Source organism: Streptomyces sp. STAM6 (assembly GCF_054963715.1).
Map to the genome: position 1 here is coordinate 1 of NZ_JBUEFZ010000016.1, position 57,479 is coordinate 57,479.

General features: G+C 73.7%; 45 protein-coding genes and 1 pseudogene (1 of these 46 running past the window's edge). 21 read left to right on the plus strand and 25 right to left on the minus strand.

The window, feature by feature from the left end; translation table 11 throughout:
• Positions 1–373 precede the first annotated feature (373 nt).
• Positions 374–823: a PTS sugar transporter subunit IIA gene (locus tag ACY34K_RS19775; protein ID WP_462748826.1), complete on the plus strand. Its 450-nt coding sequence runs from the start codon at positions 374–376 to the stop codon at positions 821–823.
• An 81-nt stretch (positions 824–904) separates the two neighbouring features.
• Complete coding sequence (gene ptsP / locus ACY34K_RS19780; protein ID WP_462748828.1) at positions 905–2,575, plus strand: phosphoenolpyruvate--protein phosphotransferase; 1,671 nt, start codon at positions 905–907, stop codon at positions 2,573–2,575.
• A 99-nt stretch (positions 2,576–2,674) separates the two neighbouring features.
• Here the strand turns inward: ptsP and ACY34K_RS19785 are convergent, their stop codons facing one another.
• Complete coding sequence (locus tag ACY34K_RS19785) at positions 2,675–3,568, minus strand: hypothetical protein (protein WP_462748831.1); 894 nt, start codon at positions 3,566–3,568, stop codon at positions 2,675–2,677.
• A gap of 13 nt (positions 3,569–3,581) precedes the next feature.
• The gene (locus tag ACY34K_RS19790) at positions 3,582–4,856 is read right to left on the minus strand and encodes an MFS transporter (RefSeq protein ID WP_462748833.1); all 1,275 of its coding nucleotides are present in this window, start codon (positions 4,854–4,856) and stop codon (positions 3,582–3,584) included.
• Between the two features lie 46 nt (positions 4,857–4,902).
• Here ACY34K_RS19790 and ACY34K_RS19795 point away from each other — a divergent pair, with 46 nt between their 5' ends.
• Entirely contained in the window at positions 4,903–6,225 is a 1,323-nt protein-coding gene (locus ACY34K_RS19795; RefSeq protein ID WP_462748836.1) for an aminotransferase class I/II-fold pyridoxal phosphate-dependent enzyme, read from the plus strand.
• On the opposite strand, the gene ACY34K_RS19800 is transcribed toward ACY34K_RS19795, so the two are convergent.
• The gene (locus ACY34K_RS19800) at positions 6,226–8,220 is read right to left on the minus strand and encodes an acetoacetate--CoA ligase (protein WP_462748838.1); all 1,995 of its coding nucleotides are present in this window, start codon (positions 8,218–8,220) and stop codon (positions 6,226–6,228) included.
• A gap of 213 nt (positions 8,221–8,433) precedes the next feature.
• Here ACY34K_RS19800 and ACY34K_RS19805 point away from each other — a divergent pair, with 213 nt between their 5' ends.
• Positions 8,434–10,788, plus strand: coding sequence for a glycoside hydrolase family 31 protein (locus tag ACY34K_RS19805; protein WP_462748840.1), 2,355 nt, complete (start codon positions 8,434–8,436; stop codon positions 10,786–10,788).
• Positions 10,789–10,951: 163 nt separating this feature from the next.
• Here the strand turns inward: ACY34K_RS19805 and ACY34K_RS19810 are convergent, their stop codons facing one another.
• Positions 10,952–11,452, minus strand: coding sequence for an NUDIX domain-containing protein (locus ACY34K_RS19810; RefSeq protein WP_462748843.1), 501 nt, complete (start codon positions 11,450–11,452; stop codon positions 10,952–10,954).
• A gap of 59 nt (positions 11,453–11,511) precedes the next feature.
• Here ACY34K_RS19810 and ACY34K_RS19815 point away from each other — a divergent pair, with 59 nt between their 5' ends.
• The 5 genes from ACY34K_RS19815 to glpK all read left to right on the plus strand — a co-directional run bounded on the left by ACY34K_RS19815 (position 11,512) and on the right by glpK (position 16,721).
• A complete protein-coding gene (locus ACY34K_RS19815; RefSeq protein WP_462748845.1) occupies positions 11,512–12,495 on the plus strand; it encodes a M15 family metallopeptidase in 984 nt (327 codons plus the stop codon).
• Between the two features lie 79 nt (positions 12,496–12,574).
• On the plus strand, positions 12,575–13,024 hold the full coding sequence (locus ACY34K_RS19820; RefSeq protein ID WP_462748846.1) for a Zn-ribbon domain-containing OB-fold protein: 450 nt from the start codon (positions 12,575–12,577) through the stop codon (positions 13,022–13,024).
• Entirely contained in the window at positions 13,021–14,208 is a 1,188-nt protein-coding gene (locus tag ACY34K_RS19825) for a lipid-transfer protein (protein ID WP_462749035.1), read from the plus strand. The genes ACY34K_RS19820 and ACY34K_RS19825 overlap by 4 nt, the downstream gene beginning before the upstream one ends.
• Before the next feature lie 229 nt (positions 14,209–14,437).
• Positions 14,438–15,199: an MIP/aquaporin family protein gene (locus ACY34K_RS19830; RefSeq protein ID WP_462748848.1), complete on the plus strand. Its 762-nt coding sequence runs from the start codon at positions 14,438–14,440 to the stop codon at positions 15,197–15,199.
• A 16-nt stretch (positions 15,200–15,215) separates the two neighbouring features.
• On the plus strand, positions 15,216–16,721 hold the full coding sequence (gene glpK / locus ACY34K_RS19835; protein WP_462748850.1) for a glycerol kinase GlpK: 1,506 nt from the start codon (positions 15,216–15,218) through the stop codon (positions 16,719–16,721).
• Between the two features lie 72 nt (positions 16,722–16,793).
• Here the strand turns inward: glpK and ACY34K_RS19840 are convergent, their stop codons facing one another.
• From ACY34K_RS19840 to ACY34K_RS19855, 4 genes are read right to left on the minus strand one after another with little or no spacing between them, the layout of a single operon-like run.
• Complete coding sequence (locus tag ACY34K_RS19840) at positions 16,794–17,399, minus strand: GTP-binding protein (protein WP_462748853.1); 606 nt, start codon at positions 17,397–17,399, stop codon at positions 16,794–16,796.
• Entirely contained in the window at positions 17,380–17,811 is a 432-nt protein-coding gene (locus ACY34K_RS19845; protein ID WP_462748856.1) for a DUF742 domain-containing protein, read from the minus strand. The genes ACY34K_RS19840 and ACY34K_RS19845 overlap by 20 nt, the downstream gene beginning before the upstream one ends.
• Positions 17,812–17,822: 11 nt before the next feature.
• A complete protein-coding gene (locus ACY34K_RS19850) occupies positions 17,823–18,251 on the minus strand; it encodes a roadblock/LC7 domain-containing protein (protein WP_462748858.1) in 429 nt (142 codons plus the stop codon).
• On the minus strand, positions 18,248–21,004 hold the full coding sequence (locus ACY34K_RS19855; protein WP_462748859.1) for a nitrate- and nitrite sensing domain-containing protein: 2,757 nt from the start codon (positions 21,002–21,004) through the stop codon (positions 18,248–18,250). Before ACY34K_RS19855 ends, ACY34K_RS19850 begins: the two co-directional genes overlap by 4 nt.
• 384 nt (positions 21,005–21,388) lie before the next feature.
• On the opposite strand from ACY34K_RS19855, the gene ACY34K_RS19860 reads away from it, so the two are divergent.
• Entirely contained in the window at positions 21,389–21,787 is a 399-nt protein-coding gene (locus tag ACY34K_RS19860; RefSeq protein WP_462748861.1) for a hypothetical protein, read from the plus strand.
• Between the two features lie 179 nt (positions 21,788–21,966).
• On the opposite strand, the gene ACY34K_RS19865 is transcribed toward ACY34K_RS19860, so the two are convergent.
• The 4 genes from ACY34K_RS19865 to ACY34K_RS19880 all read right to left on the minus strand — a co-directional run bounded on the left by ACY34K_RS19865 (position 21,967) and on the right by ACY34K_RS19880 (position 30,199).
• The gene (locus tag ACY34K_RS19865) at positions 21,967–26,715 is read right to left on the minus strand and encodes a hypothetical protein (RefSeq protein WP_462748863.1); all 4,749 of its coding nucleotides are present in this window, start codon (positions 26,713–26,715) and stop codon (positions 21,967–21,969) included.
• 48 nt (positions 26,716–26,763) lie between these two features.
• Entirely contained in the window at positions 26,764–27,807 is a 1,044-nt protein-coding gene (locus tag ACY34K_RS19870; protein ID WP_462748865.1) for a hypothetical protein, read from the minus strand.
• Between the two features lie 46 nt (positions 27,808–27,853).
• Positions 27,854–29,398, minus strand: coding sequence for a hypothetical protein (locus ACY34K_RS19875; protein ID WP_462748867.1), 1,545 nt, complete (start codon positions 29,396–29,398; stop codon positions 27,854–27,856).
• An 87-nt stretch (positions 29,399–29,485) separates the two neighbouring features.
• Positions 29,486–30,199: a GntR family transcriptional regulator gene (locus ACY34K_RS19880; protein WP_462748869.1), complete on the minus strand. Its 714-nt coding sequence runs from the start codon at positions 30,197–30,199 to the stop codon at positions 29,486–29,488.
• 182 nt (positions 30,200–30,381) lie between these two features.
• On the opposite strand from ACY34K_RS19880, the gene ACY34K_RS19885 reads away from it, so the two are divergent.
• From ACY34K_RS19885 to ACY34K_RS19900, 4 genes are read left to right on the plus strand one after another with little or no spacing between them, the layout of a single operon-like run.
• On the plus strand, positions 30,382–31,662 hold the full coding sequence (locus ACY34K_RS19885) for an MFS transporter (protein ID WP_462748870.1): 1,281 nt from the start codon (positions 30,382–30,384) through the stop codon (positions 31,660–31,662).
• 23 nt (positions 31,663–31,685) lie between these two features.
• The gene (locus tag ACY34K_RS19890) at positions 31,686–32,450 is read left to right on the plus strand and encodes a LamB/YcsF family protein (protein ID WP_462748871.1); all 765 of its coding nucleotides are present in this window, start codon (positions 31,686–31,688) and stop codon (positions 32,448–32,450) included.
• On the plus strand, positions 32,447–33,073 hold the full coding sequence (gene pxpB, locus ACY34K_RS19895; RefSeq protein WP_462748873.1) for a 5-oxoprolinase subunit PxpB: 627 nt from the start codon (positions 32,447–32,449) through the stop codon (positions 33,071–33,073). Before ACY34K_RS19890 ends, pxpB begins: the two co-directional genes overlap by 4 nt.
• Positions 33,070–33,933: a 5-oxoprolinase subunit C family protein gene (locus ACY34K_RS19900; RefSeq protein WP_462748875.1), complete on the plus strand. Its 864-nt coding sequence runs from the start codon at positions 33,070–33,072 to the stop codon at positions 33,931–33,933. The genes pxpB and ACY34K_RS19900 overlap by 4 nt, the downstream gene beginning before the upstream one ends.
• Positions 33,934–33,945: 12 nt before the next feature.
• Here the strand turns inward: ACY34K_RS19900 and ACY34K_RS19905 are convergent, their stop codons facing one another.
• From ACY34K_RS19905 to ACY34K_RS19930, 6 genes and pseudogenes are all read right to left on the minus strand, one after another.
• On the minus strand, positions 33,946–37,584 hold the full coding sequence (locus tag ACY34K_RS19905; protein WP_462748877.1) for a hydantoinase B/oxoprolinase family protein: 3,639 nt from the start codon (positions 37,582–37,584) through the stop codon (positions 33,946–33,948).
• Positions 37,581–38,528 carry an SGNH/GDSL hydrolase family protein gene (locus tag ACY34K_RS19910; RefSeq protein WP_462748880.1) on the minus strand — a complete coding sequence of 316 codons (948 nt, stop codon included), beginning with the start codon at positions 38,526–38,528 and terminating at the stop codon, positions 37,581–37,583. Before ACY34K_RS19910 ends, ACY34K_RS19905 begins: the two co-directional genes overlap by 4 nt.
• Before the next feature lie 476 nt (positions 38,529–39,004).
• Positions 39,005–40,129, minus strand: a pseudogene (locus ACY34K_RS19915) (glycosyltransferase); the annotation flags it as partial.
• On the minus strand, positions 40,126–41,256 hold the full coding sequence (locus ACY34K_RS19920; RefSeq protein ID WP_462748882.1) for a glycosyltransferase family 4 protein: 1,131 nt from the start codon (positions 41,254–41,256) through the stop codon (positions 40,126–40,128). The pseudogene ACY34K_RS19915 and the gene ACY34K_RS19920, both read right to left, overlap by 4 nt.
• Before the next feature lie 550 nt (positions 41,257–41,806).
• A complete protein-coding gene (locus ACY34K_RS19925; RefSeq protein ID WP_462748884.1) occupies positions 41,807–43,225 on the minus strand; it encodes a HEAT repeat domain-containing protein in 1,419 nt (472 codons plus the stop codon).
• A gap of 231 nt (positions 43,226–43,456) precedes the next feature.
• Entirely contained in the window at positions 43,457–43,849 is a 393-nt protein-coding gene (locus ACY34K_RS19930) for an ankyrin repeat domain-containing protein (protein WP_462748886.1), read from the minus strand.
• A gap of 250 nt (positions 43,850–44,099) precedes the next feature.
• On the opposite strand from ACY34K_RS19930, the gene ACY34K_RS19935 reads away from it, so the two are divergent.
• Positions 44,100–44,294 (plus strand): hypothetical protein, encoded by a 195-nt coding sequence (locus ACY34K_RS19935; RefSeq protein WP_462748888.1) that lies wholly within the window; start codon positions 44,100–44,102, stop codon positions 44,292–44,294.
• Positions 44,295–44,331: 37 nt separating this feature from the next.
• The gene (locus ACY34K_RS19940) at positions 44,332–45,927 is read left to right on the plus strand and encodes a hypothetical protein (RefSeq protein ID WP_462748890.1); all 1,596 of its coding nucleotides are present in this window, start codon (positions 44,332–44,334) and stop codon (positions 45,925–45,927) included.
• A 448-nt stretch (positions 45,928–46,375) separates the two neighbouring features.
• Here ACY34K_RS19940 and ACY34K_RS19945 read toward each other — a convergent pair whose 3' ends face one another.
• On the minus strand, positions 46,376–47,881 hold the full coding sequence (locus ACY34K_RS19945; protein ID WP_462748891.1) for an SCO1417 family PLP biosynthesis transcription factor: 1,506 nt from the start codon (positions 47,879–47,881) through the stop codon (positions 46,376–46,378).
• A 102-nt stretch (positions 47,882–47,983) separates the two neighbouring features.
• Here ACY34K_RS19945 and yczE point away from each other — a divergent pair, with 102 nt between their 5' ends.
• The 4 genes from yczE to ACY34K_RS19965 all read left to right on the plus strand — a co-directional run bounded on the left by yczE (position 47,984) and on the right by ACY34K_RS19965 (position 51,451).
• Positions 47,984–48,661: a membrane protein YczE gene (gene yczE / locus ACY34K_RS19950; protein WP_462748893.1), complete on the plus strand. Its 678-nt coding sequence runs from the start codon at positions 47,984–47,986 to the stop codon at positions 48,659–48,661.
• Positions 48,658–49,422 carry a glycerophosphodiester phosphodiesterase family protein gene (locus ACY34K_RS19955; RefSeq protein WP_462748894.1) on the plus strand — a complete coding sequence of 255 codons (765 nt, stop codon included), beginning with the start codon at positions 48,658–48,660 and terminating at the stop codon, positions 49,420–49,422. Before yczE ends, ACY34K_RS19955 begins: the two co-directional genes overlap by 4 nt.
• Before the next feature lie 43 nt (positions 49,423–49,465).
• Positions 49,466–50,821 (plus strand): MFS transporter, encoded by a 1,356-nt coding sequence (locus ACY34K_RS19960; RefSeq protein WP_462748895.1) that lies wholly within the window; start codon positions 49,466–49,468, stop codon positions 50,819–50,821.
• A gap of 255 nt (positions 50,822–51,076) precedes the next feature.
• A complete protein-coding gene (locus ACY34K_RS19965) occupies positions 51,077–51,451 on the plus strand; it encodes an RNA polymerase-binding protein RbpA (RefSeq protein ID WP_026278069.1) in 375 nt (124 codons plus the stop codon).
• A 111-nt stretch (positions 51,452–51,562) separates the two neighbouring features.
• On the opposite strand, the gene fxsA is transcribed toward ACY34K_RS19965, so the two are convergent.
• From fxsA to ACY34K_RS19985, 4 genes are all read right to left on the minus strand, one after another.
• Positions 51,563–52,144 (minus strand): FxsA family membrane protein, encoded by a 582-nt coding sequence (gene fxsA / locus ACY34K_RS19970; protein WP_462748898.1) that lies wholly within the window; start codon positions 52,142–52,144, stop codon positions 51,563–51,565.
• 61 nt (positions 52,145–52,205) lie between these two features.
• Positions 52,206–52,982, minus strand: coding sequence for a polyprenol monophosphomannose synthase (locus ACY34K_RS19975; RefSeq protein WP_462748899.1), 777 nt, complete (start codon positions 52,980–52,982; stop codon positions 52,206–52,208).
• 526 nt (positions 52,983–53,508) lie between these two features.
• A complete protein-coding gene (locus ACY34K_RS19980; RefSeq protein WP_462748900.1) occupies positions 53,509–55,119 on the minus strand; it encodes an amidohydrolase in 1,611 nt (536 codons plus the stop codon).
• A gap of 22 nt (positions 55,120–55,141) precedes the next feature.
• Complete coding sequence (locus tag ACY34K_RS19985; protein WP_462748902.1) at positions 55,142–55,582, minus strand: Lrp/AsnC family transcriptional regulator; 441 nt, start codon at positions 55,580–55,582, stop codon at positions 55,142–55,144.
• Between the two features lie 203 nt (positions 55,583–55,785).
• Between ACY34K_RS19985 and ACY34K_RS19990 the strand changes: the two genes are divergently transcribed.
• The gene (locus tag ACY34K_RS19990; RefSeq protein WP_462748904.1) at positions 55,786–56,151 is read left to right on the plus strand and encodes a hypothetical protein; all 366 of its coding nucleotides are present in this window, start codon (positions 55,786–55,788) and stop codon (positions 56,149–56,151) included.
• Positions 56,152–56,157: 6 nt separating this feature from the next.
• On the opposite strand, the gene ACY34K_RS19995 is transcribed toward ACY34K_RS19990, so the two are convergent.
• The gene (locus tag ACY34K_RS19995; protein WP_462748906.1) at positions 56,158–57,249 is read right to left on the minus strand and encodes a phosphotransferase family protein; all 1,092 of its coding nucleotides are present in this window, start codon (positions 57,247–57,249) and stop codon (positions 56,158–56,160) included.
• A gap of 11 nt (positions 57,250–57,260) precedes the next feature.
• On the minus strand, positions 57,261–57,479 hold the final stretch of the coding sequence (locus ACY34K_RS20000; protein ID WP_462748908.1) for a hypothetical protein. 903 nt of this gene lie beyond the right edge of the window; the window shows 219 of its 1,122 coding nt (coding positions 904–1,122); its start codon lies off the right edge, out of view; it ends in the stop codon at positions 57,261–57,263.

The following is a 57,479-nucleotide window of genomic DNA, read 5'->3' on the forward strand; positions in this document are numbered from 1 at the left end:
CTGCCGGGCCGTTCTTCGCTTTCGCGTTTCCCTTTCCGGCGGTGCCGACTCTATCAGCCTTTTCCCGGGCTTCTGACCACCCCCACCCCACCTGTCGCTGGACAGAGGTGTAGACCAGTGGTGTAGACCAGTAGTATCTCGGCTGGATCGGCTCTGCCGACCTCCGTCGCCTTGTGGCGTCGTGGCTTGGCAGGGGTACGACCCTACTCGCACGCACCAGTCGAGGCAAATCGTTTCCGGTGGTCCGTATCCGCGCCAACTGGTAACAGTCCGGCGGAACTCGGACTTCCTATGACATACGCTGCTCAACAGTACGCCGTCCGGGACAGGCAGTGACGGCGACACAGACTCTCCGCCCCCTGGGAGGCTCCCCATGACCACCGTGACGTCGCCCCTCGCTGGACGCGCCATCGGACTCGCCGCTGTCCCCGACCCCGTCTTCTCCGGGGCCATGGTCGGCCCGGGTACCGCCATCGACCCCGAGCGTGAGGTCTCCGAGGCCGTCTCCCCCGTGGACGGCATCGTCGTCTCCCTGCACCCCCACGCCTACGTCGTGGTGGACGCCGAGGGCCACGGGGTGCTGACGCACCTCGGTATCGACACGGTCCAGCTCAACGGTGAGGGCTTCGAGCTGCTCGTGAACAAGGGGGACACCGTGAGCCGCGGGCAGGCGGTCATCCGCTGGAACCCCGCCGCGGTCGAGGCGGCCGGCAAGTCCGCGATCTGTCCGGTCGTGGCACTGGAGGCCACCACCGACTCGCTCTCCGGCGTCGTCGAGGACGGCGATGTGAAGACCAGCGACACGCTGTTCAGCTGGCAGTGACACAGTGCCGTCCCTGGTGACGGCAGTGGTCGGACATTCATCGTGGCGGCACCGGCCGCCGCTCAATCGGAGACGGGTGTAATGGAGACAACGCTGCGAGGCGTCGGCGTCAGCCATGGTGTGGCCATCGGCGAGGTGCGCCACATGGGTACGGCGGTGCTGGAGCCCCCGGCCAAGCAGATCCCGGCGGAGGAGGCGGAGCGCGAACAGGGGCGTGCCCGTCAGGCCGTCGAGGCTGTGGCGGCCGATCTGATCGCGCGCGGCAACCTGGCCGGAGGTGAGGCCCAGCATGTGCTGGAGGCCCAGGCCATGATGGCGCAGGACCCGGAGCTCATGGCCGACGTTGATCGTCGTGTCGCCGTGGGCAGCACGGCGGAGCGTGCCGTGTACGACGCGTTCGCGGCGTACCGGGCGCTGTTGGCCGGTGCCGGGGAATATCTGGCGGGGCGGGTGGCGGACCTGGACGATGTGCGGAACCGCATCGTGGCCCGGCTGCTGGGGGTACCGATGCCGGGTGTGCCGGACAGTGACGAGCCCTATGTGCTGATCGCGCGGGACCTTGCTCCCGCGGACACGGCGCTGCTCGATCCGGCGCTGGTGCTCGGGTTCGTGACCGAGGAGGGCGGGCCGACCAGCCACAGCGCGATCCTGGCGCGGGCGCTGGGTGTGCCGGCCGTGGTGGCGTTGCCGGGTGCCGGTGAGCTGGCCGAGGGCACCGTGATCGCGGTGGACGGCAGCACGGGTGAGATCTTCGTGGAACCGAGCGCGGAGAAGCGGGCGGAGATGGAGCGGGCGGCGGCGGAGCGCAAGGCCGCTCTGTCGGCGGCGACGGGTCCGGGCGCGACGTCGGACGGGCACAGGGTGCCGCTGCTGGCGAATGTGGGCGGGCCCGCGGATGTGCCGGCGGCGGTGGAGGCCGGGGCCGAGGGTGTCGGTCTGTTCCGTACGGAGTTCCTGTTTCTGGACGACAGCAAGCAGGCGCCGTCGGAGGCCAAGCAGGTCGAGGCGTACCGGAAGGTGCTGGAGGCCTTCCCGGAGGGCCGGGTGGTCGTGCGGGTGCTGGACGCGGGTGCTGACAAGCCGCTGGACTTCCTGACTCCGGCCGACGAGCCGAATCCGGCGCTGGGTGTGCGGGGGCTGCGGTCGCTGCTGGATCACCCCGAGGTGCTGCGGACGCAGCTGACCGCGCTGTCGAGGGCGGCCGAGGGGCTGCCGGTGTACCTCGAGGTCATGGCGCCGATGGTGGCGGACCGTACGGACGCGAAGGCGTTCGCGGACGCGTGTCGTGAGGCGGGGCTCCGGGCGAAGTTCGGGGCGATGGTGGAGATCCCGTCGGCCGCGCTGCGGGCGCGGTCCATCCTGCAGGAGGTCGAGTTCCTGTCGTTGGGGACGAATGACCTCGCGCAGTACACCTTCGCCGCCGACCGGCAGGTGGGTGCGGTGTCGCGGCTGCAGGATCCGTGGCAGCCGGCGCTGCTGGATCTGGTGGCGGTGTCGGCGGAGGCGGCCCGGGCCGAGGGCAAGAGCTGTGGCGTGTGTGGTGAGGCGGCCTCGGATCCGCTGCTGGCGTGTGTGCTGACGGGTCTGGGTGTCACCTCTCTGTCGATGGGTGCCGCGTCGATTCCCTACGTGCGGGCGACGCTGGCCAAGTACACGCTGGCCCAGTGTGAGCGGGCCGCGGCCGCGGCCCGGGCCGCGGACACGGCCGAGGAGGCCAGGCTGGCCGCGCAGGCGGTGCTGTCCGGCGAGTGAGCCGGTCCCGGCGGTGGCCGGGTGGTGTGCAGGAGGGGCTTTCCCGCCGATGGTGGCGGGGAGGCCCCTCCTTTTTTCTTCCGTCCCTCATGGACGGGGTCAGGGGTGGGTGTGGGGGTGGTCGACGGTCGGGATGTCGAATCCGGCGCGGTATTCGACGTTGGATTCGGGGGCGATCGGTTCTCCGGTGTCGGCGTCGGTGCAGTAGGCGCTGAAGACCTCGGCGGCGCTCAGCGGCAGGACGCGGCCCCGGTCGAGGCGCCAGCCGTGGACGCTGTCGGGGGTGGTGGGTGTGCTGGTGCGGAGCACGAGTCCGCCGGGGGTTTCGAGGGCGATGCCGACGGCGAGGACGGTGACGAACTGGGCACCCTCCGTCGAGTCGAGCACGGCCGGTCCGGTGCCGGGGCGTTCGGCATGGAGGACGGCGAGGAGCTGTTCGCCGGCGGCGGGGATGCTGCAGACGAGGTGGTGGGTGCCGGGGCCGGCCTTCTCCAGGAGGCGTACGAGGAGGTGTGAGGCCTGGTCGAAGGCGGCGCGTCCGATGTCCTGGCCGCAGTCGGCGCAGGTGCCGGTGTCGGCGAGAAGCATGGTGGCGTACCCCCATGTGGCGTTGCGGACGGCTTGGTTGATGAGGAGGGGGACGAGCCGGTCGATGGGCTGTCCCGTGTAGGCGACGGAGGCGCCTGTCGTGGCGATGTGTGCGGTGAAGCGGCTGCGGCTGCCGGGGGTGTCCGGGTCGAGGCCGGTTTCGGTGCAGTAGGCGGCGAAGTCCTCGGGGTCGAAGAGGGCGACGGTGGTGTGGCCGCCGCGGGACGCGAGGGTTTTCAGCAGTCCCTCGACCTGGCGGAGGTAGGCGGCGTGGTCGTCGAAGGTGAAGGTGCGGTAGCGGCGCATGGCGGCGAAGTCCTCTTCGTCGGCGAGGAGGCCGACGGTGCTGGATACCTCCCGGCGCAGGGCTCGCCGCACGGATGTGTCGTTCCTGGTGTGAGCCATGGTTCCCCCTTGTTCACGAATGCTCACTCACAGTAATCGGCGGGACTGACAGCGGGGGTGGGGGGAGGCGGCGGCGGACCAGGCGGTGCTGGGCGACGGCGGTGGCGGCGAGGGCAGCGCCGAGGAGGGGCCAGGCGAGGGGGCCGGCGGTGATGACGGCGGTGACGAGGAGGGGGCCGGCGCTGCGCTGGGTGGAGGAGGCGAGGCCGTGGACGCCGAGGTAGGCGCCTTGGGTGTGGATGGGGGCGAGGGCGACGGAGAGTTCCCAGGAGGCGGTGGCGTGGATGATCTCGGCGAAGGTGAGGGCGGTGGCGGCGGCGGTCAGGGCGGCGACGGCGGTCCAGCGGCCGCCGGCGGCCGAGGCCGCCATGGCGAGGGTGCCGGCGGTGAAGAGGCAGGCGAGGGGGATGAGGAGGGTGCGGGCGGTGGTGGGGGCGGCGCCGAAGCGGGAGAAGGGGACCTGGAAGAGGACGACGAGCACGGAGTTGAGGACGAGGAGGAGAGGGGCGAGGCCGACCGGTGCTTCAGTGGCGTGAACGATCCAGAGCGGCATGCCGACCTGGAGGATCGCGTCGTCGAGGAAGAGGGCGGTTTCGGTGGCGGTGAAGAGGAGGTAGGTGCTGTCGCGCCAGGGGTTCGTGGGGGTGACCGCGGGGCTGGTGGTGGAGTCGGCGGCGATGCGGGAAGGGGCGGGGGGTTCGGCGCAGCGGAGGGTTTGGGCGGCGATGAGGAGGTAGGTGAGGACGTTGCCGACGAGGAGGGCCTGGTAGGCGGTGGTGGTGCCGAGGGCGAGGGCGGCGGCCGCCCCGAGGCCGCCGACGGACCATCCGATGTTGGAGACGGTGCGGTTGATGGCCTGGTAGCGGGCGCGCTGGGCGCCCGCGACGCGGGCGGCGTAGAGCTTGGTGAGGACGTTGGAGGCGCGGTCGGGGAGTGCGCCGATGGCGGAGTAGAGCAGGAGCAGCGCGTATTCGTGGGTGGTGAGGAGGGCGAGCAGGGCGGCTGCGCGCAGGAGTTGGGCGGCGACGAGGACGCGGGTGACGGGGAAGCGGTCGGCGAGGCGTCCGGCGATGGGGGCGCCGGCGATGCCGATTCCGCCGGAGACGCCGATGAGGATGCCGACTTGGGCGATGGACATGCCGGTGACGTGGGTGAAGTAGAGGGCGACGGCGGTGGCCCAGAGTCCGGTGCCCGTTTTGTCGATGAAGGTGACGAGCAGCATGCGGCGGGCGTTGCGCCCTCCTGGTATGCGCTGTGCGAGTGCGTCCCGGCTGTGGCGCAGGTTCACCGTTCCCCCTTGACTCCCGATTATGTACTGATACATAGTTCCTTACGTGGCAGCACAATATTCGATCACTGGGACGACGGCCAGCGGAATTGCCGCTTCCGTCGAACGGGCCGTGGCAGGCGGCGATGTGGGGCCGGGCTCCGCGCTGCCCCCGGTGCGGCGGCTGGCGGACGAGCTGGGGGTCAGTCCCGGGACGGTCGCGACGGCGTACAAGGAGCTGCGCCAGCGCGGGATCGTGGTGACGAAGGGGCGTGGCGGGACCGTGGTGGCGCAGGCGCCGTCGGTCGGTTCCCGGCGGCCGCCCCGAGTGCCGGAAGGGCTGCGCGATCTGGCCGGCGGGTATCCCGACCCGGCCTTCCTGCCGGAGTTGCGGCCGCCGTCGCCGGTCGGCCCGGTTCCCGGCTCGCACCGCGCGCACCCGCGACTGGAGTCGCTGGAGGACCTCACGCGCGCGTGGTTCGCGCGCGACGGCGTGCCGGTCGAGCACGTCACCTTCGCGCACGGCGCCCTGGACTGTGTGTCGCGGCTGTTGTCGACGGAACTGAAGCCGGGCGACTCGGTGGCCGTGGAGGACCCCGGTTTCCACCACCTGCTGGACCTGGTGCCCGCCCTGGGGCTGCGGATGGTGCCGGTGGCCGTGGACGACGCGGGGATGACGCCGGAGGCGCTGCGGGGGGCGCTGCGGGCGGGCGTACGGGCGCTCGTGTGCTCGCCGCGCGGGCAGAGTCCTTTCGGCGGGCGCTTCACGCGCGGGCGGCGGGACGACCTGGTGGCGGTGCTGGAGGACTTCCCGGAGGTGCTGGTGATCGAGGACGATCACAACGCCGACATCGCGGGACCGGAGCCGTCGTACTCCCTCGCCGCGTCGGGGCTGCCGCGCTGGGCCCAGGTGCGCACGGTCTCCAAGCACCTGGGCATCGACCTGAGGTGGGCGGGGCTGGCGTGCGACGCGAAGACCCTGGCCCGGCACGACGGGCGGATGCTGCTCACCTCGGGGTGGGTCAGTCATGTGCTGCAGGAGACGGTGGCGCGGCTGCTGGCCGACGACCGGGTGACGCGCCTGGTGGACCGGGCCCGGGCGGCGTACACGGAGCGGCGGGAGGCGCTGCTGGGTGAGCTGTCGCGGCACGGGATCGCCGCGCACGGGGCCAGCGGGCTGAACGTGTGGGTGCCGGTGCGCGACGAGTCGGCGGTGGTGAACGGGCTGCGTTCGTACGGCTGGTGGATCGCCGCGGGGGCCCGCTTCCGGATCGCCGCGCCGACGGCCGTGAGGATCACGACGGCGGCCCTGGAGCCGGCCGACGCGGCGCGGCTGGCCTCGGAGTTCGCCGTGGCGCTGGGCGACTCCGAGGCCACCTACGGCGGCTGATCAGTCCCTGGTGCGGGCGCGCTCGCGGGCCAGGTCCTCGTAGAAGCGGAGCAGGTCGAGGTTGTCGACGGAGCCGGGGTTGACGGCCTTGGACAGGTCGGTGCCCTGCAGGAGGCGCTTGACGGGGACCTCGATGCGCTTGCCGGTGAGGGTGTGCGGGACGCCCGGCACCTGGATGATCTCGTCGGGGACGTGTCGCGGGGAGAGCTCCGCACGGATGGTGCGCTTGATCCGCGCGACGAGGTCGTCGTCGAGGGTGGCGCCCTCGGCGAGGTGGACGAAGAGCGGCATCCAGTAGCCGCCGTCCGGCTCCTCCAGTCCGATGACGAGGGACTCGCGGATCTCGGGGAGGCGTTCCACGGCCTCGTAGATGTCGGCGCTGCCCATCCGGACGCCCTGGCGGTTGAGGGTGGAGTCGGAACGGCCGTGGATGACGACCGAGCCGTGGTCGGTGATGGTGATCCAGTCGCCGTGCCGCCACACGCCCGGGAACATGTCGAAGTAGCTGTCGCGGTAGCGGCTGCCGTCGGGGTCGTTCCAGAAGCGGATGGGCATGGACGGCATGGGGTTGGTGACGACCAGCTCCCCCACCTCGGCGACGACTGGTTTGCCCTGCGGGTCCCACGCCTGGAGATCGGTGCCGAGGCAGGCGGCCTGGAGCTCGCCGATGTGCACCGGGAGGGTGGGTACGGCTCCGGCGAAGCAGCTGCACACGTCCGTGCCGCCGCTGACGGAGGCGATCCACAGGTCCTCGCGGACCTCGTCGTGCAGCCAGCGGAAGCCGTCGGGCGGCAGCGGGGAGCCGGTGGTCGCGACGCACTTGATCGCGGAGAGGTCGAAGTCCCGGCCGGGGTGGACGCCGGCCTTCGCGCAGGCCATGACGTACGCGGCGGAGGTGCCGTACAGGGTGGCGCCGGTGCGTTCGGCGACGCGCCACTGGGCGCCGGTGTCGGGGTACCCCGGGCTGCCGTCGTAGACGACCACCGTGGTGCCGGTGAGCAGGCCGGAGACGAGGAAGTTCCACATCATCCAGCCGGTCGAGGTGTACCAGAAGAACCGGTCCGCGGGGCCGAGGTCGCAGTGCAGGCCGAGCTGCTTGAAGTGCTCCAGCAGGATGCCGCCCTGGGACTGGACGATGGCCTTGGGCAGTCCGGTGGTGCCGGAGGAGTACAGCACCCACAGGGGGTGCTCGAAGGGCACGTGCTCGTAGACCGGCGCGGTGTCGCCGGAGGTGAGCGCCGCCCACTCCAGGGTGCCCTCGGGGGCGTCCGTGCCCAGCAGCGGGATGTGGACGACCGCGCGGAGGGAGGGCAGCTCGCGGCGGAGCTCGGCGACGGTGTCGCGCCGGTCGTGCTCCTTGCCGCCGTAGCGGTAGCCGTCGACCGTGAACAGGACGACCGGCTCGACCTGCTGGAAGCGGTCGAGGACGCTGCGGGCGCCGAAGTCGGGCGCGCAGGAGGTCCACACGGCGCCGACGGCGGCGGTGGCGAGCAGCGCGGTGACGGCCTGCGGGATGTTGGGCAGATAGCCGCTGACGCGGTCGCCGGGGCGCACGCCGAGGGCACGCAGCTCGGCGGCGAGGGAGCCGACCTGGCGGCGCAGCTCGGCCCAGCTGGTGGGGGTCGGCTCGTGGGTCTCGTCGACGTGGAGCAGCGCGGGCTCGTCGGGACGGTCGTCGGCGGCTCGCAGGGCGTGCTCGGCGTAGTTGAGCGTGGCGCCGGGGAACCACTGGGCGCCGGGCATGGAACGGTCGCCGAGGACCCGCTCGTAGGGGGTGGCGAAGCGGATGTCGAACCACTCGGCCACGGCCCCCCAGAAGGTGTCCAGGTGGTCGACGGACCAGCGGTGGAGGGCCGGGTAGCCCCCTTCGGCGGGGGCGCCGTGGCGTTCGGCCGCCCAGGCCTGGAAGCGGGTGACCGCGGCGGAGGCGATGCGGTCCTGGTCCGGCTGCCAGAGCGGCTCGGCCGGCTCGGACTGCGCTGTCGCTGACGTCATTGGAACGGCTCCCTGGCTGTACGCGGGTCTGCGTGGGTCGCGCGCACGTGCGGGGTGTGCGCGTGACGCGGCTGACAGGACGATGCCATGTGATCGTCATTCGCACCAGGGTTCGCCACCCATGGTCGGGCGGCTGAATATGTGCTCTCACCACGGGTGAACGCCAGTTGAACGGACCCCGCGCGCCCTCGTACGGGTGGCAGGGTGAGCGGCATGGACGGTCGTGATCTGGTGCGTTCGGTGAGGATCTTCGGCACGGTGCGGGGGCTGCGGGCGATGCGGTCGGCCTGGCGGCAGCGGCGTACGGATGCCTGGGGGCTGCGCCCCCGGGGCGCGGAGCGGGCCCGGGTGCCGGGTCCCGTGCGGGACGTGGAGCCGATGCCGGGCGGCGGGGTGGTCCGGTTCGCCCGTTCCGAGCTGCGGGTGTGCGTCGCGAGCGGCGGGACCGTGTTCTGGGGCTGGGACGGGGCGGAGCCCGAGCCGTCGTACGCGCTCGCGGGCGATCCGCCGGAGCCCGATCCGCGGGCGGAGCTGGAACCGGACAAGGACGGCGGGTGGCGGGTCGTCGCCGAGCGGGTGACGGTGACGGTGTCGAGGAACGGCGCGGTGGAGGTGCGCACGCCCGGTGGGCTGGTGCTGCGCCGTGACCTGCCGCCGCGCTGGTGGGAGCCGGTCGGCGGCGGTCCTTCGCGGTGGGTGCAGCGCACCGAGGTGCCGGCCGACGCGCGGTTCTTCGGTCTGGGCGGGCGGGCGTCGGGCCCCCGGCTGCGGGACGGGACGTACCGCCTGTGGAACACCGATCCGCGCGGTGCCTTCGGCCCGGGCGACGACCCGCTGTACATCACCATGCCGGTACAGCTGGTGGTGTCCGACGCGGGGACGCACCTGGTCTTCCACGACAGTACGTGGGACGGGCGGATCACCCTGCGGGAGGGTGAGGAGGGGGCCGGATCCGGACACGACCGTCCGGGCGGCAGCGAGGTACGCATGAGCGGCGGCCCGCTGCGCTGCTGGGTCCTGGTGGGCACGCCCGCCCGGGTTCTGCGCGGCTGGGCGGCGCTCACGGGCGCTCCGGCACTTCCGCCGTCCTGGGCGCTGGGGCCGCAGCACGCGCGGTGGGGGTTCGGCAGCGAGCGGGAGGTGCGGCGGGTCGTGGCGGGCTACCGGGAGCGGGGGCTGCCGCTGTCGGCGCTGCACCTGGACATCGACCACTACGACGGGCACCGGGTGTTCACGGTGGATCGCGAGCGGTTCCCGGACCTGCCGGGGCTCGCGCGGGACCTGCGCGAGGAGGGCGTGCGTCTGGTGTCGATCGTCGACCCGGCGGTGAAGGTGGAGCCCGGGAACGCGGTGTACGACAGCGGGGCGGCGGCCGGGGCGTTCGTGCGGGACGGCCGGGGCAACGAGGTGCGGGGGGTGGTGTGGCCGGGCGACTGCGTGTATCCGGACTTCACCGATCCGGCGGTGCGCGCCTGGTGGGGCGGCCTGTACGAGGAGCGGCTCAAGGAGGGCTTCTCCGGGGTGTGGCACGACATGAACGAGCCGGTGTCGTTCACTCCGTTCGGCGACATGACACTGCCCCGGTCGGCCCGGCACGCGCTGGAGGGCCGCGGCGGTGACCACCGGGAGGCGCACAACGTGTACGGGCTCGCCATGGCGCGGGCGGGGTACGAGGGGCTGCTGAGGCTGCGTCCGGAGGAGCGGCCGTTCCTGTTCACGCGGTCCGGCTGGGTGGGGATGCAGCGGTACGGGGGGACGTGGTCGGGCGACGTGTCGTCGGGGTGGCCCGGGCTGCGCGCGTCGTTGTCCCTGGTGCTGGGGCTCGGGCTGTGCGGGGTGCCGTACTCCGGGCCGGACGTGGGCGGTTTCGACGGGAGCCCGTCGCCGGAGCTGTTCCTGCGCTGGTTCCAGCTGGGTGCGTGGTTGCCGCTGTTCCGGACGCACGCGGCGATCGACGCGGGGCGGCGCGAGCCGTGGGAGTTCGGGCCGAAGGTTCTGGAGTACGCGCGGGTCGCGCTGGCGGAGCGGGAGCGGCTGCTGCCGTACTTCGTGACCCTGGCCCAGCTGGCGCGCCTGACCGGGGCGCCCTATGTGCGGCCGGTGTGGTGGGGGTCGCCCGGCGACCGGGCGCTGCGGGACTGTGAGGACGCCTTCCTGCTGGGGGACGCCCTGCTGGTGGCGCCGGTACTGGCACGCGGCACGGACCGGCGGGCGGTGCGGCTGCCGCGGGGGCGCTGGTACGACACGGTGACGGGGCAGGCGTACGAGGGGCCGGGCCAGGTGCTCCTGGACGCGCCGATGTCGCGGATCCCGGTGCTCGCGCGGGCGGGTGCCCTGATCCCGGTGCGGGGCGCGGACGGAGCGGACGAACTGGAGGTGTGGGCGCCGGCCGCGGGACGTACGGGCGGCGGCCTCGTGGTGCGGGACACCGGGGACGGCTGGGCGCGTCCGGAGGTCGAGCGGTACACGACCCGGCTGGTGGCCGGCGGGGTGCGGGTGGAGCGCATGACCGAGGACGGCGCTGTGGAGGTGCGGGACCGGGTGCGGGTGCGGGGTCTGGGCGGCTGAGCGGCGGTGGGGGCTCGGCGGCTGCCGGCACACGAGGGCCGGCCCCGGCCGCGGTGGCGCCGGCACGGGAGGGCCGGCCCCGGTCGTAGGCAGGCGGGCGCCGGCACGGGAGTGCCGGGCGCGGCCGGAGGGTGGGCGGCTGAGCGGCCTGCCCGCGGGCGCGTCAGTCGTAGTCGCCGGCGAACCACCTGCGTGCCGCGGCGGTGTGCAGCGGGAAGGCCAGGTCCGCCGGAGCACACAGCAGGTGGTGGCCGTCCGTCTCGTCGGTGGGCGCCGGCGGGGGAAGGTCGGCGGCGGGGCGGGCGGGGAGCAGCCCGAAGAGGAGCAGGTGGCCGGCGGGCGAGCTCATCGCGTCGGCGAGGCGCACGTCCCCGGCGGCGGCCTCGATGCCGGTCTCCTCGCGCAGTTCGCGGACCACCGCGTCCCGCCAGTCCTCGCCGTGGTCGATGAACCCGCCGGGGAGGGCGACGCCGCCGCGGTGGGGTTCGATGGTGCGGGTGATGACGACCAGGCCGGCGCCGTCCGCGTCGGTCGCGGGCAGCAGGGCGACGGCGACCGGCAGGGGGTTGCGGTAGGCGACGGCGCCGCAGCCGGGGCACGTGCGGGGCCAGCCGGCCCCGGGGGCGTACGCGGCGCCGCAGCTGCCGCAGTGGGAGTCCTTCACGGAGCCGGACTGTACCCGGCGTTCTGTACCCGCCCGGTCGGAACTGATAGATGGTCCGCATGAATCGACTCGCTCCCGCTGTCCGTGCCCTGCTGACCGCTGCCGCCGCCGGGCTGCTGGCGGTCACCGCGACGGTCCCCACGGCGCGGGCGGCGCCCGGGCCCAAGTCGTGTCGTCAAAGTCCCGTCTGGTCGGCGGCGTCTTGCACGCACGCTCGCTGCGTTGTCGTCAGTCGCCAATGCTCCGCAGTGACTCCTTCCTCCGCCTTGCGATCGCACGCACCAGACGCCGTCGACCCCGCCCTCCGGGCGGACGACGCCACTTCGACGACACTCCCTGGGGCTCCGGAGGAGTTCGTGGCACTGCGCTCGGTGGACCCGACGATCATTGAGGAGATGCGGTACACCACGCGGCACAACTTCGTGGGCGAGCCGGTGGACGGCTACCGCCAGCCCGTGTGCATCCTGACCAGGCCCGCCGCACAGGCGCTGCACCGGGCGCAGCTGAGGTTGCTGCGGCAGGGCCATTCGCTGAAGGTGTACGACTGTTACCGCCCGCAGAGGGCGGTCGACCACTTCGTACGGTGGGCGAAGGATCTCCGGGACGAGCGGATGAAGGCGGAGTTCTATCCGCTGGTGGCCAAGTCACGGTTGTTCACGGACGGTTACATCGCGGAGAAGTCCGGGCACAGCCGGGGTTCCACGGTGGACCTGACGATCGTGAAGCTGCCCGCGCCACCGACGCGCCCCTATGTGCCGGGCGAGACGCTGGTGCCGTGCTACGCGCCCCGGGGCGAGCGGTTCCCGGACAACTCCGTCGACATGGGGACGGGGTTCGACTGCTTCGACACCCTGTCGCACACGGACGACCCTCGTGTCCAGGGCGTCCAGCGGGCCAACCGGGAGTTGCTGAGGGGGACGCTGGCCGCCGAGGGCTTCGTGAACCTTCCCGAGGAGTGGTGGCACTTCACGTACAAGCCGGAGCCCTTCCCCGGCACGTACTTCGACTTCCCCGTCTCGCGGCGTTCGGTGGCGGGTCACTGACGGCGGGGTCGCGGGGGGCGGCCGCCCGTGGCACACTTCTGACGTACCGTCAGATAACTGCCGCATGCCGGGAGGGGCTTTGACGCGGACGCGCACACCCGTGGTGGCCGGCTGGTTCACCCACGAGGGCGGCGAGGAGGACTTCCGCCTCCTGGGCACCCGCTGCTCCGCCTGCTCGGCGGTCTTCTTCCCGCGCGAGGACGCCCTCTGCCGCAACCCGGCCTGTGCGGGCGGGGAACTCACGGAGGTGCCGCTCTCCCGGCGCGGGCGCGTCTGGTCGTACACCGACGGCCGATACCGGCCGCCCGCCCCGTACGTCTCCGACCCGGCGGCCCGCTGGGAGCCGTACACGCTGGTCGCGGTCGAGCTCGCCGCCGAGGCCATGGTGGTGCTCGGCCAGGCCGCGCCCGGCGTGGGCGTGGACGATCTCGCCGTCGGTATGGAGGTCGAGGTGGTCCCCGGGGTCCTGAACGAGGACGCGGACACGGTGTGGACGACGTGGCACTGGCGGCCGGTGGCCGGCCGATGAACGACATCGCCGTCCTCGGCGCGGGCATGCACCCGTGGGGCAAATGGGGCCGGAGTTTCGTCGAGTACGGGACGGCGGCGGCCCGTGCCGCGCTCGCCGACGCGGGCGTCGGCTGGCCGGACGTCCAGTCGGTGGTCGGCGCCGACACCGTCCGCGGCGGCTATCCGGGGTATGTGGCCGGAGCGACGTTCGCCCGCGCGCTCGGCTGGCAGGGCGCCCGGGTCACCAGCGTGTACGCGGCCTGTGCCTCGGGCGCGCAGGCCATCGCCACCGCCCGGGCCCAGATCCTGGCGGGCCTCGCCGAAGTGGTGCTCGTCGTGGGCGCGGACGCGGCGCCGAAGGGCTTCCTCGCACCCGCCGGCGGTGACCGGCCGGACGATCCGGACTGGCTGCGGTTCCGGGTGCTGGGGGCGACCAACCCGGCGTACTTCGCGCTCTACGCCCGCCGCCGCATGGCCGTGTACGGAGACACGCCCGAGGACTTCGCCCGGGTCAAGGTGAAGAACGCGGCAGCCGGGGCGCTCAATCCGCTCGCCCGCTACCGCAGGACGGTGACCGCGGACGAGGTCGCCGCGTCCGCCGTCGTCGCCGACCCGCTGCGGCTGCTCGACATCTGCGCCACCTCCGACGGCGGCGCCGCCCTCGTGCTGTCCTCGATGGCCTACGCGCGGCGACACGGAGTCCCCGGCCCGGTCCGTATCCGGGCCGTGTCGACCGTCACCCCCACCTATCCGCGTACCGTGCTCGACCTGCCGGACATCGCCACCGACTCGGCGGCGGCGGTGGCGCCCGGGCCGCTGCCGTTCCGCGCGTCGATCGCCCGGGCCGCGTACGAGGAAGCGGGTGTCGGCCCCGAGGACCTGTCACTCGCCGAGGTGTACGACCTCTCCACCGCGCTGGAACTCGAGTGGTACGAGGACATCGGCCTGTGCGGGGAGGGCGAGGGAGCGAAGCTGCTGCGCGAGGGCGCCACGGCGCTCGGCGGACGCGTCCCGGTCAACACCAGCGGGGGGCTCGCCTCGTTCGGGGAGGCGGTGCCCGCCCAGGCCATCGCCCAGGTCTGCGAGCTGACCCGGCAGCTGCGGGGCGAGGCGGGCGACCGGCAGGTTCCGGGCGCGCGCACCGGGATCACCGCCAACCAGGGGCTCTTCGGGCACGGTTCGGCCGTCGTCGCCGTGCGCTGAGCCCGCTCCCCCACGCGTACCGCCCCCTTCGGGCGCGGGAGCCGGCACGCCGCCTCGCGTCCCGTACGACGGGTCCGGCATCACCCGTGAACTGCCGTAACGGAAGGCGACCTTGACGCCCTGTCATGAGCAGTGAAAACTGCCTCCTCGTCGGCATCGCCGCACGCCATGGAGCACGCACCCTGCACGGAGAACCGGGGCCGTCGCCCCGGGCGAGCTAGGAGCCGCCATGAGCAATGGAGACATCTTCGCCGGTGAGGTCATCGGCACCGCGATCCTCATCCTCTTCGGCGCGGGTGTGTGCGCGGCCGTCACACTGAACTTCTCGAAGGCCAAGGCCGCGGGCTGGGTCGTCATCGCGTTCGGCTGGGCCTTCGGGGTGCTGGCGGGTGCCTACACGGCCGCCCCGCTCTCCGGCGGGCACCTGAATCCGGCGGTGACGGTCGGCGTGGCCGTCGACACCGGCGAATGGGACAAGGTGCCGCTGTACATGCTGGCGCAGATGGTCGGCGCGGTCCTCGGGGCGGTGCTGGCCTGGCTGGTGTACTACGCACAGTTCCGGGCCAATTCCGACGCGAGGACCGCTCAGCCGACGCTCGGGATCTTCTCCACCGGCCCGGAGATCCGTGATCCGGTCGCCAACCTCACGACCGAGATCATCGCGACAGTCGCACTGGTCCTGCCGATCCTGGCCTTCGGCAGGAACGACGGCATCGGCATCGGGCAGATCCCGGGCCAGGACGCCGGCATCTACGGCTCGGGCATCTCCATCCTGCTGGTGTCGCTGCTGGTCGCCGGGATCGGCATGTCGCTGGGCGGGCCGACCGGCTACGCCGTCAATCCGGCCCGAGACCTGGGGCCGCGCATCGCCCACGCGCTGCTCCCCATCCCCAACAAGGGGACGTCCGACTGGGGCTACGCATGGGTCCCGGTGGCCGGCCCGCTCATCGGCGGTCTGCTCGCCGGGCTCGTCTTCAACGCGGCTTTCTAGCGACAAGGGGATTGTCATGACGGACGGATTCGTCGCCGCGATCGACCAGGGCACCACGTCCAGCCGTTGCATCATCTTCGACCAGGACGGCGCCGTCGTCGCCGTCGACCAGCGCGAACACCGTCAGATCTTTCCCCGGCCGGGCTGGGTCGAGCACGACGCCACCGAGATCTGGTCCAAGGTCCAGGCCGTGGTGGCCGGAGCGATGGCCAAGGCCGGCCTTCACGCCGGGCAGCTCAGCGCCCTCGGCATCACCAACCAGCGCGAGACGACCGTCCTGTGGGACCGGGCCACGGGCAAGCCGGTGCACAACGCGATCGTGTGGCAGGACACCCGCACATCCGCACTGTGCGCGGAACTGGGTGCCACGGACGGCCAGGACCGGTTCCGGGAAGCCACCGGACTCCCCCTGGCGAGCTACTTCTCGGGGCCCAAGGCCGCCTGGATGCTGGACGAGGTGCCCGGCCTGCGGGCCCGCGCCGAGCGGGGTGAGATCGCCTTCGGCACCATCGACTCCTGGCTCGTCTGGAACCTCACCGGAGGCACCGACGGCGGCGTCCACGTCACCGACGTCACCAACGCCTCCCGCACGATGCTGATGAACCTGGAGACCCTCCAGTGGGACACCTCGATCCTCGCGGCGATGAACGTGCCCGAGGCGGTGCTGCCGGAGATCAGGTCCTCGGCGGAGGTCTACGGCACGGCGGTCGGCCCGCTGCGGGGCGTGCCGGTGGCCTCGGCGCTCGGCGACCAGCAGGCGGCGGTCTTCGGCCAGGCCTGCTACGAGACCGGCAGCGCCAAGAACACCTACGGCACCGGGAGCTTCCTGCTCCTCAACACGGGCAGCCGTCCGGTGGCGTCGAAGAACGGTCTGATCACCACCGTCGGCTACAAGATCGGTGACGCGGCGCCGGTCTACTGCCTGGAGGGGTCGATCGCGATCACCGGCGCGCTGGTGCAGTGGTTCCGGGACCAGCTCGGCATCATCCGCAGCGCCGACGAGATCGAGACGCTCGCGGCGAGCGTGGAGGACAACGGCGGGGCGTACATCGTGCCGGCCTTCTCCGGACTGTACGCGCCGTACTGGCGGGCCGACGCCCGTGGCGTGGTCACCGGGCTGACCCGCTACGTCACCAAGGCGCATCTCGCGCGGGCCGTGCTGGAGGCGACCAGCTGGCAGACGCGCGAGGTCGTGGACGCCATGTATCAGGACTCGGGCGTCCGGATCACCTCGCTGAAGGTCGACGGCGGCATGACCGCGAACCATCTGCTGATGCAGCACCAGGCCGATGTGCTCGGGGTGCCGGTGATCCGCCCGCGGGTCGCCGAGACGACCTGTCTGGGCGCGGCCTACGCGGCCGGGCTGGCGACGGGTGTCTGGTCGGGCCTGGACGAGCTCAAGGCGCACTGGCGGCGCGATGTGGCGTGGGAGCCGCGTATGGAGGCCGGGGCGCGCGAACGCGAGTACGGCAGGTGGCGCAAGGCGGTGGAGCGCAGCTTCGGCTGGCACGAGGAGGGGTGACCGACCGGTGCGCACGGCTCGTACCCCTGTCGGTGGGGGTACGGGCCGTGTCCTCGCCGCCCGGCGCGGGGGTCAGGTGGCGACCGGCTGCGGTCGGCGGTCGGCGACGACCAGCGCGTGCTCGACGACCGCGACCAGGACCTGCTTGACCGACTCGCGGTCACGCGCGTCGCACATCATCAGCGGTACCTCGTCGTCGAGGTCGAGCGCCGCGCGTACCGTCCCGGCCGGGTACCGGTCCTCGCCCTCGAAGCAGTTCACGGCCACCGCGAACGGGATGCCGCGCCGCTCGAAGTAGTCGATCCCCGCGAAGCAGTCCTCCAGCCTCCGGGTGTCGGCGAGCACCACGGCGCCGAGCGCCCCCTGGGCAAGTTCGTCCCACAGGAACCAGAAGCGGTCCTGGCCGGGTGTGCCGAACAGGTAGAGCACCAGGTCCTCGCGGAGCGTGATCCGCCCGAAGTCCATCGCGACCGTGGTCGTCGACTTGCTCTCGACGCCGTGCAGGTCGTCGACGGGCCGGCCCGCCTCGGTCAGCGTCTCCTCGGTGCGCAGGGGCCGGATCTCGCTGACCGCGCCCACCAGGGTGGTCTTGCCCACGCCGAAGCCACCCGCGACGAGGATCTTCAGCGTCACCGGCTCGACCGGCCGCTTCTTGCGGCTAGAGCGCCCGAAGGCCATTGATCACCTCACGGAGAATGTTCACGTCCGGCAGTTCGGCCGGCGGAACGGGACGGGTTACATGCACGAGCTCGTCCTCGACGAGGTCGCCGACCAGGACCCGGACCACCCCGACGGGAAGGTCGAGTCCGGCGGCGAGTTCGGCGATCGACTGGGGCAGGTCGCTGCAGCGTTCGACGATCTCCACATGCTCCGGGGAGAGCGTCTGGTCACGCCCGGGGTCGTCGGCCGCGGGTTCGGGGACGACGACCGCGATCAGGTCGAGGCGGTGCCGGGTGGCGGTGCTGGTGCGACCGCGGGTCATCGCGTACGGGCGCACCACCGGGCCCGCGTCGTCGTCGAACCAGTGGTGCGCGTCCTGCCGCTCGTGCCTCCGCCGTCTGTGGGCGTGCGTGCCGCTTGCGTCTCTCATCGCATCCCCCCTCACCCTCCGGCGGGCAGACCGGTCCGCGGTGCCGTCGCGAGGTGGGCGCCGACCCGCTTCACCATCAGCGTCATCTCGTAGGCCACGAGGCCGACGTCGGAGTCGGCGTCCGCCAGCACGGCGAGGCAGCTGCCGTCGCCGGCGGCCGTGACGAAGAGGAAGGCCTCGTCGAGCTCGACGACGGTCTGCCGGACGCGCCCGGCGTCGAAGTGCCGTCCGACGCCCTTGGCGAGGCTGTGGAACCCGGAGGCGACGGCCGCCATGTGCTCGCTGTCCTCGCGGCCGAGGTCCTTGGAGGCGCCGGTGGCCAGGCCGTCGCTGGAGAGCACCAGGGCCTTGCGGATCGAGCCGACCCGATCGACCAGCTCGTCGAGGAGCCAGTTGAGCTCGCCGGTTGAATTGGGTGCTGCGGCGTTCGGTGCGGTCATCGACCGTCCCCCTCCGGTGTCGTTCCTGGTGCTGTCTCGCCGCGGCCGGCCGCCGGGTCGCCCTCGGCGTTCTGCCGGCGGCCACGCTGCCAGCCGCGCTGCATCGCGGCCATGCGGTTGCGTACTTCTTCCGCGTCACGCCCGTCGTCCGTGTCCTCGGGGGCGGCCGGGGCGGCGGGCCGCCCGGTCTCCTCCCTCAGCTGCGGGACCAGGCTGGCCTGGCGCACCCGGCGGGGCAGGCCGCCGAGGGTCAGGGTGGCCTGGTCGGGCGCGTGGTCAGTGGGCCGGTCGCCGCCCGGGGGCGGGCCGGCCGTCCCCGGCGCGTCCGGGGCGGCGGCGCCGGGCGCCGGGTGGGTGCGGCCGTTCTCGTCGAGGCGCCTGCCGCGGTCCGCGATCAGGGTCGGTGTCCGGGAGGTTCTGCGGCGCGGCAGCGGGACGAGGCCGGTACGGCGCTCCGGCGCCTGGTCGGAAGCCTGCTGGTGCTGTTCGTGCTCGGCCGCCGGGCGGCGCGCGGGAAGGTCCACCGGGACGGCGGGCCGGGCGGACGGGCGGTCGGACGCGCGGTCGGCGGAACGGTCGGGCGCGCGGTCGGTGACCGGGCGCAGGGACCCGCGGGCGCGGAACAGTCCGCCGCGTTCGCTCTCGATCTCCTCGATGTCGCCCAGGCGGTCGTCGAGTGCCCCTTCGACGCGGTCGTCGAAGCCGAGGGACCCGACGGGCGCCTCCAGTTCGACCGGGCCGTCGAGCACGGAGGGGCCGGTGGCGGAACGGCCGGAGGGGACCCGGGAGAGCGCGGCGCGGCGGGGTGGGAGGTCCCCGTTCTTGCGGTCGAGCCGGAAACCGGTGCCCTCGGTGTCGGGCGCGTCGGTGAGCAGCGTGGCCGGGATGAAGACGACCGCCGTGGTCCCTCCGTACGGGGAGGGCTGAAGGGAGACGCGCACCTGCTGGCGCTGCGCGAGCCGGCTGACCACGAACAGGCCGAGACGGTCGGTGTCGGAGAGTTCGAACTCCGGGGTCTCGGCGAGGCGCAGATTCGCGTCGAGCAGTGCTTCGGGGGGCATGCCGAGGCCGCGGTCGTGGATCTCGAGGGTAAAGCCGTTGGCGACGCGCTCGCCGTGCACCTGGACCGCGGTGTGCGGCGGCGAGAAGACCGTCGCGTTCTCGAGGAGTTCGGCGATGAGGTGGGTGAGGTCGGCGACGGCGGGGCCGCCGACGCCGATGCGCGGCAGGCGCCGTACCTCGATGCGCTCGTAGTCCTCGACCTCGGCGACGGCTGCCCGTACGACGTCCATCAGCTGGACGGGCTTGCGCCACTGCCGGGAGGGGGCCGCGCCGGAGAGGATGACGAGGCCCTCGGCGTGCCGGCGCATACGGGTGGTGAGGTGGTCGAGCCGGAACAGGTCGGCGAGTTCCTCGGTGTCCTCGGTGCGGCGCTCCATGGTGTCGAGGAGGGTGAGCTGCCGGTGCAGCAGGACCTGGTTGCGGCGGGCGAGGTTGACGAAGACCTCGGAGACGCCGCGGCGCATGTCGGCCTGTTTGACGGCGGCTTCGACGGCGGCGCGCTGAAGGGTGTTGAGGGCGTGGCCGACCTGGCCGACCTCGTCCTTGTCGTACTCCAGGCGCGGCACCTCGGTCTCGACGTCGACGTGTTCGCCTGCGGCGAGCCGCCGCATCACACTGGGCAGCCGTACTCCGGAGACCTCCTGGGCCTCCTTGCGCAGCCGCCGCAGGTCGCGGACGAGATCGCGGCCGATGCGTACGGAGACGATGACGGAGACGAGGAGGGCGAGGAAGCCGAGGACGCCGGCGATTCCGGCTTTGAGGAGGACGCTGTAGGCGGCCGGCTGGACGCGGTCCTGGTAGCGGTCGCCGGCCTCGGTGTTCTCGACGGCGAGGTCGCCGAGCACGGGGGCGGCGAGGTCCTGCCACTGGGTGGCGTCGGTGGTGCGTGGGGTGTCGGAGGGGCCGGCGGCTATGAGCGCGTCTTCCGCGTCGCGCAGTGGTTCGGTGTCCGGGCTGTTCCAGTAGAGCTGGAAGATCTCACGCTCGGACACCGGCATGACTTCCAGGTTGACCTGGTAGAAGAGCTCGCGGTGGGCGACGAGGTCGGATATCGCGCGGATCTCCTCCGCGGTGACGCGCTTGCTGATGAGGGAGGAGACGACCAGGGCGTCCTCGCGGGCGAGCATCTCCCTTGCGCGGGCGAGACCGACCAGGGCGCGGCCCTGCTTGTCCATCTCGACGTTCTCCAGGGCGTGGAGGCTCAGCAGGAAGCCGTAGCAGGGGTCGACGAGGCGGTTGTAGAAGTCGAGGGCCTGCATCCGTCCGATGGCGCGGTTCTCGACGGAGCGGCGCAGGGCGCCGATGCCGTCGAGGGCTCCGAGGAGGGAGTTCAGACGGGGGGCCGCCGTCGGCTGGAGCGCTTCGGTGAGGTCGGAGTCCTGCGCGTTGTGCCGGATGCGGGCGATGGCCCGGTCGGTGGCGAGGCGGTCGGTGCGCAGGGTGGGGAGTGCGTCGGAGGCGCGGGGGTCGGCCAGGTAGACGAGGGTCTGGCGGCGCTCTTCCTGGATGACGCGGACCGTGTCCTCGAGGGGGTATCCGATCTTCCGCACGATGTAGCCGACGTCCAGGAGCTGGTCCGCCTCGCGGCCCGTGAGCAGTGTCGAGAATCCCCAGAGGCCGGTCAGGGAGACGAGCGGCACCAGCAGCAAGGCCACGATCTTCCTGCGGATCGACTTCCCGCGAAAGCGCATGGCCTCCCCCAGCTCGCACCCGTCCGGCGCGGGTGTACACATCAACACATCAACAAACGGCGCGAGCCTACTACTGCATCACGGACAACTCGAAGGCGCGTCCGGGCGATTTTCGGCCGGAGGATGGCGAGTTGATCATGGCTTGTCCTGGTATTCGGCGAGTTGCCATGGCACTTGTGGTACATGAAACCTGGCGGGGCGTCACATCGCCGATGTGGGCGGTTGGCTGGAACTTTTCGTTCCGAGGCGTGGGGCGGGGAGTGCCGGGGGAATCTTCGCCGCGGATCGTTCGTCGTCCGTAGGGGAGGCGGGGACTGTCGGCGTGAAACGCCTCAAGACGGGCAGCCAATCTGGAGACGGCCTTGTGTGGGGAGTGGCGGTTCGATGTCGACGGCGCGGCATGAGTTGTGGGTGGAGGAACCGGCGGTACGGCGGAGGCTGCCGGACCCGGTCCGTACGGCGGCGGTGCGTGCCGTGCTCATCACGGCGGTGACGCTGATCCAGGCGATGGTGGCGTTCTTCTGTTCGGTCACCGGGTCGTGGCTGGCGTTTCCGATGGTGCTGGGCGGTGTGGCGAGCACGGTGGTGGCGACCTGGGCGGTCCTGGACGTGTGGGTGACCCGGCAGGTCTGGAACCAGCGCCACGGAGTGGTGTCGGTGCCGAGCAGTACGGCCCGGCAGCTGCGCCGGGAGCGGCGCAGGGCACGACGGGCGGCCAGGACCGCGGCCCGCGAGGCGCGCCGGGTACGACAACGCGGCTCGGGGACCCTTGCCTCTCTCTAGGGGCCCGGTTCTCCCCCTTCTCCGCCTGGCTTCGCCGGCGGAACCCCACCGGGGAACCTCTCGTGTGCGCCGACGGGCGATCCTGCCTCTACGCCCCGCCGGGAGGAGGCACCCCGGCCGGCCGCTCGCGCCTCGCGGCCCGGGCGCCCCCTGCCTGTGGCCGGGGCCACCGCTTCGCCTCACTCGCCCTGGTCGGTCACCGGTGCGGCCTGCTCGGCGGGGGTGCGCCGGAACATCCGGGTGGCGGTGATCTCGCCGTGCACCGTCTCGCCCTCCGGGTTCTGCTGCGGCAGTCCGGGCCGCAGATGCTCCTCGACGCTGATGTACTTCAGGCCCGCGCGGAGGTCGGCGTCGTTGCGCAGCCGGATGACCAGCGGGAACTCGGCGAGCGCGGTGGTGTCGAACAGGCCTGTCGTGTAGAGGAGCTGGACGCCCAGCGCGTCCGACACGGCCCGCTGGAGCTCCAGCAGGTAGGTGGCGTTGGCGCGGCCGATCGGGTTGTCGAGGAAGAGCGTGCCGGCGTGCCGGTGCTTGTCCCGCCCGCGGTCGTTGCTGCGCAGGGCGGCCATCGTGCAGTACAGCGCGATGGCGGCGGTGAGCAGCTGGCCGCCGGAGAAGACGTCGCCCATCTGTCCGACGGGGACCCGCTCGGCGCGCAGCACCGCGTCGGGCTTGAGGATCTCGACGGCGACGCCCTTGGGGTGAAGGGCGGCGTGGACGCCGCGCAGCAGCAGCGACATGCCGTCGCGGCGCAGGTCGGAGTTCTTCTTGACGGCCGCGCGGGTCGCCTCGTCGATGACCTCTCCGAGTCGTTCGACGAGGGTGGCCTGGTCGGGCTCCTCGAAGCGGATGCGCAGGAACTCCTGGCCGGACCACTCGCCGAGGCCCTCGGGGAGCCGGGACAGCCGCTGGGCCGAGCGGAGTGTGGTCAGGGCCGACTCCACCAGGCCGCGCAGCCGGTCGACGATGGAGTCGCGGTTGCGCTCCAGCTGGGCGAGTTCGTCGGTCAGGACCCGCAGCCGGGGCGCGAAGGCCTCGGCCCACTTGGCCGCGTGCTCGGGCAGGGCGGCCGCGGGCAGTTCGCGGATCTGCTGGCGGGCGGGGGTGCGGACCTGCTCGTAGCGGGTGGAGTTCGCGTGCCGCACCAGCACGTCGCAGGCTTCCCGCACCGCCCCGTCGGCGGCCGACAGGTCGGCGGCGCAGCCGCGCAGGGAGCGCCGGGCCTCGGTGGCGGACTGCCGGGCCTCCTCCAGGGTGCCCGGGTACGGTTCGGGTGCCTCCGCGTCCTCGTCGGTGTGCTCGCGGAGCAGATCGCGCAGGAGGGCGGCCGTCTCGTCGAACCCCCCGGCCGCGTCCTCGGCCGCGCGGTGGGCCTGGAGCAGCCGGGCGTGGGTGGCGCGGGCGGTCTCCAGCGCGTCGCTGCGGGCGGCCAGTTCCCCGGTGGCGGTGCGGAGCAGGGTCTGGGCGTGGTCGGCGTCGGCGGGGATCAGCTCGTCGGGCAGTTCGGTGTGCGCCTCGCCGTCGGCGGGTGCCAGGCGCTCCGCCTCGCCGCGCAGCCGGCCCAGCTTCTCGCTGGCCTCGGAGGCCCGGGTCTCCAGCATCTGCACCAGGGACTCGGCGCGGGCGGCGGCGGCCTGGCGGGACGGGCCGTCGGCGCCGTCGGTGCCCTCCAGCAGCTGGGCGGCGCGGGTGCGGACCTTGTTGGTGAGCCGGTCGAGCTCGGCCAGGGCGGCGCTCTCGTCGCCCTCCGCGCGGGCCTGTTCGGCGCGCAGGTCGGCGCCGACGCCGACCTTCTCGTACAACTGGGAGGCTGCGCGGTAGGCCTCCCGCAGGGCGGGCAGGGGGACGCGGGGGGCGTCCTCGTCCTCCGGGATGCTGTCCGGGGCGCCTGCGATCTCGGCCCGCTCGGCGCGCAGGGCGCGGGCGGTGCGGTGGGCGTCGTCGGCGGCCCGCTGGGCGGCGCGGCGGTCCTGGTCGGCGGCGCGGGCCCGCTCCAGGCAGGTCTGCGCCTTGGCCTCGGACTCGGCCGCCTCGTCGGCCAGTTCGCGCAGCCGGGCCTGCCAGCCGGCCCGCTCGCGGAGCCGGAACGCCAGGCCGGCGAGCGCGTCGGCGACGCGCCGGGCGCGCTGCGCGGCTTCCTGCCGCTCGTCACGCACGCGCGCGGTGTCGGCGGCGGCCTCGTCGGCCTCCGCCCGTGCCGCGCGGGCTTCGGCGAGGGTGGCCTCGGCGGCTTCGGCGGTCTCGCGCGCGGCGGTGGCGGCGGTCGCGAGCTCGGCGAGCATGCCGGGCGGGCAGTCGGCGCGCCAGGAGCCGATGCGGGCGGCGAGGGAACGGTCGCCGGTGAGCCGGGCGGCGAGGCAACGGATCTCCTCGTCGCGCGCGGCGGCGCGGGCACGCAGCGCCTGGCGCTCCTCGTCCGCGGCGTGCTCGTCGTGCATGGCCGGGTTGGGCGGGACGAGGAAGACATCGCCTTCGGTGCCGGTCGCCGGGCCGGGCACGGGCGCGAGGAGCGCGGCCGCGGTGCCCACGGCGACGGCGGAGCGCGGCAGCAGCGCCGCGCCGGCCAGGACGTCGCGTGCCCGGGCGTACGAGACGGGGTCGGTGATCACGACGCCGTCGACGAGCTCGGGGCGGGCGGCCAGGACGGCGGCGTGGTCGGCGGGGTCGACGGCCTGTGCGAGGTACCGCCAGCCGGGGAGAGCGGGGATGCCCTGCTCGCCGAGGTACTCCACGGTGGCGAGGACGTCGGGGCCGGGGGGCAGGAGTCCGCCGTCGCCGAGGGCACCGAGGATGCGGGAGTCGTCGGCGGCGGCGGTGCGCAGGTCGAAGAGCTTGCGCTCGGCGGATGCGATGTTCTGGTCGAGGAGTTCGCGCAGTTCGTCGGCGTACCGGTCGAGGTCCTCGGCACTGAGGGGACCCTCGGCGGCGGGGCGGGCCCCGGTTCGGGTGGCCCGGGGGTCGGCGGCATCGGTGTCCGCGTCGCCGGGGCCGCCGGTGGCGTCGTCGGGGTGTCCGGTGGCGTCGTCCGTCCCGGCCGCGGCACGACGGGGGCCGGGCACGGTGGTGGCACCGGACGGCCTGGCGGGCGGCAGGCTCAGCAGCTCGGCGAGGCGCTCCTCGGCGGCGAGGGACTCGGCGGCGCGGCGCTCGGCCTGGTAGGCGTTCTCGGCGGCGGTGGCGGCATCGGCGGCACGGGCGGCGGCCAGTTCGGCACGGCTCTCTGCGCCCTGCGCCTCGCGGGCGCGCTCCGCGGCGGTGCGCGCGGCGTCGCGGGCGGCGTCCCAGGCGGCGACGGTGGTCTTCTCGGCGTCGCTGGCGGCGAGCGCCGCGCGGGCCGGATCTGCGTCGGGCGCGGTGTCGTCGAGCCAGCCGGCCCGGACCGCTTCGGCGGTCTCCTGCTCGACCTCGGCGAGGCGCTGGCGCAAGTGGCCGGCTTCGCTGCGGGCACGCTGGGCCTCGGTTGCGGCGGCGGTGGCGTCGCGGTGCGCGGTCTCGCCCGCCTCCTGGAGGGCGGCGGAGCGCTCCTCCTCCTCGCCCGCGTGCCGCTCGCCCTCCTCGGCGGCGGCGTGCAGGGCGCGGACGAGGTCGGCGGCGGCCTTGGCGCGGGCGGCGAGCGCGGGGGCCGCGTCCCGCTCGGCCTCGCGGATCGCGGCGGCGACGCGCGCCGAGCGGTCGGCGGCCGCCCGGTGGCGGAGCACCGCCTCGGCTGCCTGCCAGGCGGAGTGCAGGGTGCGGGCGTCGGTGAGCTCGCGGCGCTGGGCGGCGGCGCCCTTCTCGGCCGCGGTGAGGGCCAGTGAGGCGTGGCGGTAGGCCAGTTCGGCGGCGATGAGGGAGGCGCGGCCGCGGGCCTCCTCCGCCTCGGTGACGGTGTGGGCGGCGGCGGTGACCTGCTGGGCGAGCTCGGCGGCGCGGCCGCGTTCCCCGGCGGCCCGGGCGGAGAGCCGGCGGGCGAGCGTGCGGGTGCGCCGCTCGGCCCCGGTGTGGATGTCACGGGCGCGGGCGCGGGTGTCGGCCGCCTCGACGATCCGGCCGAGCAGGTCGACGGAACCGGCCGTGAAGTCGCGTTCCGCGGTGAGTTCGGCGCGCCGGCCGAGCTTGTTCCCGAAGCCGCCGACCAGGTCGGCGAGGCCGTCGGTGTCCCGGGTGTCGGTGACGGCGCGCAGCAGCAGGTCGGTGAAGTCGGAGTCCTTCTTGACCGCGAAGAGGCCGGCGGCCTCGCCCTCGTCGGCGTTCATCTCCCGCTGGTAGCGGAAGAGTTCCGGGTCGAGTCCGAGGTCGCCGAGGTGTTCGTTCCAGCGGTCGTGGATCTCCTCCCAGTACACCTCCAGGTGCGGGTACGCCTTGCCGGCCTCGGTGATCGCGTCGCGGAATCCCTTCATGGTGCGGCGGCGGCCCTGGGCGCCGGAGGTGCCCTCGGCGGGCGGGCGCACGGAGGTGGCCTCGGCGACCGGCAGCGAGTCGAGGCTGAGGCCGGGTCCGGGGCGGAAGGAGTACCAGGCCTCGGCGAACTTGCGCGGGTCGTTGGAGACCTGGCGGCCGCGCCATTCGCTGGCCTTGCCGACGACGACGAGTTCTCCGGTGAGGGTGTGCTGCCACTCCAGGGCGACGTGGCCGCAGTCGTCGGCGAGCAGGAACTTGCGCAGGACGCCCGAGCTGGCGCCGCCGAGCGTGTTGCGGTGGCCGGGCAGCATGACCGAGAAGATCAGCTTGAGCAGGACGGACTTACCGCCGCCGTTCTCCAGGAAGAGCACGCCCGCGGGAGCCGGCCGGCGCGGCGGGCCGACGGGCTCCTCCTCGAAGAACTCCGCCTGGGTGGGGGCGGGGTGGGGCACCGGCTCGCCCACTCCGCGCAGGTCCAGCACGGTGTCGGCGTAGCGCGCACCGGCGGGCCCGATGGAGTAGAGGCGGACCCGGGACAGCTCGTACATGGCGGCGGACTCTCAGTCGTGTGTGCTGTGGTGTGGCGCGGTGCGCGGTTACGCGTGGAAGGGCAGACCGGCGTCGGCGACGAGGTCCAGGTCGTCGCCGTCCGGCGGGGGCAGGAGGGTGGCGGAGCCGTCGCTGACCGGGACGACGCCGAGCTCCAGGAGCTCGGCCAGGGCGGCGCTGCCCGCCATGTCCCTGACCTGCAGCTGGTAGCGGGCCGTCGTGCGGTACGAGCCGCCGCCCTCGTCGCCCGTGCGCTGGAGGAAGCCGGAGTCGGTGAGGAACGCGACGGCCTTGCCGATGATGCCGGTGGTGGAGCCGGCGAGCCGGCGGGCGTCCTTGGTGGCGCCGGTGGCGCTGCGGCGGGCGTAGATCCGCCAGGCCGCCTCGAGGCCGGGGGCGTCGGAGGCGGGGTCGGTGTTCTCCCCCTGTTCCTCGGCGCGCTCCTCGAGGCGGCGGCAGGCCTGGCGTACGAAGGCGTCGACGCCGTTGACGGTGATCCGGCCGATGTAGCCGTCGTCGGCGAGGTCCTCGGGGCGGGGGAACGCCATGGCGGCGACGGCGAGGTGGGCGAGGCCGTGCAGGAACCGGTCGGCGGAGTCGGCCGAGGCGCGGCGGGCGTAGTCGCCCATGCGGACGGCGAAGACGGAGTCCTCCGCGGCGGTGACGGCCATGCCGGCGCGCGGGGAGACCTCCAGGACGACGAGGCCGAGGCCGGTGGCGATCGCGTCGGCGAGGCGCGCGAAGGCGGGCTCCTCGCGGTACCGGCGGAGGAGGTCGGCGTATTCGGCGTCGCGGGCGGGCAGCAGCTTGGGCTGCAGGCCGAAGCTGACCAGCCGGGCGGCGTCGGCCGCGTCGGCGGGCGTGACGGCGCCGCCGGTGTGCCCGGTCCCGCCGGGGTGGGCGGACAGGCCTCCGTGGGCGAGCCGCGCGGGGTGCGAGGGTGCCGCGGCGGGGCCGGATGCCGTCGGGTGGGTGGGGCCGGCCGGGTCGCCGTCGGGTGCGCCGCCCTGGGGAGCGGGCGCCTCGGGGGCCGCGTGCGGGGCGTCCGGCTCGCTCCACGCGTCGGCGTGCTCTGCGTGGTGGTCGCTCACGGCTGGGGCTCCTTGGTGGGGGTGGAGATCGGTGTCGCTGGGGACGTCATGCGGTGTCCGTTCGGTCCGCGGCCATGCCGGCGGCGTCCAGGAGGGCCGTGCCGACGATCAGGTCGGCGCCGCCGAACTCCGGGTCGTCGAGCTCGGTGCCGTCGTCGACCGCGAAGAGCAGCCGCTGCTCGCCCTGGCGGTACGCGGTGCCGACCGGGGGGCTCGCGGCGTGGATCGCGAGGAGGGCCACCAGATAGGGCAGTTCGGGGTCGCGCCGGCGGGCCTCGGCGAGCAGCCCCGAGAGCCGGCGCGGGGCGTCGTGCTCCAGGTCGAGCAGCCGCATGGCGCTCGCCAGTTGCTCCTCGCTGAACCGGCTGTCGTCGGGGGTGGCGATCAGATCGGGCTCGGGCATCTCCGCGCCGAGGTGCTCGCGCTCGGCCGGCGGGGTGAGCAGCAGGTCGACGAGGTCGGTGATCCGTACCGAGCCGGGGGTGCGCAGACCGGTTCCGTGGGCGAAGTACACGTCGGTGACGCGGATCGACTGCTCGACGGGCAGCGGCAGCAGGGGGGCGACCAGCTGTCCGTACAGGTCGAGGCCCGCGCGCGCGGTGGGCCCGGCGAATGCCTGCCGGTCCTGCTCCGCACGGAAGAGGGGCCCCGCTTCCAGGAGGCGGGACTGCAGCTGGGTGTGGCGGCGGATGCAGTCCTTGACGATGTCGACGAGCTCGGCCGCGCGCCGCTTGTGCTCCGCCGTCTTCGCGTCGGACGCGGCTTCGGCTTCGTCGCGGGCCTTGCGGATGTTGGTCAGGATGGCGTTCTCGTGGCGGTACCGGTCGGCGACGTGGTCGAGCGCCTCGTCGATCATGTCCGGTACGGCGTTGAGCCAGTCGACCGCGCGGACGTTGCGCCGGGTGGCCTCCAGGGTCTTGCGGAGTGTCTCGGCGTACTGCACGGTGCGGTAGCGCGCCTGCTCGGCGGCGAGCTGGGCGTCGGCGAGCCGGCCCCGGCTGATCAGCACCTCCAGCTTGACCTCGGCGGCGATCTGGGCGCTGGTGACGTCGGTGTCGAGGGCTCCGACGAGGACGTTGACCGCTTCGTCGGTGGTGCGCAGGTACACGGCGCCGCCGTAGCCGGGGACTTCCTCGATGAGCTTGAAGTCGTAGTCGCGGCGCACATAGACGCCGTCGGTGCCGAAGGTGCCGTACACGGCGCGGAAGCCGCGGTCGACGCTGCCGACGTTGATCAGGTTCTCCAGCACCCAGCGGGCGACCCGCTCGTGCTCGGCGGCGGGCCGCTGCGGGGCCTGGGCGGCGACGCGGGGCAGCAGCCGGGCGACGATCTGCTCGTGGTCGGCGCCGGTGTCGAAGTCCATGTTGAGTGTGACGAGGTCGATCGCGGCGAGAGCGACCTCCGCCATGGCGTAGATCGAGTACTCCCCCGCGAGGTTCGCCTTGCGGGCGTCCAGGTCGTGCAGCGGCGCCGTGCACGCGAGCGCGCGCAGGCGCCGCGCCAGCCCTTCGTCGGCGGCCGGGCCCTGCGCGGGCCGCGGCCCCGCGCTGAGCTGGGGCGGAACGAATTCCGTCGAGGCAGGCGAAGTCACGGTGCACAGATTAGGTCCTCGCACTGACAGCGGTCGAAACGGCGCAGAAGCCCCCGGCCCCGGCCGGGCGGCGGCGCGGCGGGCGGGTCAGCCCGCGCTGTCGACCAGGTGCGCGTAGACCTCGACCAGCTGGGTGCGGGATTCGTCGAGGTAGGCCACGAGCAGGCGTTCCGCCGTGGTCCGCTCCCCTGCCTGCAAGGCGTCCAGAATCTCCCGGTTTCGAACGAGATAGGGCTCGTGCAGTGCCCGGGGGTCGTCCACCATGTGGAAGGCGAGCCGGAGTTCGGCCAGGACGCCGCGCATCAGCTCGTCGGTGCGGTCGCTTCCGGCGAGGGCCACCAGCTCGCGATGGAAGTGGATGTTGGCCGTGGAGACGCCCTTCCAGTTCCCGTCGCGCGCGTCCCGCTCGCCGCCCGTGACGGCCAGGACCAGCCCGTCCAGGGCGAAGGGCGGCTCGCCCAGGCCGTGCACGACGGCGCACTCGACCAGGCGGCGGGTGCGGTAGATGTCGATGACGTCCTCGACCGCGAGGACCCGGACGAACACCCCCCGGTTGAGCTCGTGGACGAGCAGCCGCTCGTGGGTGAGGAGCCGGAAGGCCTCGCGCAGGGTGTTGCGGGACACGCCGAGCGCGCCGGCGATGCTGTCCTCGGAGAGCCGGGTGCCCGGCGGGAAGAAGCCTTCGGCGATGCGGGTGCGCAGGATGTCGGCGACCCGTTCCGCGGTGCTCGTGCGGCCCAGCAGCGCGCGGTCGCCCTCCAGCCCGCCGGCCGGCTCGGAGCTCGAGCCCGTCGTTCGCACAGCACCCTCTTCTCGTCCGTCGCCGCCCCGGGCGCCGTCCGCGGACGACCCCTCGCCGTCCATCGTAGAAGGAAAGACCGACGCGGGAACGAGGGAACAAGCCCCTTGTCGGATCGTTCAACAATCCCCTACCTTGTGGGCACCGCACGGCTACGGCTCCTCCCCCTCTCTGCGAGGTGAAGATGAGTACGACCCAAACCCCTCAGGCCACCCAGGGCGAACGCCCCGAGGACACGGGCGCGTTCGCCTGGCTGCGGGCCCTCGGCCCGCGCGGCCGGCGCGCCTTCGGCGGCGCGTTCGGCGGCTACGCCCTCGATTCCTACGACTTCTTCACGCTGCCGCTGAGCATGGTGGCGATCGCCGCCTATTTCAGCCTGGACAGCGGCCAGACCGGGCTCCTCACCACCGTCACGCTGGTCGTCTCGGCCGTCGGCGGTGTGCTCGCCGGCATCCTCGCCGACCGCGTCGGGCGGGTGAAGGCGCTGATGGCCACGGTGATCATGTACGCGTTCTTCACCGTCCTGTGCGGCTTCGCGACCAACTACGAGACCCTGCTGGTCTTCCGCGCCCTGCAGGGCATCGGCTTCGGCGGCGAGTGGGCGGTCGGCGCCATCCTGGTCGCCGAGTACGCCTCGGCCAAGCACCGCGGGCGTACGCTCGGCGGCATCCAGAGCGCGTGGGCGGCCGGCTGGGCACTCGCGGTGATCGTCTACACGCTGGTGTTCCACTTCCTCGACCCCGACACCGCGTGGCGCGTGATGTTCTGGACCGGCGCCCTGCCCGCCCTGCTGGTCATCTACATCCGGCGGAACGTGCAGGACGCGCCGCACGTCACCGAGGCACGGGCCAGGAGCGCCGGGCGGGGCTCGTTCACCGCGATCTTCCGCCCCGGACTGCTGGGCACCACGCTGTTCGCCGTGCTGCTCTCCACCGGTGTCCAGGGCGGGTACTACACGCTCGCCACGTGGGTCCCCACCTATCTGAAGGGCGAACGTGGCCTGACCGTCGTCGGCACGGGCGGGTATCTGACCTTCCTCATATCCGGCGCCTTCATCGGCTATCTCACGGGCGGTTATCTCACGGACCGGCTGGGCCGCAAGCGCAACATCGCGCTCTTCGCGTTCCTCTCGGCGCTGTGCATCCTCGCCTACACCAACATCCCGGCCGGGGCGAACGGCCTGCTGCTGGTCCTCGGCTTTCCGCTCGGGTTCTGCATGTCGGCCATCTTCAGCGGGTTCGGCTCCTTCCTCGCCGAGCTCTACCCGACGGCGGTCCGGGGCACCGGCCAGGGGTTCACGTACAACACCGGCCGCGCGGTGGGCGCGTTCTTCCCCACCCTGGTCGGCTTCCTGGCCGACAGCTGGGGCGTGGGCGGAGCACTGGTCTTCGGCGCCGTCGGGTACGGCATCGCCGTGCTGGCGCTGCTCGGCCTGCCCGAGACCCGCGGTCGCGAGCTGACCTGACGCGAGCACGAGGAGACACCACCATGACCTGGGCGTCGATCGACCTGAACGCCGATCTCGGAGAGGGCTTCGGCCGCTGGACGCTGACCGACGACGAACAACTGCTGTCCGTCGTCACCAGCGCCAATGTCGCCTGCGGCTTCCACGCCGGGGACGCGGCGACCATGCGGCGCGTCTGTGACCTCGCCGCCGAGCGGAAGGTCCGCATCGGCGCCCAGGTCTCCTACCGCGACCTGGCCGGCTTCGGCCGGCGCTCCATGGACGTCCCCGCGGACGAGCTGGCCGCCGAAGTGGCGTACCAGATCGGCGCACTGGAGGTCTTCGCGCGGGCCGCCGGGGGACGGGTGTCGTACGTGAAGCCGCACGGCGCCCTCTACAACCGCGTCGTGCACGACGAGGAACAGGCGCAGGCCGTCGTCGACGGCGTCCTGCTGACCGGAGAACGGCTGCCCGTGCTGGGGCTGCCCGGCTCGCGGCTGCACGAGACGGCCGACAAGGCGGGCCTGCCCGTGGTGACCGAGGCGTTCGCCGACCGCGCGTACACCGCCGCGGGCACGCTGGTGCCGCGCACGCGGGAAGGGGCCGTCGTCACCGACCCGGCGGCCGTCGTGGACCGGTCGGTGTCCATGGCCCGGTTCGGTGTCGTCACCTCCGCGTGCGGGCGCCCGGTGCCGGTGCGGGCCCGCTCGCTGTGTCTGCACGGCGACACCCCGGGCGCGGTGGAACTGGCCCGGCGCGTCCGGGACCGGCTCGAGGCGGCCGGGGTGCGTGTGGAGGCCTTCGTATGAGGACCCTGCCGGTGGGCGAGCGGGCCCTGCTCGTGGAACTCGCCGGCGGTGAGGAGACCCGGGCCTTCCACGCCGAGCTGCTGCGCCGCCGGGCGGCCGGCCTGCTGCCGGCCGTGCGGGAGATCGTCCCCGCCGCCCGGACGGTACTGCTCGACGGGGTGGCCGATCCCGGGCGACTGGCCGCCGAGGTCGCCCGGTGGGAGATCGCGCCCCTCCGCGCGCGCGAGGAACCCGCCGTCGAGGTGCCGGTCCGGTACGACGGGCCGGATCTCCCGGAGGTGGCCGCACTCTGGGGCGTGGCACCGCACGAGGTCGCGAAGATCCACTCGGCGGTCGCGTTCACGGTGGCGTTCTGCGGCTTCTCCCCCGGGTTCGGCTATCTGACCGGGCTGCCCGAGCGGTACGAGGTGCCGCGCAGAGCCACCCCGCGCACGACGGTGCCGGCCGGCTCCGTGGCGCTGGCGGGGCCGTACACCGGGGTGTACCCGCGCCCGTCCCCCGGCGGCTGGCAGCTGATCGGCACGACGGACGCGGTGCTGTGGGACCCCGCGCGGGAGCCCGCCGCGCTGCTGTCGCCCGGCGCGCGGGTCCGTTTCGTGCCGGTGGGACCGGAGGCCCGATGACCGACCGGGCCTTCGCCGTCGTACGGGCCGGGGCGCTCACCACCGTGCAGGACCTGGGGCGGTACGGCCACGCCCACCTGGGGGTGCCCCGGTCGGGTGCCCTCGACCCGGGTGCGAGCCGGCTGGTCAACCGGCTCGTCGGCAACCCGCCGGACGCCGCCGTGCTGGAGACCACGGTCAACGGGTGCGCGGTACGGCCCCGGTGCGCGGTGACGGTCGCGGTGGGCGGCGCGCCGTGCCCGGTCACGGTCGACGGGCGGCCGGTGGCGTGGGGTGCCGCGGTGCGGCTCGCCCCGGGCGCCCTGCTGGAGGTGGGCGCGGCGGTGCGCGGCCTGCGCTCCTACGTGGCGTTCGCCGGCGGCGTCGCGGCCGATCCGGTGCTGGGCAGCCGGTCCACGGACCTGCTGTCCGGACTGGGGCCCGCACCGTTGAGCGAGGGGGCGGTCCTGCCTCTGGGCCGGCCGGGTGGCGGGACTCCGCGGTTCGAGGCGGCGCCCTGGCCCGGCCCGCCTGACGAACTGGTACTGCGCGTGCGCCTGGGGCCGCGCCACGACTGGTTCACGCGAGAGGCGCTGCTCGGCCTCACCACGCGCGTGTACCGGGTGTCGCCGGCGAGCAACCGGATCGGGCTGCGCACCGAGGGACCCTCCCTGGAGCGCGCCGTCCGGGGTGAACTGCCCAGTGAGGGGATGGTGCTGGGCGCGGTGCAGGTCCCGCCGGACGGCCGTCCGGTGGTGTTCCTCGCCGACCATCCCACGACCGGCGGCTATCCGGTGGTGGCGGTGGTGCGGGAGGCGGATCTTGCCGCCACAGCGCAGGCGGTGCCGGGGACGCCGGTGCGGTTCGTGCCGTTCCGGTGAGCGGGCGCGCGGTCAGTGCCCGTCCGGGCGGTCCCCGGGGGCGCCGTACCCGCCGCCGCCGGGCGTCCTGACCACGAGGACGTCCCCGGGGCCGACGTCCACCGCGTCGACCCCGCCGAGCGGCTCCGTCGTGCCGTCCGCGCGCTCCACGCTGTTCTCGCCGAGCGCGCCCGGTCCGCCGCCCGCCATGCCGTACGGGGGCACCCGCCGGTGCCCGGTCAGCAGCGCCACCGTCATCGGTTCGAGGAAGCGGATGCGCCGCTCCACCCCGTTCCCGCCCCGCCAGCGGCCCTGTCCGCCGCTGCCGTCGCGCACGGCGAAGGCGTCGACCCTGACCGGGTAGCGCCACTCCAGCACCTCGGGGTCGGTGAGGCGGGAGTTGGTCATGTGGGTCTGCACGGCGTCGGCCCCCGGGAAGCCGTCGCCGGCCCCGGAGCCGCCGGCGACCGTCTCGTAGTACTGCACCCGGTCGTTGCCGAAGGTCACGTTGTTCATGGTGCCGGAGCCTTCCGCCTGGACACCGAGCGCCGCGTACAGGGCGCCGGTGACGGCCTGCGAGGTCTCGACGTTGCCCGCGACGGTCGCGGCCGGATACGCCGGGGCGAGCATCGAACCGTCCGGGACGAGGACCTCCAGGGGTTCCAGACAGCCGCTGTTGAGCGGGATGTCGTCAGCGACGAGGGTCCGGAAGACGTACAGCACCGCCGCCATGACGACGGACATGGGCGCGTTGGCGTTTCCGGGCAGCTGCGGCGAGGTGCCGGTGAAGTCCAGTACGGCACCGCGCCGCTCGGGGTCGACGCGCAGGGCGACCCGGATGACGGCGCCGCCGTCCGTCTCGTAGCGGCAGGTGCCGTCCCGGAGGGTGGCCACGATGCGCCGGACGGACTCCTCGGCGTTGTCGCGGACGTGCCGCATGTAGGCGTGGACGACGTCGAGCCCGAACTGCTCCACCATCTTGTGGAGTGCCTCGATGCCCTTCTCGTTCGCCGCGATCTGGGCCCGCAGGTCGGCCAGGTTGGTGTCGGGGTCGCGGGAGGGGTACGGGGCCTCGGTGAGCAGTCGGCGGGTCTCGGTCTCGCGCAGCCGGCCGTCCCGCACGAGCAGCCAGTTGTCGAAGAGGACGCCCTCCTCGTGGACCGTGCGGCTGAAGGCGGGCATGGAACCGGGCGTGATGCCGCCGATCTCCGCGTGGTGTCCGCGCGAGGCGACGAGGAAACGCAGCCGCGTCCCCTCCGGATCGAAGACGGGGGTCACGACCGTGACGTCGGGCAGATGGGTGCCGCCGTGGTACGGGTCGTTGATCGCGTACACGTCGCCCTGCCGCATGGTGCCGTGGTTGCGGCGCAGCACCTCCTTGATCGACTCCCCCATCGAGCCGAGGTGGACCGGGATGTGGGGGGCGTTGGCGATCAGGTTGCCGTCCGCGTCGAACAGGGCGCAGGAGAAGTCGAGCCGTTCCTTGATGTTGACGGAGTGGGCGGTGTTCTCCAGGCGGACGCCCATCTGTTCGGCGATCGCCATGAAGAGGTTGTTGAAGACCTCCAGGAGGACCGGGTCGACGTCGGTGCCGACCGCCGTGCGGGCCGGGCGGGGGACGGCGCGGGTGAGCAGCAGGTGGCCCGAGTCGGTGGCGGTGGCCTGCCAGCCCGCGTCGACGACGGTCGTGGCGTCGGCCTCGGCGATGACGGCCGGCCCGGTCACCGTGCCGGCGGGCCGCAGGTCCTCGCGCCGGTACAGCGGGGTGTCGCGGCGCGCTCCGTCGACGTACACGCCCACGGTCGCACGCGGCCGCGGGCCGGTCTCCTGCGCCACCGGACCGCTTTCGCCGGGGGTCTGTCCGACGACGACCGCGCCGTGCGGGCCGGCCTGTCCGACCGCTTCCACGGAGACCGCCTCCACCACGAGCGGCTTGTCCATGGTGAAGGCGTACCTCGCGCGGTGGGCCGTCTCGAATGCCTCCCTCATGGCGGTGACGGAGCCCAGGGCTACCGGGAGGCTCGCGTCGGTGCCCGCGTAGCGGACGAGCACGCGCGCGTGGGTGCTGATGGCGTCGTCGGCCAGTCCGTCGGCGCGCAGGTCGGCCGTGGTCCGCCGGGCGAGTTCGGCGCACAGGTCACGCACGCGCGCGTGGGTGGTGTCGTCCAGCGGGGCCTCGACGGAGTGTTCGCGCATGGCGGTGGCGTCGGCAAGTCCGATGCCGTACGCGGAGAGCACCCCGGCGAGCGGCGGTACGAGGACGGTGTCGACACCGAGGGCGTCGGCGACGGCGCAGGCGTGCTGGCCGCCGGCACCGCCGAAGCTGGTGAGCGCGTAGCGGGTGATGTCGTGTCCCCGCTGGACGGAGATCTTCTTGACGGCGTTCGCCATGTTCAGGACGGCGATTTCCAGGAAACCGGCGGCGACCTCCTCGGGGGAACGGGCGGTTCCGGTGTGCTTCCCCACCTCATCGGCGAGTTCGGTGAAGCGCCGGCGCACGGTGTCCGCGTCGAGGGGCTGGTCGCCGTCCGGGCCGAAGACCGCGGGGAAGTGGTCCGGCTGGACGCGGCCCAGCATGACGTTGGCGTCGGTCACCGTCAGCGGGCCGCCGCGCCGGTAGCAGGCGGGCCCGGGGACCGCCCCGGCGGAGTCGGGCCCCACGCGGTAGCGCCGGCCGTCGAAGTGGAGGATCGATCCGCCGCCGGCGGCGACGGTGTGGATGTTCATCATGGGGGCGCGCATGCGGACACCGGCGACCTGGGTGCCGAGTTCGCGTTCGAAGGCGCCCGCGTAGTGGGACACGTCGGTGGACGTACCGCCCATGTCGAAGCCGATCACCCGGGCGAACCCGGCCTGTTCGGAGGTGCGGGCCATGCCGACGACGCCGCCCGCGGGGCCGGAGAGCACGGCGTCCTTGCCGCGGAAGTGCGCGGCTTCCCGCAGTCCGCCGTTGGACTGCATGAACATCAGCCGGATGCCGGCCAGTTCGGCGGCCACCTCGTCGACGTACCGGCGCAGGATCGGTGAGAGGTACGCGTCGACGACCGTGGTGTCTCCGCGCGGGACCAGTTTGATCAGGGGGCTGACCTCGTAGGAACAGCTGATCTGGGTGAAGCCCGCCTCACGGGCCGCGCCGGCGACCCGCACCTCGTGGTCGGGGTGGCGGTAGCCGTGCATCAGCACGACCGCGGCGCTGCGGAAGCCGTCGTCCCGGGCGGCCGCGAGGTCGCGGGTGACGGCGGCCAGGTCCAGGGGCCGCACGACGGTGCCGTGGGCGTCGATCCGCTCGGGGACCTCGATGACCCGGTCGTAGACCGCTTCGGGAAGCACGATGTGCCGGTCGAAGAGGCGTGGCCGGTTCTGGTACGCGATGCGCAGGGCGTCCCGGAAGCCCTCGGTGACGACGAGGACGGTCGGCTCGCCGCGGCGCTCCAGCAGGGCGTTGGTGGCGACGGTGGTGCCCATTTTGACGGTGGCGATCCGGTCGGCGGGTACGGGATCGTCCGGGCCGAGCCCGAGCAGCAGCCGGATTCCCGCGACGGCGGCGTCCCGGTACCGCTCGGGGTCGTGCGACAAGAGCTTGCGGGTGACCAGACGCCCGTCGGGGCGCCGGCCCACGATGTCGGTGAAGGTGCCGCCTCGGTCGATCCAGAACTCCCAGCGCCCGCTCATTCCCCCATTCTGGCAAGGGGAGCGTGCCCCGACACGGCGGCGAGCGCGGCCGCGAGGGACTGTTCGGCGCCCGCGTCGAGCAGTGCGCCGGTGCCGCGCGCCCAGTGGCGTACCTCCGCTCCGGCCAGCCGCAGCAGCTGGGGCAGCAGATCGTGGCAGCGTCTGACCACCCAGCCGGTGCCGGCCGTGGCCAGCCACCGCAGCGTGTCGGCGCGGGTCGGCGGCGGCTGCTCGGGCTCGCGGCCGGGCGGGGTGCCGGTGGCCAGGCCCCGGTCGGCGAGGAGCGCGTGGAACCGGGCGGCGATCGTCCGGTGGCCGCGCTCGCCGGGGTGGAGCCGGTCCGCGCTCCACAGGGCCCGGTCCGCCACCCACTCGGCGTCCGCCATGTGCAGGTGCACGGCGCCGTAGCGGGCCGACACGGCGTGGACGACGGCGTTGACGGACCGCTGCCGCCGGGCCAGCGGCCGCGCGAGCGGTGGGGGCAGCCCGAGCATGCTGCCCGGATCCGGCAGACATGCCGTCAGGAGCACGGCCCCCTGGGCGGACAGCGCCGCGCAGACCTCGTCGAGGTGGGCGGCGAGCTCGACGATGTCGAAGGTACGGCGCAGGGTGTCGTTGACCCCGACCACGACCGACGCGATGTCCGGCCGGTACGCGGCCGCCCGCGGGCCCTGGCTCTCGGCGACGTCGCGGGTCAGGGCACCGCTGACGGCGAAGTTGCGGAACTCCGCGCCCGGGGCGCCGTCCGAGAGCCCCTCGCCCAGCAGCGCCGCCCACCCTCGCCAGCCGTCCCCCACGGGGTCGCCGAGCCCGGCGGTGAGGGAGTCGCCGAGCGCGGCATACCGCACGGCCCGCGCCTGCGGCACGACGGGGGCGGTGGGTGGGGTGGATGCGGCGGGCACCGTTTCAGCCGGTACCGCCGCGAGGGTGGTCGTGGCGGTCATGCCGGCACCTCCCGGTCCGTGGACCGGTCGGGGACGCGGTCAGGGGCGCGGCCCGTGGACCGGTCGAGGGCACGGCCCGTGGCCCGGTCGACGGCACGATCCGCGGACCGGTCGAGGGCACGGTCAGGGACGCCGCCCGTCAACCGGTCGGAGACACGGTCAGAGGCACCGTCCGGGGCCTGGCCGAGGGCGCGGCCCACGGACCGGTCGACGGCAGCACGATCCGGGGACCGGTCGAAGGCGCGGTCAGGGACGCCGCCCGTCAACCGGTCGGAGACACGGTCAGAGGCACCGTCCGGGGCCTGGCCGAGGGCGCGGCCCACGGACCGGTCGACGGCAGCACGATCCGGGGACCGGTCGAGGCCGCGGTCGAGGGCGCGGCCCGTGGACCGGTCAGGGGCACGGCCCGTGGACCCGTCGGGGACGCGCTCGGAGGCGCGGTCCGGGGCGCGGTCCTGCGGGCGGGCCTCGTGCGGTGGGCGCGCCGGTGCGTCGAGGGCGGTCAGGAACGCCGCCACCGCGCGGTCCCAGCCGAAGAGTTCCGCGCGGGCGCGGGCGACCGAGCGGCGGTGCGTCTCCGGGCGGGCGAGCACGTCGCCCACCGCGTCGGCGAACGCCGCCGGGGCGTCCAGGGCCGCGGCGCCCGCGGCGCCCACGACCTCGGGCAGCGCAGAGGACGCGCTCGCCACGACCGGTGTGCCGCAGGCGAGTGCCTCCAGGGCGGACAGCCCGAACGTCTCCGCCGGTCCGGGCGCCAGGCAGAGGTCCGCCGCGGCCTGCAGATCGGCGAGGGCCTCCCGGTCGGCCACGTGGCCGAGGAAGTGCGCCTCCAGCCGCTGCGCCCGGGACCGGCGCTCCAGCCGGGCCCGCAGGGGGCCGTCGCCGGCGACCACGAGGGCGACCCGGACGCCCCGGGCGCGCAGCTCCGCGACGGTGTCCAGGGCCGTGCCGGGACGCTTCTCGACCGACAGCCGGGAGCAGAGCAGGAGCAGGACGTCCGCCTCTCGCGCGTACCTGGCCCGCAGGGCCGTGCTGCGCCGCCCCGGGTGGCACCGCCGCAGGTCGACGCCGAGCGGTGCCCGCACCACGTTGCGGGCGCCTACGCGGACGAACTCCCGCTCGGCCCACTCGGTCGTGCACACGATCCGCGCGTACGCCCAGGCGCTGCGGCGGTTGAGCCGGTCGGCGGCCCGGGCGGCCGCGGACGCCGGCAGACCCCAGGTGCGCAGGACGCCGTCGGCCGTCTCGTGGGAGACCATCACGGCCGGGACGCGGGCGCGCCGGGCCCATTCGCCGGTCCAGCGCAGGGTGGTGCGGTCGGAGACCTCCAGACGGTCGGGGCCGAGCTCCTCCAGCACCCGGCGCAGGCGCCGCCGGTCGGCGAGGACGCGGTAGCCGCCGGTGCCGGGGAGCGCCCGTCCCGGCAGGGTGATGACACGGCCCTGGGCGGTGACGGTGTCGCTCGTCGTCTCTCCGGGCCTCACGAGGACCGGTTCGTGCCCGGCGGCGAGGTACCCGCGGCCGAGCTCCTCGAGCGCCGTGCGCAACCCGCCGGAGGACGGGGTGACGAAGTTCGTTAGCCGTACGATGCGCAGGCTCATGCCGCCACCGCCGTACGCGCGGCCAGCACCTCGCCGTAGTGGCCGATGAGCCGGTCACCCACGGCGGCCCAGGTGCGGCCCTCGACGGCGGCCCGGCCGGCCCGGCCGTACGCGGTCCGGAGGGCGGGGTCGGCGGCGAGCGCGGCCACCGCCGCCCTCACCGCTGCCGAGTCGTGCGGGGCGACCAGGAGACCGGTCCGACCGTCCTCGACGAGGTCCAGCGGTCCACCGGCGGCGGGAGCGACGACCGGGACACCGCTGGCCATCGCCTCCTGGACGGTCTGGCAGAACGTCTCGTACGGCCCGGTGTGGGCGAACACGTCCAGCGAGGCGAAGATCCGGGCGAGTGCGTCGCCCGTGCGGCGGCCGAGGAACACGGCGCCGGGCAGGGCGGTGCGCAGCGCGGCCTCGCTGGGGCCGTCGCCGACGACCACGACGCGGACGCCGGGCAGGCCGCACACTCCGGCGAGGAGTTCCACGTGCTTCTCGGGGGCGAGCCGGCCGACGTACCCGACGAGCAGTTCGCCGTCCGGGGCGAGTGCGCGGCGCAGTGCCTCGTCCCTCAGGCCGGGCCCGAACCGTACGGTGTCGACGCCGCGCGGCCACAGCCGCACCCGCGGGACCCCCTGCTCCTCCAGGTCGCGCACGGCGGCGGTGGAGGGCGCGAGGGTCCGGTCGGCGGCGCCGTGCACGGCCCGCAGCCGCCGCCAGGCGGCACCCTCGCCGGTGCCCATGTACGTGCGGGCGTAGCCGGCGAGGTCGGTCTGGTAGACGGCGACGGCGGGCAGACGGAGCCGTGCGGCGGCCGCCATTCCACGCACGCCGAGCACGAAGGGGCTCGCGAGGTGGACGAGGTCGGCCCGGTGGGCGGTGAGGGCGGCGGCGACCCGGCGGCTGGGCAGCGCGACCCGCACCTGCGGGTAGCCGGGCAGCGGCAGTGAGGGCACGCGCACCACGGGGCAGGGCGCGCCCCCGTAGTCCGCGCCCGCGGCCCCGGCGGGCCCCGCCGGGGCTATGACGAGCGGGTCGTGTCCGCGTGCGGCGAGATGACGGGCGGTCTGCAGGGCGCAGTGCGCCACACCGTTGACGTCGGGAGGAAAGGATTCGGTGACGATGACGACACGCATACCGCTGTTGTCGCCGCGACCGGGGTGGCTCCGCCGACTTGGATCTTTCCCCCGGGGGAACGTCCCATGAGCGTTTCCCCGCACCGCCCTCCCCCGGCGCCCTCCTCCTCGGCACCCGGCTCTCGGCGCCGCCGGCGGACCGGGGCCGCCCGCCCCGGGCGGTCGCGTTCCTCCGGCCCGGCGGACAGGAGCCGGAGTGCCGGCGCGTCCGTACCCGTGGGACCGGGGCCGGAGGCCCGTCCCGCAGGTCCGGCGCGGAGCGGCGTTCCGGCCCGCGGTCCGGCGTCGGCCTCCCGGCCCCCTTGCCGGCGGCGGGCGCGGACCGGCGGGCTCAGCACCTGACGCCCGCACAGCGGGCGGACCACCGCCCTTGTCCCGGTTTGCGGCCCGGCGGTCGGGCCAGGCGCCGGGGGACCCGGACCGCCGGATCGCCACGCGGCGACCGGCGGCCCCGGCCCAAGCGGTCGGGTCACAGGCCGCGGGGCGCAGAACTCAGGGCGCAGGGCTCGGCTCGCGGGGACCTGAGCCCCGGAGCCCGCCGGCCCGGGAATCAGAGCGCCGGCGTGTCGGGGCCGATCCGGCTGCGGACGGCGGTCTGGACCTCGTCCTCCTCGGCCGGGTCGGTGGCCAGCCGCCGCAGGCGTTCCGCCACGCGGACGTCGCCCGTCTCGGCGTGCAGCGCGGCGATCTCCCTGGTGGTCTCCTCGCAGTCCCACAGGCATTCGACGGCGAAGCCGGTGGCGAAGGAGGGGTCGGTCGCGGCGAGGGCGCGTGCGGTGCGGCCGCGCAGCTGGGAAGCGGATGTCTCGCGGTAGATGTGGCGCAGTACGGGGGCGGCGCAGCCGATGCCGAGCCGGCCGGCGCCGTCGACCAGCGTGTAGAGGGACGGCGCGTCGGGGCCGTCGGCCCGTACGGCTTCGCGGAGGGCGCCGAGGACGAGCTTGGCGTCCTGGGCGCCGCCCCGGCAGGCCAGGACGCCCGCCGCGGACGTACCGAGCGCGTCCGGCCGGTGCACCCAGCCGCGGGCGCGGTCGACGGCCGCTTCGCCGCACATCCGCTCGAAGGCGGCGACGGCGGCCTCGGCGACGGTGCGGGAGCCGCCGCTCACGGCGGACTCGATCAGGTCCAGGACGACGGGGTCCTGGGATTCGGCGAGGTAGTGCAGGGCGGCGCAGCGGGCGCCGTCCGGGCCGCCGCGGGCGGCTTCGAGGATCAGGGGCCGGTCCTCGGGCCCGGCGACCGCGGTCAGGCAGCGGGCGGCCGGTCCGTGCAGCGGACTGCCCCGCTCCAGGCCCTGCTGGGCCCAGTCGAAGACGGCCTGGACGCTCCAGCCGGGCCGCGGCCCCGAGGGGCGCAGCTGCCGCTGCCAGCGGTCGAAGGAGCCCTGTTCCCGGGCGGCGCGCACGCGGGCGCCGACGGCCTCGCGCGGATCCTCGGCCCACAGCCGCCAGGGGCGGGGCTCGAAGGCGTCGCGGACGGCGCCGGCCAGCTCGGCGTCGCCCTCCGGCGTGGCCGGGAAGCGGGCGAGGACCGGGAGCGCGAGGCCGCGCAGTCCGGAGTCGTCGTCGCGCAGGGCGAGCTCGTCGAGGGCCCAGGCCCAGTTCGACCCGGTCGCGGCGTACCTGCGCAGCAGGGCGAGGGCGTCCTCGCGGCCGTACGAGGCGAGGTGGCCCAGTACGGAGAGGGCGAGGCCGGTACGGGACTCCTCGGTGTCGAAGTGGTCCTCGGCCCCGAAGAGGTGCGCCTCGATGTCGTCGAGGCCACCGTGGAGATCCAGGTACAGGCGCGCGTAGTAGAGGGAGCGGTTCTCGACCTGCCAGTCCTGGCGCGGGTCGTGGAGAACGCAGCTGTTGAGGGCCGCTAGGGCTTCCGCGCGTGGCGCGGCGAGCGCGTGCAGGGTGCCGTCGCCGCGGCCCCTCTGCAACAGGCCGAGCAAGGTGCCGCTCGGCGCTATGACTGGATCGAACATGGAAAATGCCTCACATCAAGCTGTCGACGCAACCGGGAAGAACCGGGGAACGGTGATCGCCTAGGCCGCGCAGCAACATGTGGAGCCGCCCGTCGTCTTCTGCTTGGTGCTGACCATCTTCCTCTGCCTCTCGTCGGTGGCCCCGTGCGGGCCCGACGTCATGATGACCCAGCCATTTCGCCGCCGCGACCACATTTACGGCACCGCTCTCACCTGGTGTTCAGTGTTCGTTCACCGGGACTCGAACAGCTCCAGGAGATGTGTCTTCCCAAACATCCGCGCGGTATCCACCGCGGACGGAGTCCCTGCCTCCGGATCTGCCCCGCCGGCGAGGAGGGCGCGGACGACGTCGTCCTCGCCCTTGAAGACGGCACCGGCGATCGGCGTCTGACCACGGTCGTTCGCGCTGTTCACGTCGGCGCCGCGGGCCACCAGGGCCGCAACGGCGGCCACGTGGCCGTGATAGGCGGCCAGCATCACCAGGGAGTCGCCCTTGTCGTTGGTGAGGTCCGCGGACACCCCGGCGTCGACGTACGCGGCGAGCGTCTCGGCGTCTCCCCGACGCGCAAGATCGAAAATCTTGGACGCCAGCTCGATGACTTCGGAGTCCGGGGTTTCACTCATCGGACGGACCGCCTTTCAACTGCTTGACCTGCTCATCGACCACGAACGAACCGACAGGGTACTGCCCGGCGGCGGAGGCTTCAGGCCGGGTCGGGGAGCGGGACCCGGAGCGGGACCCGGGTCGGGTGCGCTCATCGGCCAGTCAAGTGAAAACACCACAATTTCACCCATTTGCACCTTTTATCGCATGGATACTTCCTGTGAGGTTGGAAGTACTCAAGGTGACTGTCCCCTCACCCAGGAGAACCTCATGATCCTGTCCATCTCCGGAGTGGTCCTGCTCGGCATCATCGTCTTCCTCTTCTTCAAGAGGGACGGGCTCAAGGCCTCCCACGCCATGGTCTGCGCACTCTTCGGCTTCTACCTGGCGGGCACCGCCATCGCGCCCAGCATCACGGCGGGCGGCGCGAGCCTCGCCAGCCTGCTGGGCGGGATCAAGTTCTGACGCACCAGGATCCCTTCCCCGACTTCAGGAGCACGACGTGGCCCGGCGACCACTCCCCCGGATCCCCCGCATTCCGATCATCGGCGGCGAGCGGATCGCTCGCGGCCGGGAGATGGCCCGCACGGCCGCCGACGGGGCCACGGACGTCCTCCATCCGCTCATCGTCATCGCGCGCGGCCTGCGCAGACTGATCGCGGCCGGGCGCGCCAAGTGGGCGGCGACCCCCAAGGACCGGCGGGGTCCCGCGCTGTTCCTCGGAGCCGCCGGCGTGCTGGTCGTCGCCCTCATGCCGTACGGGCCGCTGCTCGCCCTGATCTCGGTGATGGCCGCGGCGGGCTGGCGGGGGCGGGAGCGCCAGGTCGTACGGACCGGGCCGGATCCGGCGGAGACCGAGCGGCTCAAGGCGCTGTACGAGGCCCTGGTCCCGTACTTCTCCGTGCCCGCGGACCCCAGCCCGCTCTTCGCCCACGGCGGCGAATGGAACAAGGCCTTCAGCGACTTCGCCTTCGACGCGGACGGCCGGCTCACCCGCCTGCTGGTCACCTACCCGGCGTACTTCACGGACGGCGAGGCCGCCTCGCGCGCCCGGATCGAGCAGTTGCTGCACGCCAAGTCCGGGCGGGGCCGGGAGTACCGGTTCGAGTGGGACGAGGAGGGCAACCAGCTCCTGATGACCGTGCTGCCCGCCCTGTCCACCTCGATCGCCGCGCAGCGCTTCGTGACCGTGCCCGGCGAGACGGTGCTGGGGTTCACGGACGCCGGGGCCGTACAGCGGACGGTGCCGGTCCGGGAGGGCGACGCGTCGCGGGACGCACCGCCGGTGGTGTGGCGCACCGGGCACCGCTCGACCGAGCCCCATCTGCTGGCGGTCGGTCAGCCCGGCAGCGGCACCACCACCCTGCTGCGGTCCATCGCCCTCCAGGCGCTGGCGCACGGCGACGTGCTGATCGTCGAGGGCAGCGGCACCGGCGAGTACGCCTGCCTGGCCGGGCGCCGGGGCGTGCTGGGCGTCGAGTGCGACCTGGGCGGGGCGGTGGCCAGCCTGGAGTGGGCGGCGCACGAGACCGAGCGGCGGCTGATCGCGGCGAACCGCGCCCGGCAGGCCGGGCACACCCCGCCGGAGGACACCCGACGGCCGCTGTGGATCCTGGTGGACCGGCCCGGCGTGTTCGGTCATCTGGCGGCGGCCGGCGGACGCGTCGACCCCCAGTCGCTGCTCCAGGTACCGCTGCGGCACGGACGGGCGGCCCATGTGACGGTCGTCGTGGCCGAACAGTTCGACGCCGTCGACACGCTCAGCGAGACCGTGCGGAACCACACCCGCGCGCGGGTGGTGCTGGGGCCCGCTTCCGCCGCACAGGTCGAGGCGGTCCTGGGCGCGGCGCCGCACACCACGCCGACGCCCGACGTGCCGCCTGGCCGGGGGTACGCGCGGCTCGGCACCGGCCCGGTGCTGCGGCTCCAGGTGCCCGCGACGCCGGACCCGTACGACGACGCCACGACCGAGGCGCACCGCCAGGCCGTGCTGGAACTGCTCCCCGAGCACCAGTCGCAGCGGCCCGCGGACGGCGCGGACGCACTGCCGCGCCGCGACCAGTGGCCGACCGGCACGGGCCGGCTGGCCCCGAGCTGACGACCACGGCGGGGGCTCCGGCCGCGAGCCCCGGAGGCGGGCCGGGCGTTCGCGCGCCGCCCCGGCCGCCGACCGGACAGCCCGGCGCCCGCTCGCGAGCGGGGAGCCGCCCCCGGGGCCCGTGGCCGCCTCACGCGCCGGCCTCGCGCCACATCCCATGAAGCCCCGCACGCCAAGGGGCTCGTGCGCCACGCGCCCGCGCACCGCACCGCCGGCCGCGAGCAGGGCGTGGAGACCATGCGGCCGACCGCACCCCGCCCCACGCACCACCCCGCCTCCTCGCCGTCCGCCCCGGCTCCCCACCGCCACCGCCACCGCCACCGCGGGACGGGCGGGGAAGCCGGCCGGGAACGCGCACGCGCCGACTGTGGCCGCTCACCCCCCGCGACTCCTCCTCGCAGGCGGGGCCACCGCCGCTCGCCCCGCCGACGCGAACCGGGGCCCCGGCTCAGGCCACGAACGTGCGCGGCTCCTCCGCCCCGTTCACGCCGTTCGCACCGGCCTCCACCAGGCGGGCCGCGGCGGCCAGCCGGACCGCCGCCTCCTCGGCGACCGGCCCGCCGACGGTGAACGGCAGGCGTACGTACCCCTCGAAGGCGCCGTCCACGCCGAAGCGCGGGCCCGACGGCACCCGGACGCCCACGCGCTCGCCGACCTCGGCGAGCCGGGAGCCGGAGAGCCCGCCGGTCCGCACCCACAGGGTCAGCCCGCCGGACGGCACCTCGAACTCCCAGTCGGGCAGCTCCCTGCGGACGGCGGCCACCAGGGCGTCGCGGTTGTCGCGGGCCTGCGCCCGGCGCAGGGCGACCGCCTCCTCCCAGCCGCCGGTGCGCATCAGCCAGTTGACGCCCAGCTGCTCCAGGACGGGCGTGCCGAGGTCGGCGTAGGCGCGCGCGGCGACCAGCGAGCGGATCACATCGGGTGCCGCGCGGACCCAGCCGATGCGCATGCCGGCCCAGAACGCCTTGCTGGCCGAGCCGACGGTGAGGACGGTGCTGCCGGCCGGGTCGAAGGCGCAGACCGGCCTGGGCATGTCCATCTCGGCGTCCAGGTACAGCTCCGTCATGGTTTCGTCGACGACCAGGACCGTGCCGGCCGAGCGGGCGGCGTCGACCATCTGGCGGCGCTGGTCCTCGTCGGCGAGCGCGCCGGTGGGGTTGTGGAAGTCGGCCACGACATAGGCCAGCCGGGGGGCGGCGTCCCGCAGCACCTGACGCCAGCGGGGCAGGTCCCAGCCGGTCAGCCCCTCCGCCATGGCGATCGGCACCAGCCGGGCGCCGGCCTCCCGCATGAGCTGCAGGATGTTGGCGTACGAAGGGGATTCGACGGCGATGCGTTCGCCGCGACCGGCGAAGAGATGACAGATGGCGTCCATCGCCCCCATCGCGCCGGTCGTGACCATGATCTGCTCGGGCATCGTCGGGATGCCCCGCTCGGTGTACCGGTCGGCGAGCATCTGCCGCAGCGCGGGGAGCCCGGCCGGGTAGTCGCCGTGCGTGTGGGCGTAGGGCGGCAGCTCCTCCAGCGCGCCCTGGAAGCCCCGGGTCAGCCAGGGCTCGGGGGCGGGCAGGGCCGCGCAGCCGAGGTCGATCATGGAACCGAGGGACTCCGGCGGCAGCGGTTCGAGGCCGCGGGCGGGCAGCGGGTTGCCCGCCGGTACGGCGGTCCAGCTGCCGGCCCCGCGCCGGGACTCCAGGAAGCCCTCCGCGCGAAGCGCCTCGTACGCCGCGGCGACCGTGGTGCGGCTGACGGAGAGCGCCAGGGCCAGTTCGCGCTCGGCGGGCAGCCTCGCCGCGACCGGGACGCGGCCTTCCAGGACCAGGAGGCGGATGCCGTCGGCGAGCGCGCGGTAGGCGGGCGGCTTGCGGGTGCCGGGCCCGGCCGGCCGTGGCGCTTGCGCGTTCAGTTGCCGGGCGAGCTGGGCGGGACCCACCGCCGAAGTCCACTGAGCCATGGAATTCAGTCCACCTTTCTCGAATTGGCCATGGTTGCGGTCCAATTCCCCCTCCCACAGTGACATGAGTCAGTCCACCACCACCACATCGGGGGGCACAACTTGTCCACCACCCCGGACACCACGAGCCGGCGCGGCCGGCACCTCACCCGCCGTCTGCTGCAGCTCTACACCGGTCTGACGCTGTACGGGGTGAGCTCGGCCCTCCTGGTGCGCAGCGGGCTCGGGCTGGAGCCCTGGAACGTGCTGCACCAGGGGCTCTCGGAGCTGACCGGTCTCACCATCGGCGTCGTCCTGATCATCGTCGGGGCACTCGTCCTGCTCGCCTGGATACCGCTCAGGCAGAAGCCCGGCCTCGGCACCGTCTCCAACGTCTTCGTGATCGGCGTCGTGATGGACGGCACCCTGGCGGTGACTCCGGACGTGCGCGGTCTGCTCGCCCAGATCCCGCTGATGCTCGCCGGAATCGTGCTCAACGGGGCCGCCACCGGCCTGTACATCGCCGCCCGGTTCGGCCCGGGCCCGCGTGACGGCCTGATGACGGGGCTGCACCGGGTCACCGGCCGGTCGGTGCGGCTGGTCCGGACCGCGATCGAGGTCTCCGTCGTGGTGTCCGGCTTCCTCCTCGGCGGCTCCCTGGGGGTCGGCACGGTGCTCTACGCCCTGATGATCGGGCCGCTCGCCCAGCTCTTCCTGCGCCTCTTCGCCGTCCCCGCCGCGGACGGCGGAAGCACGGTGGTCGCCTCGGGGACACCTCGGCGGGCGATACTGCGGCCGTGACTCTCGTACGCCACCCCTATCTGGACCACCCCTCCCTCATACCGTTCGCCCACCGCGGCGGGGCGGCGGACGGGCTGGAGAACACCGTCGCCGCGTTCCGGCGGGCCGCCGCGGCCGGGTACCGGTACTTCGAGACCGATGTGCACACCACCTCCGACGGCCGGCTCGTCGCGTTCCACGACGCCACGCTGGACCGGGTGACCGACGCCCGCGGACGGATCCGCGACCTGCCCTGGAGCGAGGTCGGCCGGGCGAGGGTGGCGGGGAGGGAACCGCTTCCGCTGTTCGAGGAGCTCCTCGAGGAGTTCCCGGAAGCCCGGTGGAATGTGGACATCAAGGCCGAGTCGGCCCTCGTCCCGCTGATCGAGCTGGTGCGCCGGACCGGTGCGTGGGAGCGGGTGTGCGTCGGTTCCTTCAACGAGGGCCGGGTGGCCAGGGCGCTGCGTCTGGCCGGGCCCCGGCTCGCCACCTCGTACGGGGTGCGGGGTGTGGTGGGGCTGCGGCTGCGTTCCCTGGGCATTCCGGCGGCCCTGCGGGCGGGGGCGGTGGCGGCGCAGGTGCCGGAGAGCCAGGGCGGGGTCCGGGTGGTGGACCGCCGTTTCGTGCGGGCGGCGCACGAGCGGGGGCTGCAGGTGCACGTGTGGACCGTGAACGATCCGGACCGGATGGCCGCTCTCCTCGACCTGGGGGTGGATGGCATCATGACCGATCATCTGGAGACGCTGCGCACGGTGCTGACCGCCCGGGGAGTCTGGGCCTGAGGCGCGCGCCGTCTCGCCACGGGGACGAGCGAGGGGGGCGGGCGTGACCGCCGACACCACCGATCCGGGCACCGGGACCGCCGGTGCAGCCGACCGCAGACGTGAACAACGCGGTTGGTACTTCTACGACTTCGCCTGCTCGGTCTACTCGTCCAGTGTGCTGACGGTGTTCGTCGGGCCGTATCTGACGTCCGTGGCCAGGGCGGCCGCGGACGCCGACGGTTTCGTCCATCCCCTTGGCATCCCGGTCCGCGCGGGCTCGGTCTTCGCGTACGCGGTGTCCGTGTCGGTCATCGTGGCCGTCCTGGTGATGCCGCTGGCCGGAGCGGTGGCGGACCGGACCGGTCGCAAGAAGCCACTGCTGGCCGCGTGCGCCTACCTCGGTGCGACCGCGACGGCGGGACTGTTCTTCCTGGACGGGGACCGCTATCTGCTCGGTGCCTTCCTGCTGATCGTGGCGAACGCCTCGCTCGCGGTCTCGATGGTGCTCTACAACGCCTATCTGCCGCAGATCGCGGAACCGGAGGAGCGCGACGCGGTCTCCTCGCGCGGCTGGGCCTTCGGATACACGTCGGGCGCGCTGGTGCTCGTGCTGGACCTGGTCCTCTACACGGGCCACGAGTCGTTCGGCCTGTCGGAGTCGGAGGCGGTGCGGATCTGTCTGGCGTCGGCCGGGCTGTGGTGGGGGGCGTTCACGCTCGTGCCGCTGCGCCGGCTGCGGGACCGGCGGGTGGCGCCCGGGGGCGAGGGCGCGGTCGGCTCCGGGTGGCGGCAGCTGATGGCGACGCTGCGCGACATGCGCCGGCACCCCCTGACGCTGTCCTTCCTCCTCGCCTACCTCATCTACAACGACGGGGTGCAGACGGTGATCTCCCAGGCGTCGATCTACGGCTCGGAGGAGCTGGGCCTGGACCAGACGACGCTCATCACGGCGGTGCTGCTGGTGCAGATCCTCGCGGTGGCGGGGGCGCTGGGCATGGGGCGCCTCGCGCGGTCGTACGGCGCGAAACGGACCATCCTGGGTTCGCTGGCGGTGTGGACGCTGATCCTGGCGGCCGGCTATTTCCTGCCGGCCGGGGCGCCGGTCTGGTTCTACGTGATGGCGGGGGCGATCGGGCTGGTCCTGGGCGGAAGCCAGGCGCTGTCGCGTTCGCTGTTCTCGCACCTGGTGCCGCGGGGCAAGGAGGCGGAGTACTTCTCCGCGTACGAGATGAGCGACCGCGGCCTGAGCTGGCTGGGGCCCCTGGTCTTCGGCCTCGCGTACCAGGTGACCGGCAGTTATCGGGACGCGATCATCTCTCTGGTGCTCTTCTTCGGGCTGGGATTCGTCCTGCTCGCGCGGGTGCCGGTACGGCGGGCGGTCGCCGCCGCGGGCAACCCCGTACCCGACCGGATTTAGACGTGGAAGTGAAAGGCCGGTAGTGTACGCCTTTGGCCTGCCAGGCGGACCGTTACTGCGCGCTGAAGTAGTGAAGGCGCTGGGTGACATCTGCTGTCAGATGTGACAAACCGGGCACTGGTGGGTACAACAAGGGGCGGCACGACGGGCGACGCATGACCCGCAACGGGAATCTTTACCGCCGACCGGACGTTGACCGGATGACGACGACAGCGACACCTGTCCTGTGGGCGACAAGCCCGGGAGGCACGATTCATGAGTGAGCGAGCTCTTCGCGGCACGCGCCTCGTGGTGACCAGCTACGAGACCGACCGCGGCATCGATCTGGCCCCGCGCCAGGCGGTGGAGTACGCATGCGAGAAGGGGCATCGTTTCGAGATGCCGTTCTCGGTCGAGGCGGAGATTCCGCCGGAGTGGGAGTGCAAGGTCTGCGGAAGCCAGGCACTCCTCGTGGACGGGGACGGCCCCGAAGAGAAGAAGGGCAAGCCGGCGCGTACGCACTGGGACATGCTCATGGAGCGGCGTACCCGCGAGGAGCTCGAGGAGGTGCTGGCCGAGAGGCTGGCGGTTCTCCGCTCCGGCGCCATGAACATCGCCGTGCATCCGCGCGACAGCCGGAAGTCCGCGTAGTCGCCCGAGGGCGAGCGCCGACGGCAAAGCCGTGGGGCGGCGGTACACGATGTGTACCGCCGCCCCACGGCTTTGTGGTGCCCGACCGGGCCGGGCCGCCGGTCCGGGAGATCAGGGGGCGAGGGGTGGCCGGGTGCCGCCCTGCTCGTCGTCGCGGCGACCGGGTGCGTCGTCGCGTACGACCTCGCCCTGGACGACCTTGCCCTCGGGGTGCCGCATCCGGGTCTGCTGGAAGGCGTCGCCGAGACCGGCGAAACCGGGAACGGCCGCGCGCATCCGCCGGTCCAGGGACTTCTCCGCGTACGTGCTCGCCAGGGCGCGGACCGGCGGCAGGAGCAGCAGCAGACCCACCACGTCCGAGACCAGGCCGGGCAGCATCAGGAGCAGTCCGCCGAGCATCAGGAATCCGTTGCCCGTGCTCCCCCGGTCCGGCGACGGCGCGGCGCCCGACTGCTGCTGCTGGAGCGTCTCGCTCAGCGTGCGGAACGCCCGGCGTCCGGCGCGCTTGATCACGGCGGCGCCGAGGACTCCGGCGCCGATCAGGAGGGCGAGCACGGTCAGCCCGCCGGCCGCTCCCGCGACGAGGGTGAGCAGCCAGATCTCCAGCACGAGCCACGCGGCGATGCCGAGCGGGGCGAGGGTGCGCGCGCGAGAGCGCTTCGGGGCGAGGGGAGGCGGTGCGCCGGTCGTCATGGTCCCAGTGTGCCTGGCCACTCGCCGGGACGGGACAAGGGGGTGAAGGGGCGCCGGGACTTCAGGAGGGGCCGGGGCCCTTGCGTCCCAGCAGGCGTCCGGCGCGGGAGCCGATACCCCACGCGGTGACCCGCCACAGCGCCTCGACGACGATGTCCCGGCTCATCTTGGAGTCGCCGAGCTCCCGCTCGACGAAGGTGATCGGCACCTCGACGACGTGGTAGCCGGCGGCGACGGCGCGGCGGGCCAGGTCGACCTGGAAGCAGTACCCCTGGGAGGCGACCTCGTCGAGGCCGAGGCCTTCGAGGGTCTCCCGGCGGAAGGCGCGGTATCCGCCGGTGACATCACGGATGGGGACGTCGAGCAGGAGGCGGGAGTAGGTGCTGCCGCCGCGGGAGAGGAACTCGCGGGACTTGGGCCAGTTGACGACCCGGCCGCCGGGCACCCAGCGGGAGCCGAGGACGAGGTCCGCGCCCTTGAGCGCGGTCAGCAGGCGGGGCAGCTCCTCGGGCTGGTGGGAACCGTCGGCGTCCATTTCGACCAGGACGCCGTAGTCGCGCTCGATGCCCCAGCGGAAGCCCGCCAGATAGGCCGCCCCGAGGCCTTCCTTGCCCTTGCGGTGCAGGACGTGGACGTGGTCGTCCTCGGCGGCCAGCTCGTCGGCGAGCTTGCCGGTGCCGTCGGGGCTGTTGTCGTCCGCGACGAGGACATGGGCGTCGGGCACGGCCTTGCGCACACGGGAGACGATCGGCTTGATGTTCTCGGCCTCGTTGTAGGTCGGGATGATCACCAAGGCTCTGCCGAGCGGGCCGTATCGCCTCTGGCCACCGTCGTTCACTGCTGCCCCTCACGTCCGTACACGGATCACCACCATAGCGAGCCTCCGGAGCGGCTCGTGGCGGCGGCTTCGGGAAAGCGGGTGCGTGGGACGCGCGGAACGGGGCCCGGCGTCCTTCGGGCCGACCTGGGTCCCGCTGGCTGCGGGCCGACCGAGAGCCGTTGTCTACTGAACTTCCGGGCCCCACCCGGGTCGCACCCTCCCCCGGGCTCGCCAGGAGCAGGGGGGACCCCCTTCCGGAAAAGCCTTCCCTCGCCCCCGAGGCGCGGTCGCTGCACCTGGCTCCCAGTGGCGGTGCGCCGGTGCGGCACACCACCCCCTGATCCAGCGGCGTTCGACGACTGTGGGGAGGTCGACCGGTCGGACGTCCTGTGGTGGACTCGGCCGAACCTACCCGCCGCCGACCGCTCGCTGTCAACAGCCCCACAACCTGCGGCGTTTACGGAATGACCAGGTCAGCGGGGAAGATCCGCAGGTCGCGGACGAGCCCCGGCGCACGCGACCCGGCGCGCGAAATGTCCCCCTATCACTCGTTCGGTCGCACGAAGATCGTTTGTCCGAAGACCACGGTCCGCAGACAGACCGGGAGGTCGGCGCCCGGGGCCAGGTCGGGCAGCCCGGGGGTGCCGGAGCGGGGGTCGGTGGACCAGCGGGCGACCCGGTCGTCGGGCGCCTGGACGACCAGATCGCCGGTGCGCCAGATCGCGTAGTCGGCGGGCGCTCCGGGGACGAGGACCCCCGCGTCGTCGCGTCCGGTGGCCCGCCAGCCGCCCCGCGTGTGGGCGGTGAAGCCGGCGCGCACCGAGATCCGGTGTTCGGGGGTGCGGTGGAAGGCGGCGGCGCGGACGGTGCCCCACGGGTCCAGCGGGGTCACGGGGCTGTCGGAACCGAAGGCCAGCGGCACGCCGGCACGCAGGAGGGCGGCGTACGGGTTGAGCGTGCGGGCCCGCTCGGCGCCCAGGCGCTGGGCGTACATGCCGTCCTCGCCTCCCCAGGCCGCGTCGAACGCGGGCTGCACGGAGGCGGTGAGCCCGAGCTCCGCGAAGGCGGCGACGGTCTCGGGGGTGAGCATCTCGGCGTGCTCGACGCGGTGGCGGGCGGCGCGGATCCGGGCGAGACCGAGGGTCTCGGCAGCGGTCCGCACTCCCTCGACGACGGCGCTGACGGCGGCGTCGCCGATGGCGTGGAAACCGGCCTGGAGACCGGCCTCGGTGCAGGCGGTGACGTGTGCCGCGACGGCGTCGGCGTCCAGGTGGGCGGTGCCGGTGTGGCCCGCGTCGGCGTACGGCTCGTGCAGGCAGGCCGTGTGGGAGCCGAGGGAGCCGTCGACGAAGAGGTCTCCGGCGGCGCCGATCGCGCCCAGCTCGCGCGCCCGCTCCACGTCGGTGTCGGCCCAGTACCCGACGACCCGGGGGCCCGCCTCGGCCGCGGCGGTCTTCAGCAGGCCGGTGAAGTCGTCCTCCGAGGAGATGTGCGGGCCGCCGCACTCGTGGACGGTGCCGATGCCGAGGGAGGCGGCGCGGCGCAGGGCCGCCCGCTGGGCCTCGGCGCGCTGGTCGGCGGAGACGGCGGCGTACGCGGCGGAGCGCACGGCGTGGTGGGCGTCGCCGGTCAGCGGCTCGCCGTCGCGGTAGCCGGTCAGGGAGCGGACGCCGGGCACCAGATCGAGCAGCGCGGTGGTGACGACGGCCGAGTGGACGTCGATCCGGGTGAGGTAGAGCGGGCGACCGCCGGTGAGCTCGTCCAGCTCGTCCCGGCGCGGCGCCCGCCGCTCGGGCCAGCGGGAGGCGTCCCAGCCGTGCCCGATGAGGATGGGGTCGGCGGGCCGGTCCGCGGCGTACGCGCGGACGCGGGCGGCCGCGTCGGCGAGGGAGGCGGCGCCGGACAGGTCGAGACCGGTGAGGGCGAGGCCGGTGGACGTGGTGTGCACGTGGGCGTCCACGAACGCCGGGGTCACCAGGGCGCCTTCGAGGTCGACGACCTCGTCCACGCCCGGGGCGAAGGCGTCCGCGGCGCCCTCGGAGCCCACCCAGGCGATGTGCCCGCGCTCGACGACCATCGCGGTGGCGAAGGGGTCGGCGGGGCTGTGGACGTCTCCACCGCGCAGCAGCACGGTGCGGTGTTCGCTCTCGGTCATGGTGACCAGCCTAAAGACGGTGCTAGACGCGCGGCGGCCGGGCCTCGTAGGGCGTGGAGAGGACCACGGTGGTGCGGGTGGAGACGCCGGACTTGGAGCGGATGCGGGTGAGCAGGTGCTCCAGCTCCAGCGGGGTCGCCACGCGGACCTTGAGGATGTAGTTCTCGTCGCCGGCGACGCTGTGGCAGGCCTCGATCTCGGCGACGTCGGCGAGCCGTTCGGCGATGTCGTCGGGGGCGCTGGGGTCGAACGGTTTGACCGAGATGAAGGCGGTGAGCGGCAGCCCGACCGCCTCGGGGTCGACCACGGCGGCGTACCCGCGAATGACGCCGCGCTGCTCGAGGCGGCGCACGCGCTGGTGCACCGCCGAGGTGGACAACCCCGTGGCCTTGCCCAGGTCGGTGTAGCTCATGCGCCCGTCCTTGACGAGCAACTCGACGATCTGACGATCCAGCTCCTCCATGCGGTCAACCTATTGCCCCGGGTGCCCCGCGGCACAGTCGGAGGCACCTCGGAGGGGCACCTGCGAGCGGCATGTGACCAACGCCACAGGTTTCCTGCTCGGTCGTTCGAGACCGGACGGTTACCTGGCGGGCCCGGAGGGAAGTGCTTGCTGTGGTCGAGGCCGCATGAGCCTGGTCGGCCCACCCGAGGGGGAGATTCTCCATGCAGGAGCCTGTTGATTCGGTCGAGACGAACGAGCTCGACTCATACGACACTTTCGAGATGTTCCGGGTCGTCTGCCCGGACTGTGCGCAGCCGATCGCGCTGCTGGCGGACGAGGACGTGCTGCCCGAGCACGCGTTCTGCCCCACGCCGTGGAATCCGTTCGTGCTGTCGGTGTGTTCCGGCACCGGACGGGCGGCGGCCGAGGCGCGGCCCGCCGACGAGACGCTGGACGTCCAGGAGCAGGAGACGGGCCTGCTGCTGACGCTCCCCCAGGGTCTCGACTGGCGTACGCAGCCTTTCTCGCACGTGGGCGGTCCGGGTTCGCGCCCGATCAAGGTGCCGCAGATGCGGCGCGCGGCCTGATCCGGGTCACCAGTACCGGTCCTGCACCATCGCCGCCAGGGTGGCGTGGTGCAGGATCAGGCCGTCCGGGTCGTCGGGCACCTTCACCTCGCCGAAGTGCACCTGCCGGTAAGCGACACGCAGCATGACCACGGCGTGCCGCAGCGCCGCGTAGAGGGTGTGGAAGTCCATGTCGCGCGGGGTGTGTCCGGTGAGTTCGGCGTAGTGCCGCTCGACGCTGTCACGGCGGAGGAAGTCCGGCAGTCCGCGCCGCCCGAAGCTTTCGGTGAGGTCCTGGAAGAACCGGTGGAGGTACACGGTCCAGCCGAGGTCGACCTCGCGCGGGGCGTGGCCGGCCATCTCCCAGTCGAGTACGGCGGCGGGTTCGAAGCCGTCGTAGACGATGTTGCCGATACGGGCGTCGCCCCAGCTGAGGACGGCCGGTCCTTCGTCGGCGGGCCAGATCGCCTCCAGCCGGTCGAAGGCGGCTTCGATCAGCGGTGAGCGGGGCAGTCCGTCGGTGACCCAGGCGTAGTAGGCGCGCTGGGCGTCGACGTGCCGCCGCAGCGGGCTGCCCTGGCCGTCCGGGAACAGGAACCGTGCCTCGTGTGCCGGGAACTGGTCGTGGAGCCGGGCGAGCACCGAGATACTGGCGGCTTGGAGGCGGGCGCGTTCGGCGTCGGTGGCGGAGTGCAGCCAGTTGCCCTCGTAGGTGTAGGGCATGACATCGGGCGGTACGCGGCCTTCGGCACGCGCCATGACGAAGAAGGGTGCCCCGAGTGCCGTCGGGTCGTCCTCCAGCCACAGCACGCGCGGCACCGGTACGTCGGTGTGCGCGGCGACGAGGCGCATCACGCGGTACTGCCGCGCCATGTCGTACACCGGGAAGACCGTGTACGCGGCCGGGTCGGCTGCCAGGCGCAGGACGCAGCCGGGGACGGGCGCGTCCGGGTGGTCGACGGTGAAGAGCAGGGTCTCGCTGGACATGCCGTTGGAGGCGGGTACGGCGACGTCGGTGACGCGCGCGCCGGGGAGGCGGGTGTCGAGCCAGGCGGTGAGGCGGCGGGCGAGTTCGGCGGGCCGGCGAGTGGTGGTGCGGGGGCGCGGTGCCGTGGCCATGACGCGGCTCCTCACGGGGCGGTGGACGTGTAGTCGGTGAAGCCGCTGGGGTCGTGGCGGCCGAAGCTGCCGTGTTCGAAGATTCCGTATCCGGTGCGACCGCCGAGGGTGAAGCGGGCGGCGTGGTCGGTGACGCCGAACGCGGCCATGGGATGGGCGGCGGGGTCGGAGAGGTCGTAGGTGCGCCGGTCGGTCCAGCCGCGGCCCTGCCAGGTGCCGTGCTGCCAGTC

Bases quoted from the DNA above. Each gene is read 5' to 3' on its own strand.
- ACY34K_RS19815 (WP_462748845.1), top strand. From the start codon at position 11,512: ATGAATCGACTCGCTCCCGCTGTCCGTGCCCTGCTGACCGCTGCCGCC.
- ACY34K_RS19865 (WP_462748863.1), bottom strand. From the start codon at position 26,715: ATGTACGAGCTGTCCCGGGTCCGCCTCTACTCCATCGGGCCCGCCGGT.
- ptsP (WP_462748828.1), top strand. From the start codon at position 905: ATGGAGACAACGCTGCGAGGCGTCGGCGTCAGCCATGGTGTGGCCATC.
- ACY34K_RS19980 (WP_462748900.1), bottom strand. From the start codon at position 55,119: ATGACCGAGAGCGAACACCGCACCGTGCTGCTGCGCGGTGGAGACGTC.
- glpK (WP_462748850.1), top strand. From the start codon at position 15,216: ATGACGGACGGATTCGTCGCCGCGATCGACCAGGGCACCACGTCCAGC.
- ACY34K_RS19945 (WP_462748891.1), bottom strand. From the start codon at position 47,881: ATGGCTCAGTGGACTTCGGCGGTGGGTCCCGCCCAGCTCGCCCGGCAA.
- ACY34K_RS19830 (WP_462748848.1), top strand. From the start codon at position 14,438: ATGAGCAATGGAGACATCTTCGCCGGTGAGGTCATCGGCACCGCGATC.
- ACY34K_RS19995 (WP_462748906.1), bottom strand. From the start codon at position 57,249: ATGGCCACGGCACCGCGCCCCCGCACCACCACTCGCCGGCCCGCCGAA.
- ACY34K_RS19850 (WP_462748858.1), bottom strand. From the start codon at position 18,251: ATGACCGCACCGAACGCCGCAGCACCCAATTCAACCGGCGAGCTCAAC.
- ACY34K_RS19965 (WP_026278069.1), top strand. From the start codon at position 51,077: ATGAGTGAGCGAGCTCTTCGCGGCACGCGCCTCGTGGTGACCAGCTAC.
- ACY34K_RS19805 (WP_462748840.1), top strand. From the start codon at position 8,434: ATGGACGGTCGTGATCTGGTGCGTTCGGTGAGGATCTTCGGCACGGTG.
- ACY34K_RS19860 (WP_462748861.1), top strand. From the start codon at position 21,389: ATGTCGACGGCGCGGCATGAGTTGTGGGTGGAGGAACCGGCGGTACGG.
- ACY34K_RS19890 (WP_462748871.1), top strand. From the start codon at position 31,686: ATGACCTGGGCGTCGATCGACCTGAACGCCGATCTCGGAGAGGGCTTC.
- ACY34K_RS19910 (WP_462748880.1), bottom strand. From the start codon at position 38,528: ATGACCGCCACGACCACCCTCGCGGCGGTACCGGCTGAAACGGTGCCC.
- ACY34K_RS19855 (WP_462748859.1), bottom strand. From the start codon at position 21,004: ATGCGCTTTCGCGGGAAGTCGATCCGCAGGAAGATCGTGGCCTTGCTG.
- ACY34K_RS19935 (WP_462748888.1), top strand. From the start codon at position 44,100: ATGATCCTGTCCATCTCCGGAGTGGTCCTGCTCGGCATCATCGTCTTC.
- pxpB (WP_462748873.1), top strand. From the start codon at position 32,447: ATGAGGACCCTGCCGGTGGGCGAGCGGGCCCTGCTCGTGGAACTCGCC.
- ACY34K_RS19775 (WP_462748826.1), top strand. From the start codon at position 374: ATGACCACCGTGACGTCGCCCCTCGCTGGACGCGCCATCGGACTCGCC.
- fxsA (WP_462748898.1), bottom strand. From the start codon at position 52,144: ATGACGACCGGCGCACCGCCTCCCCTCGCCCCGAAGCGCTCTCGCGCG.
- ACY34K_RS19905 (WP_462748877.1), bottom strand. From the start codon at position 37,584: ATGAGCGGGCGCTGGGAGTTCTGGATCGACCGAGGCGGCACCTTCACC.
- ACY34K_RS19985 (WP_462748902.1), bottom strand. From the start codon at position 55,582: ATGGAGGAGCTGGATCGTCAGATCGTCGAGTTGCTCGTCAAGGACGGG.
- ACY34K_RS19930 (WP_462748886.1), bottom strand. From the start codon at position 43,849: ATGAGTGAAACCCCGGACTCCGAAGTCATCGAGCTGGCGTCCAAGATT.
- ACY34K_RS19925 (WP_462748884.1), bottom strand. From the start codon at position 43,225: ATGTTCGATCCAGTCATAGCGCCGAGCGGCACCTTGCTCGGCCTGTTG.
- ACY34K_RS19800 (WP_462748838.1), bottom strand. From the start codon at position 8,220: ATGACGTCAGCGACAGCGCAGTCCGAGCCGGCCGAGCCGCTCTGGCAG.
- ACY34K_RS19840 (WP_462748853.1), bottom strand. From the start codon at position 17,399: ATGGCCTTCGGGCGCTCTAGCCGCAAGAAGCGGCCGGTCGAGCCGGTG.
- ACY34K_RS19825 (WP_462749035.1), top strand. From the start codon at position 13,021: ATGAACGACATCGCCGTCCTCGGCGCGGGCATGCACCCGTGGGGCAAA.
- ACY34K_RS19990 (WP_462748904.1), top strand. From the start codon at position 55,786: ATGCAGGAGCCTGTTGATTCGGTCGAGACGAACGAGCTCGACTCATAC.
- ACY34K_RS19885 (WP_462748870.1), top strand. From the start codon at position 30,382: ATGAGTACGACCCAAACCCCTCAGGCCACCCAGGGCGAACGCCCCGAG.
- ACY34K_RS19900 (WP_462748875.1), top strand. From the start codon at position 33,070: ATGACCGACCGGGCCTTCGCCGTCGTACGGGCCGGGGCGCTCACCACC.
- ACY34K_RS19920 (WP_462748882.1), bottom strand. From the start codon at position 41,256: ATGCGTGTCGTCATCGTCACCGAATCCTTTCCTCCCGACGTCAACGGT.
- ACY34K_RS19785 (WP_462748831.1), bottom strand. From the start codon at position 3,568: ATGGCTCACACCAGGAACGACACATCCGTGCGGCGAGCCCTGCGCCGG.
- ACY34K_RS19845 (WP_462748856.1), bottom strand. From the start codon at position 17,811: ATGAGAGACGCAAGCGGCACGCACGCCCACAGACGGCGGAGGCACGAG.